Below are 57,445 nucleotides of genomic sequence, written 5' to 3' on the forward strand. Positions count from 1 at the left end.
TCGAAGGACGTGTTCTTCACCACGCTGTAATCCCGGATCCAGTCAACCCGACGACCCTGCGCACGCCAGAAACCCTCGGGATCCGAAACCGATTCGCCATAAAGACGCTCATAACCAGACGCATCAATATGCGCGCCAGAAATGAAATCGGCCGACGCGGAATAAGCGCCTGACGGCTGAGAAGTTGCTGACATATTGCCCCCCCCTGAGAAGTCTCTGTTTGATCACCCTCCGCGCTGGCGGAAGACCAGCCGGAAAGATCTCCAGCGCGCGGTAAACAAAACACATAACGCCCGCTAAGAAAACGATTTTTTTGTCAATTCATTTACACATTCTCCGTCTATGCTGTAAATTTCTTTGCTCTCGTATTAAGGATTCCTGACGCTGGCAGCGGTCTGGGGCCGACGGCCCGCAAGGCCGCGGCAGCCCGACAGGCCCCGACGGACCGGTCCGCAGGCCATCACAGGAAACGGGAAGGAACGTGAAGTCGCCGCCGTCGCGCGCGATGCATCACGGCACTACGGCCCGGCGATCCGCAGGCCGGACGGACCGCGGTCACAGCCCCGCCCCTGCGGCCATCCCTGCCGGGCGCGGCCTCAGTACCACATGTCGGCCACGGCCGCCTTGCGCCTTGCGATGAACTCCCGCAGCGCCTCGTCGATGCCCTGATCCAGCGGCGGCGCCTCGTATTCCGCAAGCCGCTTCTTCCACAGCCGGTTGGCGCGCGTCGCGGCATCGACCGACCCGTTCGCCTCCCATTTCTCGAAGGGCTCGTTATCCGCCGTCTCGCTGTCCCAGAAGGCCGTCTCGTAATGCGCCATGGTGTGGGAACAGCCGAAGAAATGGTTGCCCGGCCCCACCTCGGCAAAGGCATCGACGGCCAGTTGGTCGTCATCCACCTGCACGCCCTTCAGATAGGAATGCAGCGCCCCGCACAGGTCGGTGTCCAGCACGAATTTCTCGTAGGACATGGACAGAAGCCCGTCGAGGAACCCCGCCGAATGCAGGATGTAATTCGCCCCGCAATGCACGGCGGCCAGCATGGACATGGTCCCTTCCGTCATCGCCTGCGCGTCGGGCAGCTTGGAGGTGGTGAAATTCCCCGAACAGCGCAGCGGCAGGTTCAGCCGCCGCGCCAGTTGCCCGATCACCATCGACCCGATCGCAGGTTCCGGCGTGCCGAAGGTGGGGCTGCCCGACCGCAAACTCATCGACGACAGGAAGTTGCCGAAGACCACCGGCGCGCCCTTGCGCTCCAGCTGCGTCAACGCGCAGCCCGCCAGCGTCTCGGCCAGCGATTGGGCAATCGCCCCGGCCGATGTCACCGGCCCCATCGCGCCGCCAAGGATGAAGGGCACCAGCACCGTCCCCTGTCCCGCCCGGGCATATTCCCGCATCCCCCGCGTCATGGTCCCGTCCCAGACAAGGGGCGAGTTGACGTTGAAATTCCCCATGATGACGCAATTGTTCTCGGCAAACTCGCGGCCAAAGACGATGCGCGCCATCTCCACGCTGTCTGCCGCGCGTTCCGCCGCCGTGACCGATCCCAGAAAGGCGCGGTCGGAATAGCGGACATGGGCATAGACCATGTCCAGATGCCGCTTGTTCACCGCCACGTCGGTGGGTTCGCAGATCGTGCCGCCGGAATGGTGGAACCACGGGCTGGATTGGGCGAGCTTGATGAAATTCTCGAAATCCTCGATCGTCCCGAAGCGCCGCCCCTTGTCCAGATCCATGACAAAAGGGCTGCCATAGGCGGGGGCAAAGACCACGTTCTTCCCGCCGATGCGCACGTTGTTCGCCGGATTGCGCGCGAATTGCGTAAATTCCGCAGGGGCGGTCGCCACGATCTCGCGCAGCATGTCCTTTGGGAACTTCACGAGCGTCCCCTCGACATGCGCCCCCGCGCGCCGCCACAGCTCCAGCGCCTCGGGGTCGTCGCGGAATTCGATCCCCGTCTCGGCAAGGATGCGGTCGGCGGCGGCCTCGATCCTGATCAGCCCCTCCTCGCCCATCACGTCATAGGTGGGGATGCCCCGCACGATATAGGGCACATGCACCGCGCCATGCGCGCCGGAGGTGCGCTCCGCCCGCCGCGCCTCGCGCCCGCCGCCGCGCTTGCGCGACCGATCCCCGTCCCCGTCCATGACACCCCTCCTGCCAGACTGACCACGGCCAGCCTAGCAAGGGGCACCCGCCCGCGATGACCTGAAAACGACCTGCGGGCAGAATTTCCCTGCCCGCACCCGTGTCCCTGCCCGCACCCCGCCGTCAGGCCGCCCGCTCCGCCTCCCATTCCAGACCGGGGCGATAGCGCGCGGCGACCCTGCCCTGCTCCAGCACCAGCAGATGCAGCCAGCCGTTGTCGAACAGCGCGCGCACCCCGTCATGCCGCGCCAGCACATCCGCGATGGCCTCTTTCGGCGCCTCGACCATCACGGTCAGGCGCAGCGGATCATGCACCAGCCGCGCTCCGTCATGCACCGCCTGCCACGGCAGTCCGGCCCGCAGCCGCCCGCCATTGCCCTCGACCACCCCGATCCCGCCGGTCACGTTGTGGATCAGCTTGTTCCCCCCGCCAAAGGCTTCGGGCGCCACGGAAGACCCGTAATATTGCAGGCTGATCCAGCTTGCCACCACCACCGGCGCGGTCAGGATCAGCTCCAGCGTGGCAAAGCCCTGATCGTCCCGCCAGTCATAGCTGTTCAGGAAGACCCGCCCGCCCAGATCGGCCCCCGCCGTCACCGCCCGCGGCGCCGCGACAAAGGCCGCGCAGCCCGCCAGACCCCATTCCGGCCGCAACTCGGACCAGTCCAGCGCGCGCTTCGCCACCGTCGCCGCCGTCGCCCCGGGCAGCCGCGCCGCCCGTTCCGCCCGCGAAAAGGCACCGGCCTTCTCCAGCCAGCCCTTCACCTGCGCCAGCTCCCCCGCATGGGTCGCAGGCACCGCCCCGTCGTAAAGCCGCACGCGATCCGTCGTCGTCTCGTGCAGACCGGCGACAAAGACGGTGTCGGAAGGAACCGTAACCCCATGCCCCGCCAGCCCCGCCCGCGTTTCGGGATCGTTCAGCAGATCGGCCAGCAGCCGCGCCGATACCTCGCCCGTCTGCCCGCCGCAGGCCCCGCAGTGATAGGCGCTCTCATGCGGGTTGTTGGTCACCTGCGCCCCATGCCCCAGCAAAAGCACGACCCGCGCATGATCCCGCACCAGCCCCATCGCGCGCAGAACCGCCGCCCCCGTCGCGGCCTTGGCCCCCGCATCCGGCGCAGGCTCCAGCACCGGCGCGGGCCCTTCGGCCGCCTTCTGCCCCAGACCCAGCGCATCCTTGACCAGCTTCAACCCGTAGACCGGCCCCGCCGATTCAACAAAGGCAAAGGACGACACCGCCGCCTGCCGGAACCGGCCCCAGGCCCGTACGCCCCGCGCCGCGATCCGCGCAGCCTCTTCCGACACCGCATCCCCATGGCTCGCCGCCGTCAGCGCGGGGCGCAGCAGCACAGGCAGATGGCTGTCGGCCAATTCGCTCGCATGGGGGCGATGGGCGACGGGCAGGCCGAAGAAGCCCGCGAAACCCAGCGTTTCCACGCCTTCGGACTGCGCCTCCAGCGCGCGGCGGAACACCTCGGACCGCACATCGATGCAGAAGGCCGCCTGCACCACGGGCCGCGCGCCCGCCGCGAAACCGGCATCCGCCCCGCCCAGCCGCGCCGCCAGCCGCCGCTGATGCGCCCGCTCCGCCGCATCCTGCAACACCGCATCGACCGCCAGATCGACGCTTGGCGCGACCGGCACGGCATGGGCCGCGACCACCCCCGCCCAATCCGCCGCCACCTGCGGCACCACCGCCAGAATGGCCTCTTCCCAGACCAGCCGGATCGCCAGCAGATCGACCAGCGTCTCGTCGCTGCCCCCCGCCAGTTCCGCCTGCCACAGCAACCAGCGCGCATGCTGCGCCCAGCCGTCCAGATCCATCAGCAGCCGGTGGAAACAGGTCTCCGCCGCCGCATCGGTGATGCCCAGCCGCTCTGCCGCGCGCAGGATGGCGCGGTCCGCCGTATCGGGCGCCTCGGCCACATGGGCGCAGAACCCCGACAGCCCCGCGATCTCGGGCGTCAGGTCATGCGTCGCCCAGTCCCGCCACGCGGCAAAGGCCCCCCGCCCCGGCGCGGGCTGCCACAGCGCCTGCCCGCGGTCGAAATGCCCCGCCGCCCACAGGCCGAAGCACCGCGTCACCAGCGCGGGGAAATCCACCCCCGCCGCGCCCGCCGCCACCTCGGCCAGCGTGGGCAGCGCCACCGGAACCGGCGCCTCGGCCCGCATCCTGAGCTTCAGCAGCGCCAGATCGTTGGGCTTCACCGGACAGCGGCTTGCAATCAGCGCGGCCGCCAGATCGTCATCCGTGATCTCGCCCGCCGCCACCTTCGCCGCCAGCTCTGCGCGCGGTTGCGTCAGCCGCACCCCCGCCACCCGCGCCAGCCGCGCGGCAGCCGTGGGCAGGTCCTCGCCCGTCTGGCCCAGCAGCGGGTTCACCGCCACCGTGGCCGACAGCGGGAAGGAAGGCGGGATTGCCCGCGCCGCCGCCTCTGCCGCCGCCAGCAGACCCGACACCCGCGCCGGCGCAATCTGTGCATGTTTCAGGAACATCGCGTCTCTCCTCTTGCCCGTCGCCTCAGTTGGATTTCGCCGTCCGGAACCCGCCGATCAGCCGGTCCAGCACCGCGTTCAGATACAGCCCGTTCGCCAGATGCACCCGCAGCCCCGCCGCCGCCGGGTGATGTGCCCAGAGCGGGAACAGCGCCTGCGCCACCGCCACAAGGCCGAAGGACATCAGCGCCAGCACGATCAGCGCCCATTCCAGCGCACCGGGCACCGGCGGCTTGGGCAGTTCCGGCCCCCAGACCGCGCCCGCCGCCACATGCAGCCCGAAATAGGCCACCGCCGCCGCCAGTGACGCCACCGCCACCCGCCGCGTCAGCGCCCAGGGCGCGGCATCGGCCAGACCCTGCGCCACCAGATAGGCCACCCCGAAGATCAGGATCACACCCAGCGCCAGCGCCTGCGCCGATTTCGGCGCGGCCATCAGGCCAAAGCCCGTCGCCACCGCCGCATAAAGCAGGATCGCAATGGCAAAGGCCCGCCCCACCGCCTTCAGCCCCGGCACGGCCACCGGCCCCGGCTTGCGGACCGACGCCACCGCCACGACCGCGCCCCCCGAAGACAGGAAGGCATGCGCCTTGTACAGCGAATGCGCCACGATATGCAGCATCGCCAGCGCCCAGAGCCCCAGCCCGCATTGCAGCAGCATGAAGCCCATCTGCGCCACCGTGGACCAGGCCAGCGCCGTCTTGACCGCAGGCTGCGTCAGCATCACCGCCGCCCCGAACAGCGCCGTGAACCCGCCCAGCATCACCAGCGCCGCCATCGCCCCCGCGCTCTGCTGCACGACGCCCGCCAGCACGATCAGCATCACGCCGCCCGCATTGATGATCCCGGCATGGAGCAACGCCGACACCGGCGTCGGCGCCTCCATCACCTCGGTCAGCCAGCCATGCAGCGGAAAGGCCGCCGTCTTCAGCAGCGCCGCCAGAACCAGAGCCGCCACCCCCGCCTGACCCGCCACGGGCAGCCCACCCGCCGCCGCCTGCGCCAGCGCCTCCACCCCGACCGTGCCATAGGCCAGCCAGAACATCCCCGCCGCCGCCAGCAGCGCCAGATCCCCCGCGCCCCAGACCAGCGTGAATTTCGCCGCCGCCCGCCGCGCCTCGGCCCGCTCGGGATAGAACAGCAACAACTGCCGCAGCCCCGCCCCCACCGCGACAAAGGCCGCGACCATCACCCACAGGTTGCCCGCCTGCACCAGCACCAGCACCGCCGCCAGCACCGCCAGAAGCAGCCCGTGAAACGCGCCCTCGCGCGCCTCGCCATCCAGATAGCGCCGCGAATAGCGCAGCACGATCCAGCCGACAAAGGACACCAGCGCCGCCATCGTGACCCCCACGACATCCAGCCGCAGCGCCCCGAGCCAGACCCCCGCCTGCCCAAGCGCCACCTGCACCGCCGCCCCCGCCGCCAGCGCGACCGCCACCAGCGCCCCCGCCTCGGACGCCACGGGAACCCCCGCCGGTCGCCGCCCCGGGCGCATCGCCGCAAAAAGGGCAAGCGCCAGAAGCACAAGGGGCGACAGGAAGGTCAGCGGCGGCAGGGCATCCATGGCACGATCTCCGTTGAAAAGATGCCGACCAGATAGACCTTGCCTATCATCCAGAAAATTACATATTTTACGCTTTATCGTTCGTTTTGGTAGAATAATGGCCCAGATCAACCTGCATCACCTGCGCCTTTTCCGTGCCGTGGCGCTCGACGGCACGCTGACGGGGGCCGCGCGGCTGCTGAACCTGTCGCAATCCGCCCTCTCGACCCAGCTCCGCACGCTCGAGGCGACCTTGGGCCACGACCTCTTCGAACGCCGCGGCCGCGGGCTCGTGCTGACCGAGGCGGGGCGCATCGCGCTCGACCATGCCGAGGCGATCTTCCGCACCGCCGACGACCTGACCGCCACCCTGCGCGAAACCGGCGCCGCCCGCCGCGCGCTGCGCGTGGGGGCGCTGGCCACCCTTTCGCGCAACTTCCAGCTCCAGTTCGTCCGCCCCCTCCTCGGCCGCCCCGATGTCGAGGTGGTCCTCCGCTCCGGCACCCAGACCGAACTCCTGCGCGCCCTCGACGCCCTCGCCCTCGACGTGGTCCTGACCAACCTCCCCCCCGCACGCGAGGCGGGCAGCCCGTGGCTCGTCGACCGCCTTGCCGAACAGCCGGTCAGCCTGATCGGCACCCCCGCCCGCCTTGGCCCCGCACCGCGCGCCATGGCCGACATCCTCGCCACCGAACCGCTGGTCCTGCCCGTGCCCGAAACCGCCCTCCGCGCCGCCTTCGACGCGCTGACCACCCGCCTCGGCATCGTCCCGAACATCGCGGCCGAGGCCGACGACATGGCCATGCTCCGCCTTCTCGCGCGCGAGGATGCGGGTCTGGCCATCCTGCCCACCATCGTCGTGCGCGACGAACTGGCCGCCAGTTTGCTGGTCGAGGCCGCGCAACTTTCGGGCCTGACCGAAACCTTCTACGCCATCACCCGCGAACGCCGCTTTCCCAACCCGCTGCTCGCCGCCCTCCTGCGCGGCTAGCCATGCGCGGCCCCTTGCCGACGCGCAACAGCCAAAGGGCGATTTCCCGCCCGTTCCGGCCGCTCCGCTCCGGTTAATGAATTTCAATGCGCGAAACATTCCGTGATCGGCTATCCTGCCCCCATCGACTCGGAGGAGCACTGCCATGCCCAAGACCTTGCCGATCCCAAGACCCGTAGTGACCCGTCCCGCGACCTCGCGCCGTGAGGGGGCCAGCGCGGGGGCCATCGCGCTCTTTGCCGTGGCCTATATCGCCGTCCTCGGCATCCTCTTCGCCCCCGACGGCTTCTTCACCGAAAGCCCGACCACCCTCGTGGCGGACAGCGCCGACTGACCGGCCAACGGGGGCGACGCTGCCACAGCGCCGCCCCCGTTCCATCCGCGCCCCCAACCGCCGCTTGCCGCCCCTGCCGCCCTGATCTAATCAGGGCAGGCAAGACAAAGGCGGACCAATGCGCATCCTGATCACCAATGACGACGGCATCAACGCCCCCGGGCTCCAGGTGCTGGAGGAAATCGCCACCGCGATCGCCGGACCGGAAGGCGAGGTCTGGACCGTCGCGCCCGCCTTCGAACAATCCGGCGTGGGCCATTGCATCAGCTACACCCACCCCACGATGATCGCCAAACTCGGCCCGCGCCGCTTTGCCGCCGAAGGCAGCCCCGCCGATTGCGTCCTTGCGGGCATCTACGACGTGCTGCAGGGCGCCAAGCCCGACCTCGTCCTCTCCGGCGTGAACCGCGGCAACAACTCGGCCGAGAATGTGCTCTACTCCGGCACCATCGGCGGCGCGATGGAGGCGGCGCTGCAAGGCATCCCCGCCATCGCGCTCTCGCAATTCTTCGGGCCCGAGATGGACGGCCTGACCGACCCGTTCGAAACCGCCCGCACCCACGGCACCGCCACCGTCCGCGCCCTGCTGGACAAGGGCATCTGGACCGGCGACGACTACCGCACCTTCTACAACGTCAACTTCCCCCCCTTCCCCGCCGCGCGGGTCAAGGGGATGAAGGTCGCGGCACAGGGCTTCCGCCGCGACACCTCGTTCAGCGCCGAGGCACAGATTTCCCCCACCGGTCGCCGCTATCTCTGGATCAAGGGCGGCCCGCAGCAGACCCCCACCGCACCGGGCACCGATGCGGCGGTCAATCTCGACGGCTACATCTCCGTCACCCCCCTGCGCGCCGACCTGACGGCGCATGATCTCCTCTCCGATCTCGGGGCGCGGCTGGCATGACCGATCACGCGGACTTCGACGAAAATGACGGGTCCGCCGCCGCCGAACGCAAGATGCGCTTTCTCTATGCCCTCCGCTCGCGCGGCGTGACCGACACCCGCGTGCTCTCCGCGATGGAACGCATCGACCGCGGGCTTTTCGTCCGCGGCCTCTTCGCCGAACGCGCGTATGAGGACATGCCCCTTCCCATCGCCTGCGGCCAGACCATCAGCCAGCCCTCCATCGTCGGCATCATGACACAGGCGCTGGACGTCCAGCCCCGCGACAAGGTGCTCGAGGTTGGCACCGGCTCCGGCTATCAGGCCGCGATCCTGTCGCAGCTCGCCCGCCGCGTCTACACCGTCGACCGCCACCGCCGCCTCGTGCGCGAGGCGGACGAGATCTTCCGCGCCCTCGACCTGACCAACATCACCGCCATCACCGTCGACGGCAGCTTCGGCCTGCCCGATCAGGCCCCCTTCGACCGCATCATCGTGACCGCCGCCGCCGAAGACCCGCCCGGCCCCCTATTGGCGCAACTGAAAACCGGCGGTATCATGGTCGTGCCGGTCGGGCAGTCCGACACGGTGCAAAGCCTGATAAAGGTCACGCGCACCGAAACCGGTTTCGATTATGACGAGCTTCGCCCCGTGCGCTTCGTGCCGCTGGTCGAGGGACTCGGCACCGAGTGAATTCAACGGCTCCGGGCCATACCCGGACGACAGAGAGGCAATAGGCATGACGACCGGATTTTCCACGCTGCGCGTCCTTGGCCTGACCACGGCGCTCGCGGCGCTCTCGGCCTGCCAGGGCGGGGGCGGCAACATGATGTCCGACTTCGACTGGGACCTCCGCGGCGGCGCCAACACCCTCGACACGACCGAGGCCGCCCGTCAGGCCACCGCCGCCCGCCCGATGCCCGATGCCAACGGCATCATCTCCTATCCCGGCTATCAGGTCGCCGTCGCCCGCCGTGGCGACACCGTAGGCAGCGTCGCCGCCCGCACCGGCATCAGCGCGGGCGAACTGGCCAGCTACAACGCCATCCAGCCCGACGCCCCCCTGCGCGAGGGCGAGGTGCTCGCCCTGCCCCGCCGCGTCTCGGCCACGGGCGGCACCGCGGTGGCCAGCGGCGCGACCATCGGCTCGGGCACCGTCGCCTCGGCCCCCATCGCCACGGGCGGCGCGGTCAGCGTCACCTCCATCGCCACCACCGCGCTCGACCGCGTGCAATCGGCCCCCGCCACCACCACCGCAGCGGCCCCCGCCGCCGCCCCGAAACCCGATGACAGCGCGCTCGGCACCATGGCCCCGACGCGGCATCAGGTGAAGCGCGGCGAAACCGCCTTCTCCATCGCGCGGATGTACAACGTCTCGGCCCGCGCCCTGGCCGACTGGAACGGCCTCGGCCCCGACCTCGCGGTGCGCGAGGGGCAATATCTGATGATCCCCACCCCCACCGGCGCGCCCCCCGCAAAGCCCGTGGAAACCGTCACCGCGCCCGGCGCAGGCTCGCCCACACCCGAACCGCCCTCGGCCGCCAAACCGCTGCCGGATGAAGACACGCCCCCGGCGTCCGAAGCGGCCAAGGCCAAGCCCGCCTCGCCCGATCTGGGCGAACAGCGCACCACCGCCTCGGCCGCGCAATTCGCCATGCCCGCCGCGGGCAACATCATCCGCGGCTATGCCCCGCCCAAGAACGAAGGCATCGACATCGCCGCCCCCGCCGGCACGCCGGTCAAGGCCGCCGCGGCAGGCACCGTCGCCGCCATCACGCAGGACACCGCGCAGACCCCGATCATCGTCATCCGCCACGAAGGCGGCCTGCTGACGGTCTATGCGGGCGTCGCGGGCATCACGGTGAAAAAGGGCGACGCGGTGAAAAAGGGCCAGACCATCGCGAATGTCCGCTCCGGCAACCCGTCCTTCCTGCATTTCGAGGTGCGCCGCGGCGCCGCCAGCACCGACCCGATGCCCTTCCTGAAGTAAGGCAACTCAGGCCGGAAAGGGGGGTCAGAGCCTGACCCCCTCGCGCCCCGCCAGATCGCAGAAGAACTGCCACGCCACGCGGCCCGACCGGCCGCCACGCGTCGCCTGCCATTCGATCGCCTCGGCCCGCAGCCGCTCTGCCGGCACGTCCACGCCATGCGCCGCGCAATAGCCCGCGATCATCTCCAGATACTCGTCCTGCGAACAGGGGTGGAACCCCAGCCACAGCCCGAACCGGTCCGACAGCGACACCTTCTCTTCCACCGCCTCGGTGGAATGGATCGCCGCCTGCGTCTCGTTCTCGATCATATCGCGCGGCATCAGGTGGCGGCGGTTCGACGTGGCATAGAACACCACATTCTCCGGCCGCCCCTCGATCCCGCCATCCAGCACCGCCTTCAGGCTCTTGTAATGCTGGTCGTCATGGGAAAACGACAGATCGTCGCAGAACAGGATGAACCGCAGCGGCGCCGCCCCCCGCAACATCGCCAGAAGCCGCGCCACACTCGGCAGGTCCTCGCGGCTCAGTTCCACGATCTTCAGATCATGCCCCTCGGCCCGCACGGCCGCATGGACCGCCTTGACCAGCGAGGATTTCCCCATCCCCCGCGCACCCCAAAGCAACGCATTGTTGGCCGGAAACCCCGCCGCGAACTGCCGCGTATTGGCCAGCAGCGTATCGCGCGACCGGTCCACGCCGACCAGCAGCCCCACATCCACGCGGCTCACCCGCGCCACGGGCTCCAGCCGGTCGGGTCCGGTATGCCAGACAAAGGCCTCTGCCCCGAACTCCGGTGCCGCCAGCGCCGCAGGGGCCATCCGCTCCAGCGCCGCCGCGATGCGCGCCAAATCCGCCTCGCTCATCGCGTCAAACCTTGCCCGACCCTTCGGCCTCGTCCTCGTCCTCGTCGACCCACAGCCCCTCGGCCCGCAACTGCGCCTCGCGCGCCTTCTCGATACGCCGGATCAGGAAGATCGACACCTCGTACAGCGGATAGATCGCCGCAAACAGGATAAGCTGGCTCATCATGTCCGGCGGCGTCACCACCGCGGCAAGGATCACGATCAGCACGATCGCATAGCGCCGCATCCCGGCCAGCCCCTTCGACGTCACCAGCCCCGCCTTGCCCATCAGCGTCAGCAGCACGGGCAGCTGGAAACACAGCCCGAAGGCCATCACGAAACTCGTGGTCAGCGACAGGTACTGCTCCATCGACCCCTGGAAGACCACACCCGCAGGCGCGTCCGACGGAACCTCGCCCGTCACCGGATCGGTCACCATTCCCTGCTGGAAGCCCAGAAAGAAGTCAAAGGCGATGGGCAGCACGATGTAATAGGCAAAGGACGCCCCAAGGAAGAACATCACGGGCGACGCGACGAGGAAGGGCAGGAAGGCCTGCTTTTCCGACTTGTAAAGCCCGGGCGCCACAAAGCGCCACAACTGGTAGCCGATGATCGGGAAGGACAGCGCGAAGCCCCCCATGACCGAAATGCGGATGGCCACGAAAAAGCCCTCCTGCAACTTGATCAGCACCAGTCCGCAATCCTGCTCCCGCGCGGCCAGCGCATCGCAGATCGGCTGCGTCATGAAGTTGAAGATCGGGTTCCAGACCGAGAAACACGCGATCATGCAGACGACAAAGGCCGCCAGCGAATAGAGGATGCGGTTCCTGAGTTCCGTCAGATGCTCGATCAGCGGGGCCGAGCTGTCGTCGATGTCGTCGGTCTTGGCCGTCATGTCATTCCTCGCCGCCCGTCGTGTCGGCTGCTTTCTTGGCGCGCGGCTTGCGCGGGGGCTTGGGCTTGTCCGCCGGTGCCGCCACGGGCGCATCACCCGCCGATACCGCGCGCAGCTTTTCCGCCGCTTCCTTCGCGATGGCCTTGCGCTGCGCCTGCTTTTCGGCCAGCGCCGCCGTCGCGGGGCCCATGGACGCCGCCGGCGGTGCCGCCGCGACAGGTGCCGCCGCGGCCGCCTGCGCCGCTGCCTCCGCCGGGCTGACCGGCGGCAGATCGGCAGCCGCCGCCACAGGGGCCGCCGCCGCAGGGGCAGGCGTCACAGCCGGACGCATCGGGGCCGGAGCCGTGGGCTTGGCCGCATTCTTCAGCGGATCCCACTTCTCGAACTTGTCCGCCGCTGTCTTGACCGCATCCAGACCCATCGACCGCGGCGAGGCCACGTTCTTCAGATCCCGCGCCACGTCATCGACGCCGGTCTCCTTTGCCGCCTGCTCCATCGCACGGGAAAACTCCCGCGCCATCGACCGCGCCTTGGCCGTGAACCGCCCCAGCGTGCGGAACATCTCCGGCAGGTCCTTGGGCCCGATGACGATCAACGCCACCACCCCGATGACCAGAAGCTCGGTCCAGCCGATTTCCATTCGCGTCCCTCCGTTCGCCGACCGTCAGACCCCGTCAGGGGGCCATGCCCGCGATCAGACCTTGTCCTTGTCCGCCACCGGGGCCGCCGCCGTCGCGGGCGTCACGTCGCGCGCCGCATCCGCCGCTTCCTTCTCGATCTCGGCGGTGCCGTCATTCACGCCCTTCTTGAAGGCGGTGATGCCCTTGCCCACCTCGCCCATCAGGGCCGAAACCTTGCCCTTGCCGAACAGGACAAGGACCACCACCGCGATCAGAAGCAGGCCGGGCAGGCCGATATTGTTGAGCATGGCTCTCTCCATAGCATGGGCCGGGCCGGCCCCTTTGGCTTTCACTGCCCCGATGCATAAGCCCGCCCCCCGCCCCGCGAAAAGGGGGAAAGCCCTTTCCCCCGCGCTCTACTGACAGTATTTTGTCAGTTGCCCCTTCCGCAAGGCCCGCCCCCATGAAACGCGACGACCGCCTCTTCGACCTCATCCAGATCATGCGCGACGGCCGCCTGCACACCGCCGCCGAACTTGCCGCCGCGGTGGGCGTCTCTGTCCGCACCATCTGGCGCGACATGGGCGTCATGGCCAGCACCGGCCTTCCCGTCGAAGGAGAACGTGGGCTTGGCTACATCCTGCGCACGCCCCTGATGCTGCCGCCCACCCTGCTCACACAGGACGAACTGGACACGCTGGCCGAAGCCCTCCGCCACATCGCCGAGGATGACACCCACCCCCGCACCCGCCCCGCCCGCAGCCTGCTGACCAAGATCGCGACGCTGATGCCACAGGCAGGGATCGAGGCAGAGGGGTGAACTCTGCCAAGAGTTGCAGAACGTCAACCGCACCCTTAGCCTAGGGTTGCATGTGCAGAGTGCCGTACCAGTGACCCACGACATATTCCATCGCTACCTGACCCCGGGCAATCGACATGAACCGCAGCTCGTCCGCAAGACCGGCTTCGTCAAGGGGGGCAATGCACGGGTATTGGCGCACGGAAAACGGGTCAATGCATATGCTGGACCGCACGACCCCGCGCGCGACCATTACGAATTCAGCACACCGGTCAAGCCCAAGGTAAAGCTTGGCTTTGCCGATGGAAAGGTCGTCACAGGCGAGGTATACTGGCCGGAGGGATGGCCGGGCGTCGTTGACTTCCCTGCAGAGGACAAGGTCGGAATACCTGCCACCGTGACGAAGGATCCTTTGCCATGAAGGGTATAGTTGGCTTTCAGATCGCCACGGACTCCGGCGCTGGCCTAGGATCGGTCGACGCCGACGACTTGCTCGACACCATGAAGCGACTGGAGACGTCTGCAACCATCACGCGTTTCAGGCGTGACCAAAACCTTTCTCCGGTACGCTTCCTGCGCGATGGTCTCGGATTCTGGACTGGATTTGTTGCGCGGACGGTCAAAGGCCCGCTCATCATTGCTGCGTCTGAGAACCGGCCGCAGACGGGTGCATCGATCTGGGCTCCCCAACTCATGACGCTCCGTGATGCTGCCGCACTGGTGACACGTCTGGCGCAAGAGGGCGATCCGATGCTTTTCATGACGCCGGAAGGGCGCATGATCAAACCTGCAGACAGCAGCGCTGCCTATTACTCGATAAATCCGCCGCGTCGATAGCGGTACCGAACACCTGCCGTCACGGAAAAAACAGCGGCAGTCCGTCGTTTCTACCGCCCGCCCGTGCCGAACACGAAACACCGGTCCCGCCGGATCATCAGCCACAGCGCCGTGCCCGCCTTGGGCAGGAACACCCCCGGCACCGACGCGGTCAGCACCGACCCGTCATGGTCCATCCGGAAATCCACCAGCGACTCCCGCCCCAGATAGCGCGCCCGCTGCACCACGCCCCGCGCCGGCGTGCCGTCGGCGACCGTGGGATTGGGCCCCCGCCCGCCCCTGTCGAAATCGATCTTCAGATGCTGGGGCCGGATCACGATCTCGACCGCCGCCCCGTCCGCATGGCCGGGCGTGAGGAAGGCACCAAAGGGCGTGTCGGTCAGCGCCCCGCGACTGACGCCCCGGATCACGTTGATATCCGAAAAGAAGGCCGCCGCCGCCTTGTCCACCGGCGCGTTGTAGATGTTGTAGGGCGCGCCGCGCTGCACGATCCGCCCGCCCCGCATCAGCGCGATCTCGTCGGCCATCCGCATCGCCTCGTCCGGCTCGTGCGTGACCAGAAGGACCGCGGTCCCCTCTTCCTTCAACACCTCCAGCGTCGCATCGCGGATGCCGTCGCGCAGGCGGTTGTCCAGCCCCGAAAACGGCTCGTCCATCAGCATCACCCGCGGCCGCGGTGCCAGCGCGCGCGCCAGCGCCACCCGCTGCTGCTCGCCCCCCGACAACTCGTGCGGATGCTTGTCGCCATAACCCGCCAGATTGACCCGCTCCAGCAGGTCCCCCACCCGCCGCACCTTCGCCGCCTTCTCGCCCGTCAGGCCGAAGGCCACGTTCTGCGCGACAGTCAAATGCGGGAACAGCGCGAAATCCTGGAACATCAGACCGACCGACCGCCCCTCCGGCGGCACCTCGACACCTGCGCCAAAGACCGCCCGCCCGTCGATGCGGATCGCGCCCGAATCCGGCCGCTCCACCCCCGCGATCATCCGCAGCGTGGTGGACTTCCCGCATCCCGACGGCCCCAGAAGACAGGTCACCTGCCCCGCCGCCACCGCCAGCGACACGTCATCCACCACCGGCGCCCCCCCGAAAGACCGGCGCAGCCCCGTCACCTCAAGTCGCAGCGTCTCGGGCATGACTTTCCCTAGAAAATCCATCGGGAAATCCCCTATCAGCCCGCCTTGCATCCGGCAAGCGCCAGACCCGCCCGATTTTCCGTCCCGAAATATCCACGGCAGGTTGAACGGGCCGCAAGGACAAGAGGGGCGCGCCTGCGCCCCCCTGCCTGCCCCGCAGCACGCGCAGGCTCAGATCGTGGCCAGCGTTGCCCCGCCATCCAGCAGGATGTTCTGCCCCACGATGAATCCCGCATGGACCGAACACAGGAAGGCGCAGGCCGCCCCGAACTCCTCCACCGTGCCATAGCGCCGCGCGGGGATCGTCGCCTCGCGCTTGGCCCGCGCCTCCTCCAGCGTGATGCCTTCCGCCTTCACCACGCCCTGATCCAGCGACACCGCCCGATCCGTCGCATGGATGCCGGGCAGCAGGTTGTTGATCGTTACGCCATGCGGTGCCACCTGCCGCGAGGTGCCCGCGACGAACCCCGTCAACCCCGTCCGCGCCGTATTCGACAGGCCCAGCACCGCCACGGGTGCTTTGACCGACTGGCTGGTGATATTGACCACCCGCCCCCAGCCCCGCTCCATCATCGCGGGCAGCAGCGCCTGCATCAGGGCGATGGGCGTCAGCATGTTGGCATCCAGCGCCTTGATGAAATCGTCCCGCGTCCAGTCCGACCACATGCCGGGCGGCGGCCCGCCCGCGTTGGTGACAAGGATATCCACCCCCGCCGCCGCCGCCAGCACCTCGGCCCGCCCCGCCTCGGTCGTCACATCGGCGGCCACGGTCACCACCTGCACCCCGTGCGCCGCACGGATCGCCGCCGCCGTCGCCTCCAGCGCCTCCGCCCCCCGCGCATTCAGCACGAGGTCAACCCCTGCCGCCGCCAGAGCCTCGGCACAGCCGCGCCCCAACCCCTTGGACGACGCACAGACCAGCGCCCGCTTTCCCCTGATCCCCAGATCCATCACGCATCTCCCCTTGTGCTTCAACCGAATGCCTAGCGCCCCGCCCTGCCGACGGCAACCCTGCCACACCAGTGGACGAAAGCCCCGCTTTCGGCTACACGCCCGCCCATGTTGGACAATCGCCCCACCCTTCCGCCCGAAATCGCCCGCCGCCGGACCTTTGCGATCATCTCGCACCCCGACGCCGGCAAGACCACGCTCACGGAAAAGTTCCTCCTCTTCGGGGGCGCGATCCAGATGGCAGGGCAGGTGCGCGCCAAGGGCGAGGCGCGGCGCACGCGCTCCGACTTCATGAAGATGGAACAGGAACGCGGCATCTCCGTCTCGGCCTCGGCCATGTCCTTCGACTACCGCGAATACCGCTTCAACCTCGTCGATACCCCCGGCCACTCGGACTTTTCCGAAGACACCTACCGCACGCTCACGGCGGTGGATGCCGCCATCATGGTGATCGACGGCGCCAAGGGCGTGGAATCCCAGACGCAGAAACTGTTCGAGGTCTGCCGCCTGCGCGACCTGCCGATCCTGACCTTCTGCAACAAGATGGACCGCGAATCCCGCGACACCTTCGACATCATCGACGAGATCCAGCAGAACCTCGCCATCGACGTGACCCCCGCCTCATGGCCCATCGGCATGGGCCGCGACTTCCTCGGCGCCTATGACCTGCTGCATGACCGGCTGGAGATCATGGACCGCGCCGACCGCAACCGCGTGGCGGAATCCGTGCAGATCAACGGCCTCGACGACCCGAAACTCGCCGACCACGTCCCCGCCGACCTCCTCGCCAAACTCCGCGAAGAGGTCGAGATGGCGCGCGAACTCCTGCCCGCCTTCGACCGCGCCAGCTTCCTCAACGGCTCCATGACGCCCATCTGGTTCGGCTCGGCCATCAATTCGTTCGGGGTGAAGGATCTGATGGACGGCATGGGCGAATACGGCCCCACGCCCCAGCCGCAGAAGGCCGCCGAACGCCAGATCGCCGCCGACGAGAAACCCGTCACCGGCTTCGTCTTCAAGGTGCAGGCCAACATGGACCCGAAACACCGCGACCGCGTGGCCTTCGTCCGCCTCGCCTCGGGCCATTTCGAACGCGGCATGAAACTGCTGCATGTCCGCTCCAAGAAACCCATGGCCGTGTCCAACCCCGTCCTCTTCCTCGCCGCCGACCGCGAACTGGCCGAAGAGGCATGGGCGGGCGACATCATCGGCATCCCGAACCACGGCCAGCTCCGCATCGGCGACGCCCTGACCGAGGGCGAGGCGCTGCACTTCACCGGCATCCCCTCCTTCGCGCCGGAGCTGCTGCAAGGCGTCCGCGCGGGCGACCCGATGAAGGCCAAGCACCTTGAAAAGGCCCTGATGCAATTCGCCGAGGAAGGCGCCGCCAAGGTCTTCAAACCCATGATCGGCTCGGGCTTCATCGTGGGCGTCGTGGGTGCCCTGCAATTCGAGGTTCTGGCCAGCCGGATCGAACAGGAATACTCCCTCCCCGTCCGCTTCGAGCCCTCGCAATTCACCTCCGCCCGCTGGGTCGCAGGCCCCAAGGCCGAGGTGGAGCGGTTCGTCAACGTCAACAAGGGCCACATCGCCACCGACAATGACGGCGACATGGTCTATCTCACGCGCCTGCGCTGGGATATCGACCGGGTAGAGCGGGACTATCCCGAGTTGAAACTGACCGCGACCAAGGAAATGATGGTCTGACGGCACGGCGGGATTTGACGCAAACCCCGCGCCGAAATCTGACGCAGATTTCGGCCCCCGCCCGACGGCCCCACAGCGAAATCTGCGTCAGATTTCGCCGCGATTTCTGCGTCAGAAATCGCTCCGGCGCCGGCAAACTGCTCCGCAGCATGGATTACCGCGCAAATGCGCCCGATCCGGCATCACCCACCCGCCCCGGGCTTGACCCGGGGCCTCTGCCACGGCTTCCATCACCCCGAACACCCAGAGGTTCCGGGTCAAGCCCGGGACGCGGACATCCACACCACCCGCCATGCCCCGCCCCAACCGCATCCAGCCCGACGGAACCTTCCTCGCCACCCCCGCCCGCGGCGGCTTCATGGGCAATCGCGGCTGCCTGCACGATTCCACCGGCACCATCCGCCGCCGCCATCAGGGAAAACTCTGGATCACCTGCACCCTGCGCGAAAAGCCCTCTCGCGGGCCCGTGCCGCAGGCGACCCCGGGCCGCTACACGCCCCTCTTCTTCCATGACGAAGCCGTGGCCGCCGCCGCAGGCCACCGTCCCTGCGCCGAATGCCGCCGCGCCGCCTATGACGATTTCCGCGCCGCATGGACCCGCGCCTTCCGCACCACGCCCAAGGCCACCGAGATCGACGCCATCCTCCACACAGCCCGCCTCGACCCCGCAACCCGCAGCCAGCGCCGCCACATCGCCGAACTCGACAGCCTGCCCGACGGGGCCTTCCTCCTCTGGCAGGGCCAACCCCACCGCGTGGCGGGCAACAGGCTTCACCCCTTCACACCCGCAGGCTACACGGCACCCCTCCCGCGCCCGCAGGGCGATGTGACCGTCCTCACCCCGGAACCGCTGATCCGCGTGATACAGAACGGCTGGCAGCCCCTCCTCGACCCTGCCCTCGACCGCCCGAACTGGTAGCGCCGACCTACCCCTTCGCAGCCGCCGCCTTCAGATACGCCGCCTTCGCCCGCCGGTTCAGCGCCCGCCGCACCCGTGGCGCCACGAACAGCACCATCCCCGACAGCCCGAACACCACCAGCGCCCCCGCCGCGATATCGGCAAGCCACGACCCGAACCCCGACCCGACCCAGCCCCTCTCGTGGATCGACGACAGCACCCGCCCCCAGCGGACGCGCGTATGCAGCCGCGTCCCGTCCGGCGCATAGGTCCGCGTCGCATAGCGCGAATTGACCCAGCCATACCCCGTCCGGCGGTCCACGATCACATAATGGCTGCCCGCATCAAAGGTATAGACATGCCGGTCGTGGAACTCGTCCTCCGCATCGTCCAGCTCCAGCCGCATCCCCGGCGCCAGAACCGCCGCGATCCCCTGCGCCGCCGCCTCGTCCACCGCCCTTGCCTGCGGCGCACCGTCGAACAGCGCCGCATCGTAATGCTCGGTCTGCGGAAACAGCGACAGCACCAGATCGGCGTGATTCATGTAAAGCCCCGTGAACCCCGCCGCCACGACCCATGGCAGGATCACCACCCCCAGCCAGGAATGCAGGGCCTTCAACACGCGTTCGACAGACATGGACCGGCACTCTCCGCTCGACAGGGCTGACGCCACCCTGCCCCCCTCCCGCGCGCCGCGCCATAGGACAACGGGTCCATCTCCCCTGCCTCCAACCAAGGTTTACCCGCCATCCTTGACCCACCGGCAGATTTCGGCTAAGCGCGAGCCGAGGCTTACGGGCCTTCTACCGACGCCGGGGCGCCCGGACAGCAGCGTCCCTACATCCCATGCGGGCCGATCCCGCATCGTTCAAGGACGCTTATGACCAAATTCTCCGACCTCGCGCTCGATCCGCGCGTACTTCAGGCCATCGCGGAAGCGGGCTATGAAACCCCCACACCCATTCAGGCACAGGCCATCCCCCACGCGCTGCAAGGGCGCGACGTTCTCGGCATCGCCCAGACCGGCACGGGCAAGACCGCCAGCTTCACGCTGCCGATGATCACCCTTCTGGGACAGGGCCGCGCCCGCGCCCGCATGCCGCGCAGCCTCGTCCTCGCCCCCACCCGCGAACTCGCGGCACAGGTGGCCGAGAATTTCGACATCTACGCCAAGCATACCAAGCTGACCAAGGCCCTCCTGATCGGCGGCGTCTCCTTCGGCGAACAGGACAAGCTGATCGACCGCGGCGTCGACGTGCTGATCGCCACGCCCGGCCGCCTGCTCGACCATTTCGAACGCGGCAAGCTGCTGCTCACCGGCGTGCAGATCATGGTGGTGGACGAAGCCGACCGGATGCTCGACATGGGCTTCATCCCCGACATCGAACGCATCTTCCAACTCACCCCCTTCACCCGCCAGACGCTGTTCTTCTCGGCCACCATGGCGCCCGAGATCGAACGGATCACCAACACCTTCCTGTCCAACCCGGCCAAGATCGAAGTGGCGCGCCAGTCCACCACCTCGGCCACGATCGAACAGAAGCTGATCCAGTTCCAGCCGACGCGGAAAGACCGCTCCTTCACCGAAAAGCGCGCCGTCCTGCGCGCGCTGATCCGCGCCGAAGGCGAAAGCTGCACCAACGCCATCATCTTCTGCAACCGCAAGATGGATGTGGATGTGGTGGCCAAGTCGCTGAAATCCCACGGCTTCAACGCCGCGCCGATCCATGGCGACCTTGACCAGTCGCAGCGGATGCGCACGCTGGACGAATTCCGCGACGGCACGCTGCACCTTCTGGTGGCCTCCGACGTGGCCGCACGGGGCCTGGACATCCCCGCCGTCTCCCACGTCTTCAACTTCGACGTGCCCTCCCACCCCGAGGATTACGTCCACCGCATCGGCCGCACGGGCCGCGCGGGCCGTCAGGGCAAGGCCTTCACCATCGCCGTGCCGAATGACGACAAATACCTCTCGGCCATCGAAAGCCTCGTGAAACAGGCGATCCCGCGCGGCGAATTGCCCGAAGGGCTCGACCTTGCCTCCGAAGGTTCGGACCGCCCGCAGGGTGACCGTGACCGTGGCGGACGCGGCGGTGAACGCGGCGACCGCAACAGCCGCAGCCGCGGGCGCGACCGTGACCGCGACCGCACCCCGCGCGAGGAACGTGCCCCGCGCGAGGAAACCGCAGCCAAGCCGGAGGAAGTGGCAGAAGCCCCCGCCCCCGCGCCCCGCCGCGAGGACCGGCCCCGCCGTGACGACAGCCGCCGTGACGACGACCGTCGCGACGCGCGCCGTGACGAACCCCGCCGCGACGAACGGCGCGAGGATCGCCCCCGCCGCGACGAGGAACGGGCCAGCGAACGGGGCGGCGACCGCCGCGAAAGCCGCGATGACCGCCGCGACCGCTACCGCGACCGCGACGACCGCTCGGGTCCGCCAGTCGTCGGCATGGGCGACCACGTGCCGGATTTCATCCTTCGCAGCTTCAAGATCGCCGAAGCCACAGCCGACGAGATCGAGGACGAACCCGCCACCAGCGGCGCCGAGGGCTGAAGCGCGCCGCCGCACGCATCTGCAGGAAGACCCGTCCCGGGCTTGACCCGGGACCTCCATTCCACCGGCCCGCCCCGTAGGGCGGGGTTCACCCCGCCCCGCACCCCGTAGGGCGGGGTTCACCCCGCCTCACGCCGCCAAACCTTCCGCGATCCCCGCCCAGAGCGCCTCGACCGGCTCCACCCCGATGGACAACCGCAGGAATCCGGGCGCCACCGCATCACCCCAGCGCGCCCGACGCTCGCCCGCTGTGTGGGTAGACCCGAAACTCGTCGTCCGCGCGATGAAGGGGCAGGCCTCCAGAAACCGCTCCGCCTCGGCCTCACCCTCTAGCTCCATCCCGATCAGGAAGCCGAAGCCCCGCGCCTGCCGCGCCATCACCGCATGGGACGGGTCCGTGGCCAGCCCCGGATAGCGCAGCCCGCGCACCCGTGGATGCGCCGCCAGCCGCTCTGCCACCACCTGCGCCGAGGCGCACATCCGCGCCAGCCGCACCTCCAGCGTCTCGATCCCCCGATGCACCAGCCACGCCTCGAAGGCCCCCGGCACCGCGCCGGACAGCTTGCGCCAGTCCCTCACCCGCTGCATCAACCCCTCATCGCGTCCCGCAACATGGCCGAACAGCACATCCGAATGCCCCCCCGGCGCCTTGGTATCCGCCGCCACCACCAGATCCGCCCCAAGGTCCAGCGGCCGCTGCAAGACCGCCGTCAGCGTCGTGTTGTCCACGATCACCACTGCCCCCGCCGCCTTGGCCCGCGCCGCCACCGCCGCGATGTCGCAGACATCCAGCCCCGGATTGGACGGCGTCTCGACATAGACCACCCCCGCGCCGGTGAAATCCGCCTCAGCCATCGCCACGGTCGGCACGTAATCCACCGTCACCCCGAAGGGCCGCAGGAACCCCTCCACGAACAGCCGCACGGTATAATACCCGTCCGAGGGCATCACCACCCGCGTCCCCGCCGTCACGCAGGCAAACAGCGCCGCCGAAATCGCCCCCATACCGGAGGGGAAAGCCACGCAGGGCGCCCCCTCCAGCACGGCCAGTTGCGCCTCCACCTCTTCCCAGGTGGGCATCGACATCCGGCCATACATGAACCCGCCCTGATCCACCCGCGGCAGATGATAGGTCGCGGCACTGACCAGGGGCGGCGTCACCGGATCGCCCTGCCCCAACCGCGCCGAGCGGTGGTGCAGCAGTTCGGCAAAACGGCGGTCGTCATCGTTGCGGATGGTCATGGCGCGGGTCTCCTTTGCGCGGAACCTTCCCCGCAGGGGCGCGGGAATTCAAGCCCGCGCGCAGATTGCCTTATTGCGCGGCGCGAGGGTGGCGGCCGCACCGCGGGGTGGCTGCACGTATACGTGCGGCCGCCCCGTGGGGGCGGTGCGGCCGCCACCCGGGCCATTGGGCCCGGGTGATGACCTGCCGTCGCGCCCATACCCTAAGGATAGGTGACTCCCCCTCACTCCAACCTTGCCGGGAACCCCGCCGCGCGCAGATCCGTCCCCAGCGCATCCTCCAGAAGCTTCACGATCTGCGTCGACTGCGCCGTCCCGCCATAGACGGCCTTCCCCTTCATGAAGGTCTGATTGGTCAGCGAAGCAAGGTCCAAAGGCACCCCGAATTCCTTCCCGAACCCCATCGCAAAGCCCAGATCCTTCAACGCAAGGTCCATCGTGAAGGCGATGTCATAAGACCCGTTCAGGATCAGCTGCCCCTCCGTCTCGTGCACGAAAGACGTCCCCGAGGACGCCGTGATCGCCTCCCACGCCGTCTTGAGGTCCAACCCGCCCCGCTTGGCCAGCATCAGCGCCTCGCCATCCGCCACCAGATGGATAAAGGCCAGCATGTTGGTAATCACCTTGATGATCGCGGCAGACCCCAAAGGCCCCATATGGAAGATGCGCTTCCCGATCACCTGCAGCGCGGGCTTGTGCATCTCGAACAGGTCGGCATCGCCCCCCACCAGAACCGTGATCTCGCCCCGCGCCGCCAGATGCACGCCGCCCGTCACGGGGGCCTCCAGCAACCGCACGCCCCCCGTCCGCGCCAGCCCCGCCAGCCGCAGGATATCCTCGCGCCCCAGCGTCGAATTCTCGATCCACGTCGCGCCGGGCTTCATCGCGGTCAACAGTTGCGCCAGCACCGCCTCCGACACCGCAGGCGACGGCAGACAGGTGAACACATGATCCACCTGCGCCGCCACCTCGGCGGGGGACGCCGCCACCTTGGCCCCCATCGCCCGATGCCGCTCTGCCAGCGCGGGGTCGCGGTCATGCACCACCACCTCATGCCCCGCGCGGATCAGGCTCGCCGCCAGATGCCCGCCCAGATTGCCCAGTCCCACATATCCGTATTTCATGCCCATTCCCGCCTCTTACGCCCCATGCCCCACGATCGCCTTGACCTCGCAGAAGTCATGGATGCCCCAATCGGCATATTCCCGTCCGTTGCCCGACTGCTTGTATCCGCCAAAGGGCGCGAAGGTATCCCAGGCCGGATAGTTCAGGCTGACCTGCCCCGCCCGCAGCCGCCGCGCCACCGCGACCGCCTCCTTCGTCTCGCCCTGCACATAGGCGGCAAGGCCATAGACCGTGTCATTCGCCATCGCCACGGCCTCGTCCACCGTGTCATAGCCGATCACCGACAGGACCGGACCAAATATCTCTTCCCGCGCGATGGTCATGTCATTGGTCACATGGCCGAATACCGTAGGCCGCGCGAACCAGCCGCGATTGACGCCAACGGGACGGCCCACGCCCCCCGTCACCAGCGTCGCCCCCTCGTCGATCCCCTTCTGGATCAGCCCCTGCACCTTGTCGAATTGCAGCTTGGAAATCAGCGGCCCCATCGTCACCGCCGGATCGTTCGGATCGCCCACGACGACCGCCTCTGCCGCCTCCTTCGCCACGGCCAGCGCCTCGTCCATCCGGCCCGCAGGCACGAACATCCGCGTCGGCGCATCGCAGGACTGCCCGGTATTGCCCATGCAGCCCTCGACGCCCCCCCGCACGGCCGCCGCCAGATCGGCGCTCGGCAGGATGATGTTGGCCGACTTGCCCCCCAGCTCCTGCGCCACCCGCTTCACCGTCGGCGCGGCGGCGGTCGCCACTTGCACGCCCGCACGGGTGGACCCGGTAAAGGACACCATGTCCACCTCCGGATGCGACGACATCCGCGCCCCCACCTCCGGCCCTGTTCCGTTGACCATGTTGAACACGCCCGCCGGAACCCCCGCCGCATGGCAGACTTCCGCGAACAGCACGCCTGACAAAGGCGCGATCTCCGACGGCTTCAGCACCATGGTGCAGCCCGCCGCAATCGCAGGCCCGACCTTGCAGGCGATCTGGTTCATCGGCCAGTTCCACGGCGTGATCAGAGCGCAGACCCCGATCCCTTCACGCACCAGCAGGGTATCGCCCCGCATCTCCTCCCAGTGAAATTCCTTCGCCGCCTTGATGGTGCTTTCCAGATGCACCTGCCCCGCCCAGGCCTGCGCCTCGCGCGCCCATGCCATGGGCGCGCCCATCTCGGTCGACATGGCAACCGCGAATTCCTCGTACCGCCTGTTGTATTCGGCAAGAATGGCCTCCAGCAGCGCGATCCGGTCCGCCGCCTTCCAGGTGGTGAACCCGTCAAACGCCGCCCGCGCCGCCGCGATGGCCCGATCCGCATCCGCCACCGACCCCAGCGCCACCTGCGCCACGATCTCCTCGGTCGCGGGGTTCTCCACCCCCATCACGGTCCCGCCCAGCGGCGCCACCCATTCCCCGTTGATGTAGAACTTCGACAGGTTCGCGTAAGTCATTGCATCCTCACCGGAAATAGATGTTGTATTTGGCCCGGATTGCGGCGTCGATCTCGGGATCGACCACGCATCCCGCCTTGGACAGGATGTCATTCTTGCGCCTTATCGCGGTGTCCAGCAACAGGGGTTTCCCGGCCTCGTTCCATTCCTTGGGGCTCATCCGGTTGCCCACCTTGGGATAGACATATTCCGTCTGCATCAGGCTCAGCGTCTGGTCCGACCCCAGATAATGCCCGGGTCCCCCCAGACAGACCTCCTTCATCGCCTCGATCGACGTGGAATCCTCCGTCACATCGATCCCCCGCACCAGCCGCATCGCCTGCCCCAGCAGGTCATCGCCCAGCACCAAGGACTCCAGGCAGAACCCCAGCAGCGAGGCATGCATCCCCACCGCCTCGTAACACATGTTCAACCCCGCCAGCCCCGCCAGCGCATTGGTAATCCCCTGCTCCCATCCCGCCTGCATGTCGGGCAGCTTGCTGTCGGAAATCCCCGACGCCGCCCCCCCGGGCAGGCCATAGAAGCGGTGCATCTGCGCACATCCCGCCGTCAGCAGCGCCTGCTCGGCACTCCCCCCGCTCATCGCCCCCGTCCGCAGGTCCGACACGAAGGGCCACGTCCCGAAAATCGCAGGCGCCCCCTTCTTGATCGCGTTGACGTAGACGACCCCCGCCAGACACTCCGCCACCGCCTGCACGATGGTCAGCGCGATGGGCGCAGGCGCCGTCGCCCCCGCCTGCCCGGCAGAGAGCAGCAGCATCGGCATCCCCCGCCGGATGCAATCCTCCATCGTGATGCAGGATTCCTCGGCAAACTTCATCGGCGGCACGACGAAACAGTTTGAGTTGGAAACGAAGGGCCGCTCCACCCACTTCTCCTCGCCGCCCGCCACCATGTAGAGCATGTCAAAGCAATCCGCGACGTGGCTAGGATCGCTGAAACTCGTCCCCACATGCTTCTTCGTGCCCGAGAGGCAGGCATAAAGCGTGTTCAGGTCCATCTCCCGATTGTCCACCACATCGCGGCAGACCATCGTGCGCTGGTAGAAATGGATGTTGTCCAGATTGTCGACCAACCGCGCCCCATCATACAGGTCCTGCGCGGTCGAATCCCGATAGTCCAGCGTGATCGGGTCCACGATATGCACCGCCGCCCCCGCCGTGCCGAAATGCACGTTGGTCCCCGTCAGATGCAGGTCATGCTTCGGATCGCGCGCATAAAGCGTGATGTCCCGCGCCGCCACCGCCAGCATGTCCTCGACCAGCGCGCGGGGAAACCGCAGCCGCCCGTCATCGCCCTGCACCGCACCGGCGGCGGTCATGATCTCCACCCCCGATTTCGGCGCCTGCGACAGCCCGATCACCTCCAGCGCCTCCAGCGCGCTTTCATGGATCTTCGCCATCCCCGCATCCGTCAGCGGCTTGTACTGCCCCCCGGGCATCCCCCCGCGCACGGGCCGCACATCATCCGCCAAGGGCGCCGCCCGCAGCGCCACACGCGCCGACCGCCCCCCCGACCGCCGCGCCCGCGCCGGTTCACAGACCTCGCCGATATCGCTCATCGCCCGCTCTCCCTGCAAAGGCCCCGCCGGCATCTCCACCACGCAAGCCCTCATTTTCCGTTCAGAAATATCCTCGGGGGGTCCGGGGGGCAGACAGCCCCCCGGGGTATCCACCCGCGCAACGCCTCACATCCGCACCCGCTCCGATTTCGGATCATGCATCGGCACCAGCGACGCCACGGCCCGATGCCGCACCCCCGCCACCTCGATCTCGTAGGTCGACGCCAGAACCTCCGCCTCGCTCTCCCCCGCGCAAGGGACATATCCCATGCCCACCGCCCCGCCCAGGAAATGGCCGTAATTCCCGCTGGTGACCGGCCCCACGATCCGCCCGTCCCGCACGATCGCCTCGTTGTGGAACAGCATGACCGACGGGTCCTCGACGCGGAACTGCACCATCCGGCGGCTCAACCCCGCCTCGGCCTTGCGCAGCACCGCATCCCGCCCGACGAACCCCGCCTTCTTCTTCGACACGGCAAAGCCAAGCCCCGCCTCCAGCACATGGTCCTCGTCGGTGATGTCATGGCCCCAATGCCGGTAGGCTTTCTCGATCCGGCAGGAATCCAGCGTGTGGATACCGCAAAGCGTCAGCCCCAGCCCCGCCCCCGCCTCTTCCAGCGCCTCGAACACATGCGCCGTCTGGTCGGAGGAAACATAAAGCTCCCAGCCCAGCTCGCCCACGTAAGTCACCCGATGCGCGCGGGCCAGCCCCATGCCCACCTCCACCTCGCGCGCCATCCCGAAGGGATGCGCGGCGTTGGAGAAGTCATCGGGGCTCACCGCCGCCATCAGATCGCGCGCCTTCGGCCCCATGATGCACAGCACCGATTCCGCCGCCGTCACATCGGTGATGACCGCGAACTCGTCGGCCAAAGCCCGCCGCAACAACGCCAGATTGCGCTGCAAGGTCGCCCCCGGCACCACCAGCAGATAGGCCGTCTCCGACAGCCGCGTGACGGTCAGGTCCGCCTCGATCCCGCCGCGGTCGTTCAGGAACATCGTATAGACGATCCGCCCCACGGGCACGTCCACCTCTGCCGAACAGACCCGGTTCAGGAAGGCCATGGCATCCCGCCCCTCGACCCTGATCTTCCCGAAGGACGTCATGTCAAAGAACCCGACCCCCTCGCGCACCGCCATATGCTCGGCCTTCTGGTTTGCAAACCAGTTCTGCCCCTTCCAGTCGTACCGATACTCCCGCTCCTGCCCCGGCCGCGCGAACCAGTTCGCCCGCTCCCATCCGGCAACCTCGCCAAACACCGCCCCCCGTGCCTTCAGATGCTCGTGCAGCGGCGTCCGCCGCACCCCCCGGCTCGTCTCCACCTGCCGGAACGGGAAATGATCCGCATACAGCAGCCCCAGCGTCTCGCTCACCCGCTCCTTGAGATAGGCCCTGTTCCGCTGGAACGGCTGCGCCCGCCGGATATCCACCTCCCACAGGTCAAACGGCGGCTCCCCTTCCGTGATCCAGGACGCCAGAGCCATCCCCGCGCCCCCCGACCCCGCGATCCCGACCGAGTTATACCCCGCCGCGATCCAATAGCCCCGCAACTCCGGCGCCTCGCCCAGATAATAGCGGTCGTCGGGCGTGAAACTCTCGGGCCCGTTGAAGAAGGTATGAATCCCCGCCGTCTGGAACAGCGGCATCCGGTCCATCGCCTTTTCAAGGATCGGCTGGAAATGGTCCCAATCCTCGGGCAGCGTGTCGAACATGAAATCCTCGCGGATGCCCCCCATGCCCCAGGGCTTGGCCTTGGGTTCAAAGGCCCCGATCATCATCTTGCCCGCGTCCGATTTGTAATAGGCACATTCATCCGGCACCCGCAGCACCGGCAGATGGCCCAAACCCTCCACAGGTTCGGTGATCAGATAGAAATGCTCGCAGGCATGCAGCGGCAGCGTAACGCCAGATTGCGCCGCCAGATCGCGCCCCCACATCCCCCCGCAATTCACCACCACATCGGCGGCGATGAAGCCCGGCTCGCCCTCCGCACTCACATAATCGACGCCCGTCACGCGGCCCCCCGCCTGACGCACCCCCGTGACCTTGGTATGCTCGAAAATCTGCGCGCCCCGCATCCGCGCACCCTTGGCCAGCGCCATGGCGATATTCGCGGGATCGCACTGCCCGTCCAGCGGCAGATGCACCGCCCCCACCACGTCCGCCACATTCAGATGCGGATACATCTCCTTCACCTGAGCGGGCGAAATCTCCGCCACATCCACGCCAAAGATGCGCGCCACGGTGGCCTGCCGCAGCAACTCCTCCCGCCGATGCTCGGTCAGTGCCACCGAAATGCTGCCCACCTGACGCATCCCCGTCGCAACGCCCGTCTCCGCCTCCAGCTTCACATACAGATCAGCCGAATACTTCGCGAGCCGCGTCATGTTGGCCGACCCGCGCAACTGCCCGATCAGCCCCGCCGCATGCCAGGTGGTGCCCGAAGTCAGCTGCTTCCTCTCCAGCAGCACGACATCCGTCCATCCGGCCTTGGCCAGATGATAGGCCACCGAACAGCCCGACACGCCCCCCCCGATGACAACCGCCCGCGCCCGCTCCGGAACCTGACCCACGACCCTCTCCATTTTCCGTCTTCAAATATCCTGCGGGGGGTCCGGGGGGCGCAAAGCCCCCCGGTCCCTCCGCCCGTCACGCGCGCAACCGCTCGTTCTTCGCATCCCACAGCGGCGCGTCCTCGCAGACCACGGCCCGGCACCGCTCGCCAAAGACCTCCACCTCGACCACCGTCCCCGGCACCGCCAGATCGGCCCGCAGCATCCCCAGCGCGACCACCTTGCCCACCCGATGCCCGAAATAGCCCGACGTCGTCTCGCCCACGACCGCACCGTCATGCCACAGCGTGGACATGTAAGGCGGATCACACTCCCCCGCCTCCACGGTCAGCGTGACGAACCGCTTTGCGACCCCCCTCTGCCGCTCCGCCTCCAGCGCCGCCTTGCCGCGGAAGTCAGGCTTCGACCAATCCACGAACCGCTCCAGCCCGCCCTGCAGCACGGTGTAGTCGGTCGAAAGGTCCCCCTTCCACGCCCGATACCCCTTCTCCACCCGCAGGGAATTCAGCGCGAACATGCCAAAGGGCCGCAGGCCCAGGGGCCGCCCCGCCGCCATCACCGCATCGAACACAGCCGGCGTATCCGGCACGCGCGAATGGATTTCCCAGCCCAACTCACCCGCGAAACTCACCCGCATCAGCAGGACGGACCGCCCCGCAATCCGCCCCTCGGACCAGGTCAGCCAAGGCTTGCCCAGATCGGCCTCGCACCCCGCCGCCACCAGCACCTCCCGCGCCAGTGGCCCCGTCAAAATCTGCGTGGACCAGCCGTCCGTCTCGTCCACCAGCGTCAATCCATCCGGCAGGGTGGACAACAGCCACTCCTTGTCATGCATCTGCGCGGTGGCCGCCGTGATCAGCAGCACCTCATCCTCGGCGATCCGCGCCACCGACATCTCGGTGACGATCCGCCCCTTGCCATCCGCGAAATAGGCCAGCCCCAGCCGCCCCACGGCGGGCACCTTCCCCGTGATCTGCGCCGACAGCCATGCCACCGCGCCCGCCCCCGTCACGCGGAACCGCGAAAATCCGGGCAGGTCCAATATCCCGCAGGCATCCCGCACCGCGAGGCACTCCTCGCGCACCGCCCCGAACCACGGGCCTTCCCGCTCCCACGTCCGCTGCGCCGCCTCGCTGGTATCGTCGCCCTCGCGCGCATACCACAGCGCCCGCTCCCAGCCATTGTACGGCCCGAACTGCGCCCCCAGCGCCGCCACGCGGTCATGCACCGCCGACAGCTTTTTCCCCCGTCCCACGGGCCAGACGTGATGCGGGAAATGGATGGCATATTCGTGCCCGTAGACCTCCATCCCCTTTTCCACGCAGTATTGCGGGTCCTCGAACCCGGTGAACCGGCGCGGATCGCAGGACCACATGTCCCATTCCGTCGCCCCCTCCGTCACCCATTCCGCCAGAACCTTGCCCGCGCCCCCCGCCTGACAGATGCCGAAGGTGAAGACGCAAGCCTCGAACGCATTGGGCACACCGGGCATAGGCCCGATCAACGGGTTCCCGTCAGGGGTATAAGGAATGGGCCCGTTGATGACCTTCGTCAGATTGGCCTGCCCCAGCAGCGGCACCCGCGCCATGGCATCATTGATATGCCATTCCAACCGCTCCAGATCGTCGGGGAACAGCTGGAAGGAAAAATCCTCCGGCATCGGATCGTCAGGGCTGGCCCAATGCGCGCGGCAGGGGTTCTCGTAAGGCCCCAGATTGAAGCCATATTTCTCCTGCCGCAGGTAATAGGACGAATCCACATCCCGCAGGAGCGGCAGCTTGTGCCCCACCCCCTTGGACCAGCTTTCCAGCTCGGGGATCGTATCGAACAGCAGATATTGATGGCTCATCACCATCATCGGCAGATCGCGCCCGAACATCTTCGCCACTTCGCGCGCATAATATCCGGCGGCATTCACCACGATCTCGCAGCGGATCTCGCCCTTGGGCGTCTCCACGACCCACTCATCCCCCTCGCGTCGCACGCCGGTCGCCGGACAGAACCGCTCGATCCGCGCCCCCATCTGGCGCGCGCCCTTGGCCAGCGCCTGCGTCAACTGCGCGGGATCGATATCCCCGTCATAAGGGTCATACAAAGCCCCCGCCAGATCATGCGTCTCAAGGAAGGGATAGCGCGACCGGATCTCGTCAGGCGACAGGATATCCAGATCCATCCCCTGATACCGCCCCATCCCGACGACGCGCTTGAACTCCTGCAACCGCTCGCGGCTGTGGCCCAACCGGACCGATCCGGTCACATGGTAATTCATCGGATAATCGACGGCCTCGCCCAAGCCCCGATACAGCTGCGCCGAATAGCGCTGCATGTTCATGATCGACCAACTGCTGGAAAACGTCGGCACATTCCCCGCCGCGTGCCATGTGGACCCTGCGGTCAGCTCGTTCTTTTCCAAGAGGACGCAATCCGTCCATCCGGCCTTCGCCAGATGATACAGCGACGACGCCCCCACCGCGCCCCCGCCAATGATCACCACCCGCGCGCTCGTGGGAAAATCCGCCATCACATCCTCCGCCGTCCCGTCTTCCGCGCGGCAGGATGACAGCCAATCCCCGCCCTTTCAATTCGCCCTCGACCCGCCTATTGATCGGAAAACCCGATCAGGCCGCAGATGCAGACCGAACTCCTCGACACCTTCCTCGACCTCGTCGAAACCCGCAGCTTCAACCGCAGCGCGGAACGGCTGGGCATCACCCAATCCACCGTCTCGGCCCGCATCGCGGCGCTGGAACAGGCGCTGGGGTCCAAACTCTTCACCCGCTCCCGCGCCGGAACCGACCTCACCACCGAAGGCAAACGCTTCGAACCCCATGCCCGCGCCCTGCGCCACGAATGGCACGAGGCGCGGCGCCGCATACAGGTACCCGACCGCGCCGCCCACCTGATCCGCCTCGGCATCCAGAACGACCTTGCGGCGCAGCATATCGGCGAATGGATCGCCGATTTCCGCCGCGCGCTCCCCGACACGGCCTTCTACATCGAACCCGACTATTCCAACCAGATGTGCGCCGATGTGCTGACCGGCATCCTCGACTTTGCCGTGATGTATTCCCCCAAACCCCACCCCGACCTGCACTTCTCGGAACTGGGCGAAGTCACCTACCGCATGGTCAGCACCGACACCGACCGCAGGGCCGAGGTGGACCCCCAGACCTTCATCTTCGCCCATTTCTCGCCCATGTTCGAAACCATGCACCGCGAGCTGACACCCGAATTCGCCTCCGCCCCCGTCTCGGTGGGCCAAAGCGCTACGGTGGCCTCGCTCCTCACCGCGATGGGCGGGGCGGGCTATGTGCTGGAACGCACCGCCACCCAGATGCTCGCCACCGGCCGCTTCCGCGAGGTGACCGACGCCCCCGTCCTGCGCCAGCCCGTCTATGCCGCGACCCACCTGCGCCACCGCACGACGCCGCTCCACCGGAAACTCCACCGCATCGTGCAGCGCCGCCTGACGGGCCGCTGACCCCGCCGCGACTCAAATTTCTTCGAAGATTTTTGCCTTGCCCGAACCCTACCCGACCGCCCTCTGCGTGCTGACACACTGCGGTACAGAATGCGGCACAAGATGCGGCACAGCCCTAAACCATCGTCCGTAGCCGATACCCCGGCCCGTGCAGCAGCCGCACAAAGGTGATCGGCGCCTCCGCCGTCCATGTCACCCGCTCGGTCACAAAGACCGGATCGCCCGCCGAAATCCCCAGCGCCGCCGCCTCCGCCCCGCTCGCCGCCTCGGCGGAAAAGGCAATGTCCCCCGTGGCATAGGCGACATTCTGCACCAGCCATTCATTGGCACTCGTCACGGAAAAATCCGGTACCGCGCCCCCCGGCAGCACCCCGACATTCAACCACCGCACCTCATGCGCAAAGGGCCGCCCCCCCGCCAGATGCAGCGTCTCGAGGAAAAGCATCCCCACCCCCACCGGCACCCCCATCCGCAAGGCAACGGCCAGCGGCACCCCCTCCATCCGGCTCTCCAGCACGCGATGGGCATAGACCTCCCCCCGCGCCTCAACCTCTTGGCGGATAATGGAAATCTCCAGCGTCGCCTTGCGCACGGGCAAAAGCGCCACCCGCGTCCCCGCCTTCCTGCGCCGTTCCAGCAAGCCCGCCTCGGCCAGTTCCCGCAGCGCGCGGTTCACCGTCGCCCGCGCCACGCCGAACTCCACCGCCAGCGCCTCCTCGCCCGGAATGACGGCCCCCGGCACCCATTCCCGCGCGCGGATGCGGCGCAGGACCTCGGCCCGCACCTCCTCCCAGCCGCCCATCACATCCGCTCCCGCAGAGCCGCCATCACCGCGCGGAACCGCCGCTCCACCCCCTCGCGCGCCACATGCCGCCCCCCCGTCACCACATGCCGCCCCGCCGACCAGACCTCGGCCACCAGCCCGTCATTCCCTGCAAAAACAAAGGCATCCAGCACCTCGTCCCCCTCGCGCCCGTCCAGATGGACCGACCCCATATCCAGCGCGACAAGATCCGCCACCGCCCCCACCGCAATCGCGCCCGAAGCCCGCCCCGCCGCCTGCGCCCCGCCTGCAACCGCGCCGTCCCACAGCACCCGCCCCGTGGACCGCGCGCCATCCGCCAGCATCGCCCGCCCCCGATCCCGCAGACGCTGCGAATATTCGAACAGCCGCAATTCCTCGGCCAGCGAGATGCGCACATTGCTGTCCGACCCCACGCCCCAACGCCCGCCTGCCCCCAGAAACCGCACCCCGTCGAATATGCCATCCCCTAGATTGGCCTCGGTGATCGGGCACAGCCCCGCCACCGCCCCCGACCGCGCCAGCGCGACCGTCTCGCCTGCCGTCATCTGCGTGCAATGGATCGGACACCACCGCCCATCCACCGCGAAATTGTCCAAAAGCCACTCCACCGGCCGCGCGCCATAGGCCGCCGAAACCTCTTCGACTTCAGCCACTTGTTCGGCCACATGAATGTGGATCGGCGCCACCGGCGCGATCCCCTCCGCCATCCGCAACCCCGCCGGATCGACCGCCCGCAACGAATGCGGCGCAACCCCCGTCACCCCGTCGGGCAGCTGACGCACCGCCGCCGCCGCCCCCTCCCACAACCGCGCGAACCGCTCCACATCATTGCCGAACCGCATCTGGCCGGATGTCAGCGCCCGCCCGTCACAGCCCCCGCGCTGATACAGCACCGGCAGCAGCGTCAGGCCAAAGCCCGTCTCTTCCGCCGCATTGACGATCCGTTCAGACATTTCCGCGATATTGGCATAGGGCGCGCCCGCGGGCTGATGATGCAGATAATGGAACTCCGCCACGGCGGCGTAACCGGCCTCTGCCATCTCCACCATCACATGCGCGGCGATCGCCTCCACATCCTCGGGCGTCAACCGGTCGAGGAAGCGATACATCAACGACCGCCACGTCCAGAAACTGTCCTGCCCCGCGCTGCGCCGCTCCGTCATCCCCGCCATCGCGCGCTGGAACATGTGGGAATGCAGGTTCACAGGCGCAGGTAGCAGGCAGCCCACCCGCTGCGTCCCCGCCGCAGGCCCGCCGGAACCGGCCGTCGCCGCGACGATCCGCCCGCCCTCGACCCGGACGCCCACATCCCGCGCCCACCCCTCCGGCAGCAACGCCCGTTCCGCATGGATCAGCATGGTCCCTCGCTTGACTTCGCCCATTATGTATAGACATAATAACGCAACGCGCAGACATAAGGCAAGCAAAGATGGCGATTCTCCTCACCGGAATCACGGCGGCCACGATGCGGGGCGGCTACGGCCTGATCCCCGACGCCGCCCTCCTGGTCGAGGGCGACACCATCGTCTGGCTCGGCCCCCGCACCGACGCGCCCAAGGCCGAAACACTTGATTTCCCAGGAAAACTCCTCACCCCCGGCCTGATCGACGCGCACACCCACCTCGTCTTCGCCGGCAACCGCGCCGCCGAATTCGAACTCCGCCTGCAAGGCGCGAGCTACGAGGAAATCGCGCGTCGGGGCGGCGGCATCCTCTCCACCGTCACCGCCACCCGCGCGGCAACCGAAGACGACCTCGTCACCCAATCCCTCCCCCGCCTCGACGCGATGATCGCGGCGGGCACCACCACGGTCGAGATCAAATCCGGCTACGGCCTCACCATCGCGGACGAACTGAAAATGCTCCGCGCCGCCCGCCGCCTTTCCGCGCTGCGCCCCGTCACGATCACCACCACCCACCTCGCCGCCCATGCCATCCCGCCAGAATACAAGGGCCGCCCCGACACCTATATCGAAGAGGTGGCCATCCCCTCCCTCCGCGCGGCCCATGCCGAAGGGTTGATCGACGCCGTCGACGCCTTCTGCGAAACCATCGCCTTCACCCCCGCGCAGGTCGACCGCCTGTTCACCGCCGCCCGCGCCCTTGGCCTGCGGGTGAAACTCCACGCCGAACAGCTCTCCGACCAAGGCGGCGCGCAACTCGCCGCCCGCCACGCGGCGCTGTCGGCCGACCACCTCGAACACCTCTCGCCCGAAGGGGTGGCCGACATGGCCCGTGCGGGCACCGTCGCCACCATCCTGCCCGGCGCCTTCTACACGCTGCGCGACACCCAACCGCCCCCAATCGCCGCCCTGCGCGCCGCGGGCGTGCCCATGGCCGTTGCCACCGATTGCAACCCGGGATCGTCGCCCATGACCTCGCTGCCCTTGGCCATGAACATGGCCTGCACCCTCTTCCGCATGACGCCGGAAGAGGCGCTCTTGGGCGCCACCGCCCATGCCGCCCGCGCCCTCGGCCTGACCGACCGCGGCACCCTCGCCGTGGGCCAGCGCGCTGACCTCGCCCTCTGGAACCTCACGCATCCGGCGGAACTCAGCTATCGCATCGGCGCAGAGGCCTTGCACAAATCTATCATCGGAGGCCGCCTTGACGCCTGAAATCCTGACGCCAGCGGCGGTCACACTTGCACAAATCGAACATATCTACCGCAACGAGCTGCCGGTAAAACTCCACCCCTCCGCCCGCGCAGGCGTGGATGCCGCAGCCGCGCAGATCGCCGCCGCCGCCGCGGGCGACACTGCCGTCTACGGCGTCAACACGGGCTTCGGCAAACTCGCCTCGCTCAAGATCGCGGCCAAGGACACCGCCACGCTGCAAAGCAACCTGATCCTGTCGCATTGTTGCGGCGTGGGCGACCCCATGCCCCGCAACGTCGCCCGCCTGATGATGGCCCTGAAACTCCTCTCGCTCGGCCGCGGCGCCTCGGGCGTCAGGTGGGAGATCGTGGCCCAGATCGAGTCGCTGCTGGACCACGGCATCACCCCCGTCATCCCCGCCCAGGGCTCCGTCGGCGCCTCGGGCGACCTTGCCCCCCTCGCCCACATGACCGCCGTGATGATCGGCGCGGGCGAGGCCGAGGTGGACGGACGCATCCTCCCCGCCCGCGACGCCCTCGCGCTCAAGGGCCTCACCCCTGTCACCCTTGGCCCCAAGGAAGGGCTCGCGCTCATCAACGGCACCCAATTTTCCACCGCCTATGCCCTCGCGGGCCTCTTCGACGCATGGCGCAATGCGCAATCCGCCCTCGTCATCTCGGCCCTCTCCACCGACGCGATCATGGGCAGCACCGCCCCCCTCCACCCGCAAATCCACGCCTTGCGCGGCCATGCGGGCCAGATCGAGGCTGCCGCCACGCTCCGCGCGCTGCTGGACGGCTCGCCCATCCGCGAAAGCCACCGCGAGGGCGACACCCGCGTGCAAGACCCCTACTGCATCCGCTGCCAACCGCAGGTCACGGGTGCCACGATGGACATCCTGCGTCAGGCCGCAACCACGCTGGAAATCGAGGCCAACGCCGCCACCGACAACCCGCTGGTGCTGGCCGACGGGCAGATCGTCTCGGGCGGCAATTTCCACGCCGAACCCGTGGGCTTCGCCGCCGACATGATCGCGCTCGCGATCAGCGAGATCGGCGCCATCGCCCAGCGCCGCGTCGCGCTGATGGTGGATCCCACCCTCTCCTTCGACCTGCCGCCCTTCCTGACCCCGAACCCCGGCCTCAACTCCGGCCTGATGATCGCCGAAGTCACCACGGCGGCACTGATGAGCGAGAACAAACACCTCGCCCATCCCACCGTCACCGACTCCACCCCCACAAGCGCCAACCAAGAGGACCACGTCAGCATGGCCGCCCACGGCGCCCGCCGCCTTCGCCAGATGAACGCCAACCTCTCCCGCATCCTCGGGGTCGAGGCGCTCTGCGCCGCGCAAGGCATCGAATTCCGCGCGCCGCTGAAAACCTCTGCCCCCCTGCAACGCACCATCGCCCGCCTGCGCGCCGAAGTGGCCACGCTGGGCGAAGACCGCTACCTCGCCCCCGACCTTGAAACCGCCGCCCGCCTCGTCGCCACCGGCGACCTCGCACAGGCCGCGGGCATCCCGCTTCCCACGCTCTGAAGGGCAACCCCATGAACAAGCGTCACAATCTCCGCGACATCTTCCCCCCCACCGGCCCCGAGATCACCGCCAAAAGCTGGCTGACAGAGGCGCCGATGCGGATGCTGATGAACAACCTGCATCCCGACGTGGCCGAAAACCCCCACGAACTGGTGGTCTATGGCGGCATCGGGCGGGCGGCGAGAACGTGGGAGGATTTCGACCGCATCGTCGCCACGCTGAAAACGCTGAACGACGACGAAACCCTGCTGGTGCAATCGGGCAAACCGGTGGGCGTCTTCCGCACCCACAAGGACGCCCCCCGCGTCCTGATCGCCAATTCGAACCTCGTCCCCCACTGGGCGACTTGGGATCATTTCAACGAGTTGGACAAGCGCGGGCTGGCCATGTACGGCCAGATGACCGCCGGATCCTGGATCTACATCGGCACCCAGGGCATCGTCCAGGGCACCTATGAAACCTTCGCCGAAGCGGGCCGCCAGCATTACGGCGGCGATCTCAAGGGCCGCTGGATCCTGACCGGCGGCCTTGGCGGCATGGGCGGCGCGCAGCCGCTGGCTGCCGTCATGGCCGGCGCCTGCTGCCTTGCGGTCGAGGTGGACGAAACCCGCATCGATTTCCGCATCCGCACCCGCTATCTCGACGCCAAGGCGCAGACGTTGGACGAAGCCCTCGCCCTCATCGCCGACTGGACCGCGAAGGGAGAGGCCAAATCCGTGGGCCTTCTTGGCAATGCCGCCGAGATCTTCCCCGAACTCGTCGCTCGCATGAAACAGGGCGGGCCAAGACCGGACATCGTCACCGACCAGACCTCGGCCCACGATCCGCTGCACGGCTATTGCCCCGCAGGCTGGACCACCGCCGAATGGCGCGCAAAACAGGAAACCGCCCCGAAAGAGGTGGAAAAGGCTGCACGCGCCTCCATGCGCGCCCATGTCGCCGCGATGGTGGATTTCTGGAACGCGGGCGTCCCCACGCTCGACTACGGCAACAACATCCGGCAGGTCGCGCAGGACGAAGGGCTGGAAAACGCCTTCGCCTTCCCGGGCTTCGTCCCCGCCTATATCCGCCCCCTCTTCTGCAAGGGGATCGGCCCCTTCCGCTGGTGCGCCCTCTCCGGCGACCCCGAAGACATCTACGCCACCGACCGCGCGATGAAGCGGCTCTTCCCCGACAACGCCCATCTCCACCGCTGGCTCGACATGGCGCAGGACCGCATCGCGTTTCAGGGCCTGCCCGCCCGCATCTGCTGGATCGGCCTCGGTGACCGCCACCGCGCGGGGCTGATGTTCAACGAGATGGTGAAATCGGGCGAGCTGAAAGCCCCCGTCGTGATCGGCCGCGACCACCTCGATTCAGGCTCCGTCGCCTCGCCCAACCGCGAGACGGAGGCGATGAAGGACGGCTCCGACGCCGTTTCGGACTGGCCGCTGCTGAATGCGCTCCTCAACACCGCCTCCGGCGCGACATGGGTATCGCTGCATCACGGCGGCGGGGTGGGCATGGGGTTCAGCCAGCATTCCGGCATGGTCATCGTGGCAGACGGCACCGAAGACGCAGCGCGACGCCTGTCGAACGTGCTCTGGAACGACCCCGCCACGGGCGTCATGCGCCATGCCGATGCAGGCTATGACATCGCGCTGGATCATGCCCGCGCCATGGACCTGCGCCTGCCCGGCATCCTCGGGAACTGAGGGGCAAGGTTTTTCTGGCGAAAAAACCTGGAGCGATCCTTCTCGCGAAGGATCGCTCCACCCCGGCTGCCATCAGGCGCAACCCGAAGTTTCGCCAGAAACTTCGCCCCGAAAAATCTTCGCCAGAAGATTTTTCACCCCAGCCGCGGATTGCCCTCCTCAACATCCCGCCAGAACGGGTTTGACCATGCGCGCTTGCCCGCCGCGTCGATCACCGTCACCCGCAGCCACGGGCTGTTCAAAAGCCGCGCCAAGGGCACCTCGGTCCGCGTCATGGAATGCCCGTGCACCCCCTTCGCCCCCGTCCCCCAGCCCTGCACGATGACCGACGCCACGGCAGAGCTTTCCACCACAACCCTGTCCCCCTCGATCCGCACATCGCGCAATTCGGGGCCTTGCGAGGAATAGAAATCCCCCCGCTTCAGCGCCGCCAGCAGCGCGTCCGGCTCGTTCGCCTCGGCTTTCACCATCACCCAGCCGCCGAAATGGTCCGGCTCCGAGAAATGCGCGTCATCCGTCGCGATCATGGTCAGCTTGCGCCCCTCGGTCAGCAGCAGGTCCGCGATGGCGAATCCGTCCGGCCGGTCGCAGCCCGTGGCGCAGCCGTGGTTATAGACCTCCACCGCATGGGCCGCCGTTACCGCCCGCGCATCCTCCAGCGTCAGGCCTGACCATTGCGGATGGGCGATGGCGACAAAGGCCCCCGCCGCAACCGCCCGTGCCGCGATCTCGGCCGCCGTCTCCTGATCCTTGCGCGGCACGAAATCGGGGCTGTTGGACGGCGCGAAATCCGCAGGCAGCCCCACGGCAAGGATATGCCACAGCTCGCCATTCGCCATGGCGCCAGAGTGCAGCTCCGCCCCAAGGATCGTCGTGAAGCCCTCGGTCCGGTAGGGCACCGTGTCCACGATCGGATAGCCCCACATCCCGACGAAATGATCCGTCAGGGCAAGGAAATCATAGCCCTCCGCCCGGTAGCGGCGGCACACCTCCTCGGGAGACAGCACGCCGTCCGACCGCGTCGAATGGGTGTGGATGTTGCCGCGCCAGAAACGGCCGGTGGCGGTAAAGGCGGAAAGCGGTCGCGTCATCATGCAGTCCTACGCAGTGAGTCCCCCGAAACCCTAGCGCAGCGCCGGATGCCGCGCAGCATCATCCGCGACATTGCCACCGGCCCGCCATTGCCCTTTCGGCCCGAACCATTATGTCCTGCGCCACGACGCCGGAACCTTCACGCGGATCGGCGGCCACATGGCGGGATCACGGGGCGCAAGACCCCGCCGCGCATATCAGGACAGGCACAGAGATGAACCAGAGCACCACCCTCGACATCCGGCCGGGCGCCGACCAGACCCGCGCCTTCCGCGATGCGCTGGGGCGCTTTGCCACCGGTGTGACCGTGGTCACCTGCGCCTCGGCCGCAGGGCCGGTGGGCATCACCGCCAACAGCTTCACCTCCGTCTCGCTGGACCCGCCGCTCGTACTCTGGTCCATCGCGCGCAGTTCCTCGCGCTTTGCCGCCTTCGCCTCGGCACCGGCCTTCGCCATCCATGTTCTGGGGGTGGAAGAACGCGACCTCGCCGCCCGCTTCACCCGCGGCGGCGCGGGCTTCGACGGGCTGGACTGGTCCTTCGATGCGGCGGGCACACCGGTCATCGCGGGCACCCTTGCCCGCTTCGACTGCCGCCTTCATGCGGCCCATGACGGCGGCGACCACCTGATCCTGATCGGTGCCGTCGGCACGGCCAGCCTGCGCGAGGGCGCACCGCTGGTCTTTGCGCAGGGCCATTTCGGCCAATTTGCCCGCTAGCCCCCTTCCAAACCGGCGGACAAACCACCATCTAGGGCAAAATGCGCGCAACGGCGGACCGCTGTCGTCCTTGCCGTCGCGCAGGGCCCCGAAACGTGCTAGACCCGCACCGACGCAGAAGGAGTAGCCGATGCAGATGCATGTGCCGCAGAGCGACGCCGTCGCGGACCGGACCGAGGGCTGCGCCCATCTCGCCGTGGGCGAGATGACGGATCGGGCAACCGCCGCCGCGGGCTTCCTCAAGGCCCTCTCACATGAAGGGCGGCTGATGATCCTGTGCCACCTCTCCTCGGGCGAGAAGTCGGTGACCGAACTCGAACGCCTGCTCGACCAGCGTCAGGCTGCCGTCAGCCAGCAGCTTGCCCGCCTGCGCCTCGAAGGGCTCGTCGCCTGCCGCCGCGACGGCAAGGCGATCTACTATTCCATCCAGGACCCCAAGGTCAGCCGCACCATCGCCCTCGTCTACGACATGTTCTGCCGCGAGGCGTGATCCTACCCCCGCCCGATATAGGGCATGTCGCGCGCCATGATCGTCATGAAAGGCACGTTGACCGACAGCGGCAGCCCCGCCATGTGCAGCACGGCGTCGGCCACGTGGCCCACCTCCATCACCGGCTCCACCCGCACCGACCCGTCAGCCTGCGCCACACCCTTGGTGAACCCCGCCGAAATCTCGGTCAGCGCGTTGCCGATGTCGATCTGCCCGCAGGCGATGTCGAAGGCCCGCCCGTCCAGCGCCAGCGTCCGCGTCAGCCCCGTCACCGCGTGCTTGGACATCGTATAGGGCGCCGATCCGGGCCGCGGGACATGGGCGCTGATCGACCCGTTGTTGATGATCCGCCCGCCCTGCGGCGACTGGCGGCGCATCATCCCGAAAGCCTCGCGCGCACACAGGAACATGCCGGTGATGTTGGTCTGGCACAGCCGCAGCCAGTCCTCCACCGCGATCTCGTCGATGGGCAGCCCGGGCAGCGCGACACCCGCATTGTTGAACAGCACATCGAGCCGCCCCCACTCGGCCCCGATCCGCGCGAAGGCCGCCGCCACCTGCTCCGGCTCGCCCGCATCGGCAGGCAGGACCAGCGCCTCGCGCCCCCCCGCCGTCTCTTCCAACGCGGCGACCCGCCGCCCCAGCAGCGCCACGCGCCAGCCCGCCGCAAGGAAGGCCCGCGCCGTGGCACGCCCGATCCCGCTGCCCGCGCCGGTGATCAGGATGGTCTTGTCCGTCATGTCGCCTCCTCTGCGGCATAGTCGTATTTCATCAGCCACATCAGGCAGCGTTCCGTCTTCAGGATGCCGAACCCCGTCGCCGCCGCCACCTCCTGTGCCGTGGCACTGCCCCGCTCGCGCAGCGCATCGGCCACCTTCACCACGTCCTGCGGCCCCTCGAACACCCGCCGCGTCACCGCGTAATCGCGCAAGGCCAGCGCCCGCGCAACCGGCACGATCCCGCCGCGCCAGACGAAGCGCGCGCCCTGCGCCAGTTGCGCCGTGGGAAAGCCGCCCAGATAGGTCATGGGCGAGGGCGCGACCGGCAGCATCGTGGCGGGCAGCGCGGCAAAGCGCGCAGGGTCCGCCGCCCGCCGCCGCGCGTCCAGTTCCGCGAACAGGTCCTGCATCTGCGGCACCACCGCGCCCCAGTCAAACAGCGCCCGCGCCCGCGCGCGCCCCGCCTCCCCCATCCGCGCCCGCAACCCCGCATCCGCCATCAGCGCCCGCACCGCCGCCGCCATACCGCCCACATCGATCTGCGTCACGGCCGACACCTGGCTCAGATACTGGATGTAATTGTCCGTCCCCCCGAAATGCCGCAATCCGGTCAGCGCCACATGGTCGGGCCGCGCCGCCTTGGTCGGCACGCGAAAGCCCGAGGCCGCATCCACCGTATCCTTGATCCCGTCCCAGTCCGACGCGACGACAGGCAGCCCCGCCGCCATCGCCTCGACCGGCGCAATGCCGAAGCTTTCCTGAAGGTTGTCGATGGGAAACAGGAACATCTCCGCCGCCGACAGCGCCGCCAGCCGCCGCGCCGCCCCCTCGTGCGGCAGATGGTGCAGCGTCACATCCGGCATCAGCTCGGCCGCAGGCGCCATGAAGATGCGCCGCGAATAGTCGTCCGGAAACCGGCCATAGAGGATCAGGTGCAGCTTCCGCCCCGCCCCCGCCTGCGCCTGCTGCAACGCGATATAGACGGGCAGCGGATCGAACTTCTCGTGCGGCGACAGCCGCGCCACGACCAGCGCCACCGCATCCCCCGCCCCGATGCCCAATTCGGCCCGCAGTGCCGCCCCCGCCGCCGGATCGGTGGCGAACTCGTCGCAATCCACGCCCAGCGGGATCACCGGCATCTGCGGCCGCGGCGGCACGCCGCCGCCGAAGCGGCGCCGGTGATGCGCGTCGATCAGGTCCATCTGCATCCCCACCGCCGCCTTGACCGAGGTCGAGGTGCAGATCACCGCATCCCACTCCGCCTGCGGCGCGGCCCGCAGATGCCAGGCCCCCTCCATCACCGCCTTGGTGGAAATCGTATGCGTGATCCCGCAGATGGAATAGGCGGTGGCCCCCCAGACCTCGCGCCGCCACGCTTCGGTCGCATAGTTCGGCCCCGAAAAGAACATCATGCGCACAGGGGCCATCGCGGGCACATGGTCCAGACGGACGGACCGCGCCCTCTGTCCCGGCACCAGCTCCGCCGCCAGCGCCTCGAAGGCCGCGCCATCCGACGGGCCATGCGTCAGCGCGACCCATTCCTCCACCTCGGCATGGCGGAACCACCCGCGCAGGAAGCTTTCCCCCGCCATCCGCCGCCCGTTCACCCCCTTGCCGGGATCATATCCGTCCGGCGCATACCAGATCGCCGCATTGCGTGCCGCCCCGCTCATGCCGCAACCCTCCGCCGCATCCACAGCCACGGCGTGGGCGAGGCCCGCCACTCCCACAGCAAGAGCAGCCGGTCCAGATCGCCCAAGGCTTCCGCCCATGCCGGCAGCCCCGCATCCTCCAGCTTGCGGTCGATCCGCACCACCTCATGCGTCGCGGCGAAACGGCGGGTCAGCAGGTCGATCCGCCCCGCCTTGATTCCCTCATGCACCTCGACCAGCACATCCGCCGCCAGCAGCCCTGGCGCGGCCACGGGGTCGAGCAGCACCTCCTCGGCCCCCTCCGTGTCGCACAGGATCACCGTCCGCCCCGCCACCAGCGCGGCCAGCCCCGCAGGCGTCACCTCGCCCCCGATCTCCACCCGCGCGACCACGCCATTCGCCTCGGCCATCTGGCGGCACAGCGCCTGCGCGCGCGCATCGCTGTCGCGCGCGAACACCCGCGCCGCGGGCATCCGCAGCGCCAGCCCCACGGCATAATACCCCTCGGCACAGCCCACATCGACGACGCGGTCATAGCCGCCCGCCACGATCCCCTCGATCACCGGCGCAAGGCTTGCCTCGTAACTCCCCACCAGCCGCGCATTGCGCGACCCTTCGGAACTGCGCACCGGATAGGCCATGCCGCGGAACGGCCCCGACAGCACGCGGTCCCCCGACCGCTCCACCAGCGCGCCCTCAAGGACATGCGCCCGCCACTTCGCCAGATGCCGCAAGGCCAGCGCCAGCCGCTGCGGCGTCGGCTCGTCGGCAAGGATCTCGTCCAGTTTCCGCCGCACCGCCCAGTTGAATTCCGAAACCATCTCGCACCACTCCCGAACGCACCTTTCGTCCATGCTACGGGCCGCCCGCGCGCCGGTCCAGCCCGCGCCATCCACCTTGACGCCCCCTGCGGCGGCAGGGCATCACGGGCGGGTCATAACCGGTGCAAAGGCAAAGCATGAAGGCGGAACGCAAGCCGGAACGGCCACGCGGGGCGTCCGATCTCTGGGGCACGGTCCCCTTTTCGCTCAAACGCCACAAAAGCCCGCACGGACAGGTCACCGCCGTCTCGATGATGAAGGACGAAGGGCCCTTCGTCCTCGAATGGGTGGCCCACCACCTCGCCATCGGCTTCACCGACCTTGTGGTCTATACCAACGACTGCTCGGACGGCACCGACGACATGCTGATCCGGCTGGAAGAACTCGGCCTCGCCCATCACCGCCGCAACGTGATCCCCGACGGCATCCGCCCCCAGCCCAGCGCGCTGAACCACGCGCAGGACGAACCGGTCGTGTGCAAATCCGACTGGGTCATGGTCTTCGACGCCGACGAATTCCTGTCCATCCGCCACGGCGACGGCACGCTCGACGGCCTCATCGCGGCGGCCCGCGCGCAAGGCGCCAATGGCATCGTCGTGACATGGCGCATCTTCGGCTCGGGCGGGGTGGTGGATTGGTCCCGCGCCCCCGTCACCGAACAATACCTGATGGCCGCCCCCACCGACTGGAACAAGGGCTGGGGGGTCAAGACGCTCTTCACCTTCGATCCCGACTACTGGAAGCTGGGCATCCACCGCCCCAAGATGAAGAACCGCCACATCGACACGCCCTTCCCCGACACGGTCAAATGGCTGAACGGCTCGGGGCGCGAGATGGAGGATTACTTCAAATTCCGCGGCTGGCGGTCCATCACCCGCACCGTGGGCTATGACTGGGTGCAGCTCAACCACTATGCCGTCAAATCGGTGGACAGCTACGCCATCCGCAAGATGCGCGGCAACGTGAACAACAAGAAGGACAAGTACAATTCCGACTACTGGTCACTTCAGGACCGCAACGAGGTGCGCGATGACACCATGCTGCGCTACACCGACCGTCGCAACGCCATCATGGCCGAACTCCTGACCGACCCCGTCCTGCACCGCCTGCACCATGCCGCGCTGGACAGGGCCGAGGCGCGTCTGGCCGAGCTGAAGCAGACCGAAGCCTATCACCAGCTTGTCGCCGACCTCGCCCGCGCCTCTGCCGTCCCGATTGCCGAGATCACCGCAAAACCGCCCCAGCCGCGCGACCGCGAAAAGATCGCGGCGCTGATGTCCGATGTGGAGAAGCGCCGCAGCGCCAAGGCGAAAGAGGACCGCCGCGCCAACCCGCCCGAAAAGCCCGCCGTCATCCCCGCAGGCAATTACCGCGCCACGCCCGAAGACCCCGCACCCGACATTCCCCTCGACTGGGTGCAGAACCATACCGTGCTGGTCCCGCTCGACGCGCGCATCTTCACCGCCCCCGCGCTCTCGGTCATCGCGGCGGGCAAGTTCGAACGCGGCCTTGCGCGCCGGATGCCCTCCACCCTGCCCAAAGGCGCGACCGTCCTCGACCTCGGCGCGGGCTGCGGCTTCCTTGCCGCGCACCTGTCGCGCACCCGCCCCGACCTCGCGCTTCTGCTGCAGGAAGACAACCCCGCCCTGCGCGCCGTCCTTGCCCGCCTTGCCGCCCGCAACGACCGCGCCTTCACCGACCGCTTCCGCCTGCTCGACACCCCCCTCGGCAACGACCCCGCCGCCACACTCGCCACGCTCATGACGGCGCACCGCCCGACCGTCCTCCTCCTCTCCGACCCCGCGCTCGCGCCCCTGATGCTCGCAACCCTCCTGCCCGCGCTCGACCCGCAGCCGGAACTGCTCTTCCTTTCCGGCCGCTGGATGGAGACTTGGCACCGCCACGCCGCCGCGACGGATGCCGCCCTTGCCGCGCTCGGCTGGCATGGCCCGCAATTCGGCTTCGACCCCGCCCTCACCCGCGGCTACGGGCGTGTCCCCGCTCCCACACCCTGATCCCGCGCGCCCCGCTCCGTCCGAAAGCATGGACAGCCACACAGCCTTCGGGCATTGTTGCGCCCAAAGATAAGGCCCGACACAGCGGGCACAGTCACGAGGCACCGATGTCAGTACCGCAACGCCGCCCCGTCGCCTCCCTCTGGATCGGCGACCGGCTCCATTACCTCAACCAGCTCTGCCTTCTGTCGCATGTCCGGCAGGGCCATCCCACGATCCTCTACTGCACGCACGATGTGTCGAACGTCCCCGACGGGGTCGAGGTGCGCAAAGCCACCGACATCATGAAGATCGACATGGACATCGTCTCGCAGACGTCGGAATCCTTCCTGTCCAACGTCTTCCGCTACAAGATGATCAAGGCGATCGACGCCGTCTGGATCGACTGCGACGCCTATTGCCACAAACCCTTCCCCGACGAGATGGACAACATCTTCGCAGGCCACGGCTTCCGCGGCGCGCTGAACTGCGGCGTGGTCTACATCCCGCCCAAGGGCGAACTGATCGACCGCCTGCTCGACTATTACGAAAACCTGCCCGAAGCGCCGGCATGGTTCAACAAGCAGCAGCGCAAGAAACTCGACAAGCAGGACCGGTCCCTTCCGCAGGCCGTCCGCATCTACAACGCCGAACGCACCGCCTTCGGCCCGCAGGCCTTCACATGGTTCGCCCAGCAGACCGGCGACTATGACAAGGCGCTGACGCCCGACGTCCTCTACCCCGTGCCCTTCCAGCTCAACGACGTCTTCTACGATCCCCACGGACGGGTCGAGGGGCACTTCACCGACAACACCCTGTCGGTCCACCTCTACACCAACGGCACCAAACCTTGGTGGCGCCGCAACCCGCCCCTGCCCAATTCATACGCCGCCCGCATGTGCGACATCGAAGGCGTCGATCCGGCCAAGGCGCTGGAAGAATAGGCCCGCCCATGTCCGGCAGTGACGAGTTGGCGGGGGATGACGATGTCCCCGATACTTCCAAGTCCAAGGCCGAACTGAAGGCCGAAGCGCTGATCCGCCGACAAAAGCGCAACCTCCGCAAGGCCCGCGAAAGACCTTTGCCGGGAAATACGACGCGAACCGCGTCAGCCTCGACTGGATCTGATCACGCCTCCGCCGCGGCCTTGCCCGCCTGCGAGATGCGCCGCACACCGGCATGGCGCTGCAACATGTCCTTGGCCTGCCGCACCAGCCCGTATTCCTTCACGATGTCCCAGTTGCGGTAATGCACCGTGAAGATCTCGCGGTCCTTCGGCAGGGGCTCGCCCCGCTTCATCCCGCCAAGGATCCAGTGCTGCTCCTTGGGCAGCAGATGCCAGTCCAGCCCCGCCTTGCGGATCGCCAGCGGCAGCGACATCTGGTCCAGATAGGGCCGCTTGGCCGGAATATCCGGCGCCGCATCCAGATCCCCCGCAACCTCCATCCAGACCTCGGGAAAACGCCGTCCCCGCGCGTCGCGGTGCCGCTCGGGAAAGCAGAACAGCCCGCTGGAGAAATAGGGCATCCGGTCCTTGCCGCGCCGCTGGTTCATCAGCCGGATGCGCTCCTGCGGCATCTCGACCCCCGCCGCGGCATAGATCACGGGCCAGACCTCCTGCCCCGCCCAGCCCATCGACGCCGCGGGCGTCAGGCTGACGCGGCCGGGCTGGATCAGCTTGGCCGCGTCATTGGGCCTGAGGAACAGGATGTCGCTGTCCAGAAAGCAGGAATAGTCCGTCTCCCGTTCCTCCACCGCCGCCAGCAGCTTGTTGCCATGCGGATAGGGCGGATCGAACCGCCCCTCGGTCCGCATCGGCCGCACCTCGCAGCCCATCCGCCCCAGCACCTCCAGCACCTTCCCGTCCAGCTCGCCCATGCGATGCGCGGGGCAATAGCCCACCATCGCCACCGTCTCCCCGAAATTCTCGCGGATCGACGCGGCCAGATAACAGGCCATCAGCTGGTATTTCGGCGGCTCCACGATGAAGAAGAAGGTCAGCGCTGCCATCAGTCCTCCTCGGCATCCCCGTGCCGCTCGCCCTTGCCCAGCGGGCGCATCTCCCCGCCCCGCCGCGCCGCGAACTCGGCCAGCATCGCGCGGACCTCCTCCGCCTTCGGGAGTTTCGGGCGAAAGCTCTTTGCCACATAGCCCTCCGCCGCCAGCCGCCGAAACAGCGCGGCAAAGTCGATCTCGCCCACCGACCGGAAATCCACCCGCGCCGCCTCGCCCGAGACCCAGTCGGTGCGGATCACATCCACCACATCCGGCTCCACCCCGCAGAAGGACCGGAACTGCAACAGGTAATCCGCCGCATTGGCCCGCGACCGGCGCAGGATCATCGCCACCCGCGTCCCCGGATCGGTGACATAGGCCGCCAGATGCAGCGCGGACCCGTCCAGCGCCACGATCCGCTCCGCCGCGCGATAGCGCGCGATCTGCACCTCCAGCGGATGCCGCTCGGGGTGGAACACCTCGTATCCCGCCCGCGCAAGGTTCTCCTCGATCACCGTCTCGCCCAGCACCCCGCCCCGCTGCGCCGCCAGCCGCGCGCGGCTGATATAAAGCTTCTTCGAACCCTCCGGCGCTACCGCCGCCCGCAGCCGCCCCTGCATGAAGGCGCGATAGGCCGGACTGCCCGCATAGCGCTCCGACCAGCCGAAGCCCAGCTCGGGCACAAACAGCCGCTCCACCCGCAGGGGCGTGCCAAAGGTGCGGACAGGCGGCGTGATCCCCATCAGGCGATAGAACCGCTCATGCCCCTCCATCGCCTTCTCGATCGCGCCCACCTCGCCGCGATAGGGCAGGTAAAGGATGCTCTCCACCGCCACCGGCAGATGGTCCAGCGCCCAGAGCCGCGCCGTCGATTCCACAAGGAAATGCCCGAAATGCCCGCGGAAATGCCCGCCGAACAGATGCGCCCCCGCCAGATGCCCCACCGGCTCGTCCTTGGCCAGCGTGGGCGCGGGCATGGGTTTGCGCGCACGGATCCAGCCCTGCGACAGCGCGCACCACGACCCGTCCGCCCGCAACACGCCCGAGGCCAGCTTCGCATCCCCCCCGCGCTCGGGCACCACGATCGCCCCGCGCAGATCGGCGATCTCGCCCGCAAAGGGCGGCTGCGGGTCACCCGCCGTCACGCGCAGGATCACCTCCTGCGGCCCCTCCGCGACCGCCACGGCCTCCGCCTCGGCCCCCTCCACTGGCCCCTCCACCCGCTCCTTCGCCAGCCGCCGCGCCTCGCGACGCGCGAATCCGCTGTCCGGCGCGCTGGCCTTCACCACCTCCAGCGCCCCCGCAAGCAACCGCTGATGCCCGCGCGCCCGCGCCTCGGCCACCAGCGCGCGCTGCCACGGCACCTGCGCCCGCCGCGCGCGGAAGGCCCGCCAGAACGCGCCCCAGTCCGGCGTCCCGCGCACCACGCCCTCGATCAGCTCCTGCAAGCCCCCGACCGTCTTGATCGCCCGGATCGCACGATGCCCCGTCAGCGGCACAGGCACATGCCGCACCCCCTCGCCCACGACGCGCAGCGCGTGCATCCGGTCCTCGCGCACATAGGGATCATAGACCAGCACCACCTCGCGCCCGCCCTGCCCCGCCACGGCCCCGTCACGATGGGCGGGACTGTCCCAGTCCCATTTCTTCATCGCATAACGATAGCGTTTCTCGAAAGGCACGACCTTCCGCGCGAGCGAACTTTGCGGGCTGAAGGCCAGCACCGCCGCACCGGGCACCAGCGGCGCAAAGGCCAATGCCGCAAAGCCCCCCATCGAGGCACCGACGAACACCACCCGCCGGAACCGCGCGAAAAGCCCCGCCTCGCGCAGCGCCGTGATCAGCGGCGCGGTATCCTCATTGCGATACCAGTCCTTGCGGCTTGCCATGATCCCCAGAAGCGGAATTCCGGCCTGCCGCATCCGCCAGCGCAGCCACGGCTGGGGCGGGTCATATTCCCCGATGGACGACAGGTTGTCGAAGGTCACCGCCAGCACGTCGCAGCCCGGCGCATCCTCGAACCACGCATCGACCAGACCGCCGCGCAGCAGGAAACGTTCCATCCCCGCGCCGGTCGCGGCATCGGGCACTTCGGGCGGGACATCGACCGTCACCCGCTTGGCCACGGGCGCGGCGGTCTCCTCCGCCTCTGCGGCTTCAAGGCTCACGCTGCCCGCCCGGCGCGGACAGCCCCGCACATCGCACCCATCCCGAACCCGCCACTCCCTGCCCGCACCACATGACACCACCCTCTCGGACGGGGTGTTCGCTCCAAAGGATACGCGCCCGCATCCCTTGGGTCAAACCAAGCCTTGCCGCCGCCCTAACCACGGGTTGCAACAGCGCCCGATCCGCAACCCGTGGCAAAGCCTGCCGCGCGGCGAAGCGGTCCCCACAAAAACTTTGCTTGCCAATTTTCCGAATCATGCGACCAATACGGCCCAAGACCTGCCTCGGAACGGCAGGTCAAACCGCACGCCCGCCGTGCGGAGATAACAGGGGAGCTTACATGACAAAGTCCATCATCGACCGCCGCACGCTGCTCAAGGGCACCGCCCTCGGCCTCGGCGCACTGGCCGCACCGGCGCTGATCTCGCGCAAGGCGCTGGCCTCCTCGGGCGAGCTGAACTTCACCGGCTGGGCGGGCTATCCCGCGCTGGCCGAAAAGGTGTTCCCGGCCTTCGAGGCCGCCACCGGCATCAAGGTGAACTTCAAGGAACTGCCCGATCAGGACACGATGTTCGCCGAAGCCAAGGTCGCGCTGGAAGCCGGCGGCATCGACGTGATCGAACCGACCATCGACCGCGTCGGCGCATGGGATTCGAACGGCCTTCTGGGCGCCTTCGACGAATCCAAGCTGGCGATGGACAACTACCTGCCGGGTCTGGCCGATGGCGCGGCGGGCGAACGCTCGCGTCCGGGCGGCGCGCTGAAATACGTCCCCTCCGTCTGGGGGACCGAGTCGCTGGTGGTTAACACGACCGACGCCAAACTCTCCTCGCCCGCCTCGCTGGGCGACCTCTTCAACCCCGAAAACCAGGCCGTGCTGCGCCCCCATTCGGCGCTCGCCGCGATGGGCCGCTGGCTGGACGCGCAGGGCAAGCTGCCGCGTCCGTGGATGGACGGCTATTCCGACATGGGCGCCATGGTCGAACTCTGGGACATCGCGCTGGCCGAGGCCGTGAAGGCCAAGGGCAACGTCGTGCAGTGGTGGTCGGGCGAGAACGAGGCGAACGCGGGCTTCACCGCCAACGGCGCCACCGTGGGTCTGTGCTGGGATTCGACCGGCTTCAACCTGCGCAATGACGGCTATGCCTACCTTGCCCCGGTCGAAGGCGCCTTCGCGTGGCATCAGGGCTTCGTCATGATGAAGAACGCCGCCAACGTCGAACAGGCCCATGAATTCGTGAAATGGGTCTCGACCGCCGAAGGCGCCGCGGGCTGGGCTTCGGCCTTCTCGTCGAACCCCGTCGGCAAAGGCGCGCATGACCTGCTCGATCCGGCCGTGGCCGAATACTACAACGGCACCTTCAACGACGAGGCGCTGTCCAAGCTCTGGTGGTGGCCCGACCAGTCGGCCGAATTCCTCGCCAAGCGCGCGGAATACGCCGACAAGTACAAGGCGGCCTGATCGCCCCGCCTTCCACCGCACGCCGGGCCCTTTGGCCCGGCGTGTCCATTTCGCAGGCAACCCCGTCGCTCTGGACCGATCCGGCGGCGCAATCTGGCGATACACATTGCGCCGCCAGTCCAGCCTGCTAGCTTCACGACAACGAAAACAACAAAGCCACGACCAAGGGGAAAGTCGCGCGATGAGCGCCGGTATTGATCTTGAAAACGTCTGCTGCGACTTCGGCAGCTTCCGCGCGGTGGACCACGCCAACGTCTCCATCCAGCCCGGAGAGTTCTTTTCCTTCCTCGGCCCCTCGGGCTGCGGCAAGACCACCATCCTGCGGATGATCTCGGGCTTCATCGACCCCACGCAAGGCTCCATCCGCATCGGCGGCAAGGACATGCGCGGCCAGCGCCCGAACCAGCGCCCCACCGCGCTGATCTTCCAGAACCTCGCGCTCTTCCCCTTGATGCCCATCTGGGAAAACATCTCCTTCGGGCTGGAAGTGCGCGGCGTGGGCAAGGCCGAACGCCGGGCAAAGGCCGAGGAACTGCTGAAACTCGTCGACCTGCCCGGTGCCGCCGACAAGATGGTGTCGCAGCTTTCCGGCGGCCAGAAACAGCGCGTCGCCATCGCCCGCGCCCTTGCGGTCGAACCGCAGGTGATGCTGCTGGACGAACCGCTCTCCGCGCTGGACCTCAAACTCCGCCAGCACATGCGGGCCGAGCTGCGCGCCATCCAGAAACGCACCGGCGTCACCTTCATCTACATCACCCACGACCAGGGCGAGGCGCTCGCCATGTCCGACCGCGTCGGCGTCATGTCGCATGGCCGCATCCAGCAGATCGCCAATCCGCGCGACATCTACAACAACCCCGTCAACGGCTTCGTCGCCTCTTTCGTGGGTGAAAACAACATCTTCACCGGCGACGTGGGCGCCACCGCCGACGGCATCGCCGCCTTCTCCACCCCCCACGGCACCTTCCGCGCCCGTCTGGGCGAAAAGGCCACGGGCAAGGGCGTGAAACTCTACGTCCGTCCCGAACACACGCTGATCTCTCCCGCCCAGCCTGCCGAAAACGCCATCCACGGCCGGGTCGAGGAAGTCTCCTTCGAAGGCAATTTCATCGCCATCCACGCCGTCACCGACAGCGGCATGAAGATGACGGCGGAACTCCGCAACGACGGCTCCTCCGCCATCCCCGAGGTCGGCGCGCAGGTCTGGATGGGCTTCGACGCCACCCGCGCCGCGATCCTGCCCGACGCCGAGACAAAGGGGTAAGCGATGCAGGACCTTTTGCGCCGCTACGGGGCGGGCCTGACGACCATCATCTGCCTGCTGGTCTTCTTCTGGCTGGCGATCCTTGTCGTCATCCCCAACATCACCCTCTTCGAAAGCTCCTTCCGCCCCTATCTTCCCGTCACCGAAGTGGGCGGTCCCAAGGATGTCTATTCCTTCGACAACTACCTCAAGGTCTTCGGGGGCGAGGTCGAGGTGTCGCCCCTCGGCTTCACCTTCCTGATCCCCGTCCACGTCCTGACCTTCTTCCTGACCATGTGGTATTCGGTCGTGGTCACCGTGCTCTGCTTCGCCATCGCCTATCCGATGGCCTATTACATGTCCAAGATCGCCAATCCCCGCTCGGTCCCGACGCTGGTCCTGCTCATCTTCGTCCCCCTCTGGGTGTCCGAGGTGCTGCGCGCCTTCGCCTGGTGGATCATCCTTGCCTTCAAGGGGCCGCTGAACTCGCTCCTGCTTGCGCTGGGTCTGATCGAGGCACCGGTGCGCTGGATCACCGATTACGATGCGGTCGTGATCGGTCTGATCTACACCTATGTCCTCTTCATGCTCTTCCCCGTCTACAACGCGATCTCCTCGCTCGACACCAACCAGATCGAAGCGGCGGAAGACCTCGGCGCGCCATGGTGGAAGATCCACTGGCGCATCGTCCTGCCCCATGCCAAGCCGGGGGTCGCTTCGGGTTCGGTCATGGTGTTCATGCTCTCGGCGGGCTCGCTTCTGGTGCCCTCGATCCTTGGCTCCACCACCTCGCAATGGTTCACCCAGACCATCAACCAGTGGTTCAACGACGCGCTCGACTGGAACACGGCCAGCGCCTATGCCTTCCTGCTGCTTTTCCTCTGCACGGTTTTCGTCGCGCTTGCGATGTGGGCCTTCAAGGTCAAGCTGTCGGATATCGCGAAGTAAGGGGGGACAGACATGCATCGCATCAGGCTGACCCTCTCGCATCTCTACGCGACGGTGTTCATCGTCTATCTCATCGCGCCCCTTCTGGTCATGGCAGGGGCCGCCTTCAACGACAGCAAGCTCCCCTCGATCGTGCCGTGGAAGGGCTGGACCACCCGCTGGTTCGCAGAGATGGCCGCCGACGACCGCATGATGCTGGCCTTCGTCAACACGCTCTGGGTCGCCGCCGCGGTGGCGATCCTGTCGGTGATCGTGGGCACGGCCTCGGCCATCCTCATCAACTCGATCTCGGGCCGCGTGCGGACGATGATCTACGGGCTGATGATCTCGACCATCCTGATCCCGGGCATCGTGATCGGCATCTCGACCATGCTGCTCTGGACCAAGGTGGGCAACACGCTCGACACCGACTTCTTCCTCTTCGGCGCGGGCCTGCACCTGTCGGTTCTGGGTCAGGTCAGCTACATCGCCGCAATGGTGATGCTGCTCGTCCTTGCCCGCCTCCAAAGCTTCGACACGGGGCTCGAGGAGGCGGCGCTCGACCTCGGCGCATCGCATGCGCAGGTGATGCGGCGGATCCTGCTGCCCCACCTCTACCCCGCCATCGGCGCGGGCGCGGCGGTCGCCTTCTTCCAGTCGATCGAGAATTACAACGTCACCCAGTTCACCCGCGGCGGGGCGGATACGCTGACCGTCTATGTCTTCTCCAAGGTGCGCTCGGGGATCACCCCCACGATCAACGCGCTGGCCGTCATCATGATCAGCGTGACGATCCTTGCCGCGATCCTCTACGAACTCCGCCGCCGCCGTCAGGAACGCCTGATGGCCGCCATGGCCCCGCCCGAGGAGTAAGGCAGGGACCGGCCGCGACAGACGGACGGCAAGCGCCGGAGGCATCGGCACAGACGGCACGGACAGGCACGGATGCCGCCCCCTCGTGGGCGGCGCCCGTGCCCCCCGATCCTGCCTGTCCGTTGCGCCGCCCCCTGCCTTACCGCCCGCTGCGTGCTGACAGCCGGCGGTACAACCATCGGCACAACCAGCGGCACCGCGCCGTTTCGGGCACCGTCTTTGGACTGGTATGACAACCCTTTCGACGCTATGACCGATGGTACACCTCCCCCGATCTGGCAGCCGTGTCGTTTCTGCCGCAGGACGGACGGAGGACCGGAACAACACAGGCACGGGTGCGGGCATGAATGACGGGCCGATCCGCAAGCGCAAACTGGGCGAGGAGGTGCGTCTGCGCCTGCTGCGGCTGATCGAGGGTGGCGAATTGCGGCCCGGGGATCCGCTGCCGTCAGAGCGGGAATTGATGGACCGTCTGGGCGTGGGACGTCCCGCCATCCGCGAGGCGATGCAGGCGCTGGAACACAGCGGCCTGATCGAGATCCGCCATGGCGAGCGGGCGCGTGTGGCCGAACCGTCGATGGGGCGGATGGTCGGGCAAGTGACTGAAACCATGCGGCATTTGCTGTCGCATTCGCCGGCCTCCCTGGAAAATCTGAAAGAGGCACGGGCAACCTTCGAGGCAGAGATGGCGCGGATCGCGGCGCGCAAGCATACGGCGGGCGATCTGGAGCGGCTGGAGGCCACCGTGGCGGAACAGGAGGCCGCGCTGGACCAGCCAGAGCGGTTCCGGCGGCTGGACGGGCGGTTCCACCGCGAGATCGCGGGGATCGGAGGCAATCCGATCTGGACTGCGCTTTCGGACGGATTGTTCATGTGGCTCAATGATTTCCACGTCGATCTTGTAGCCGCGCCGGGTAAGGAGCATCTGACGCTGGCCGAACATCGCGGCATCATCGCGGCGATCCGCACCGGACAGCCGGAGCGCGCGGCGCAGGCCATGGCGGACCATCTGAACCGCGCCAATGCCCTGTACCGGCGGGCAGAACGGGGCGGCTAGCAGCACCGCCGCAGGCCGTGCCGCCACCTGTGCAGACAGCCGTACATACGCAGCGCACGCCAAACCTCGATCCGCCGCAACGGCGGGCCCTGTCACGGGGGTGGCCATCTTGCCGCTCTCGGGTCACTGGTATAATCACTATCCAACCAAGACGGAGCAGCCCCATGCGTCAAATCCGGACCGGACCCGTCTCGTTCACCCTGCTGGAAGGTGACCTGCGCTCGATCCGGCTGGGGGGGGTCGAAGTGCTGCGCCGCCTGTCCTATCCGGTGCGCGATCCGCAATGGGGCACCCATGCGGTGGAGACGCTGTCCGAAGAGTTGCACGAGGGCGCAGAGGGCGTCACCTACACGCGGCGCTTCGCCGGACGGGGGGCGATCTTCGGCGGCATCTTTCGCGCCGTGGTCCGGCCTTTGCCGTCGGGGGCGCATCTTCTGCTGTCGGTCGAGATGGATGCGCCTGCCGATCTGGCGGTCAACCGCGCGGGGTTCACGCTGCTCCATCCCCTGCGCGGCGTGTCTGGCGCGGCGCTGCGCGTGATCC

General features: G+C 67.9%; 50 protein-coding genes (1 of these 50 cut by a window edge). 25 read left to right on the forward strand and 25 right to left on the reverse strand.

Annotated features, from left to right (window positions below):
* From GU927_RS12015 to GU927_RS12030, 4 genes are all read right to left on the reverse strand, one after another.
* Positions 1–194: acetyl-coenzyme A synthetase N-terminal domain-containing protein (locus GU927_RS12015; RefSeq protein WP_161762696.1), on the reverse strand; the 194-nt coding region annotated here is incomplete at its 3' end.
* Between the two features lie 402 nt (positions 195–596).
* On the reverse strand, positions 597–2,147 hold the full coding sequence (locus GU927_RS12020; protein WP_161762697.1) for a trimethylamine methyltransferase family protein: 1,551 nt from the start codon (positions 2,145–2,147) through the stop codon (positions 597–599).
* Positions 2,148–2,271: 124 nt separating this feature from the next.
* The gene (locus GU927_RS12025; protein WP_161762698.1) at positions 2,272–4,644 is read right to left on the reverse strand and encodes a YbcC family protein; all 2,373 of its coding nucleotides are present in this window, start codon (positions 4,642–4,644) and stop codon (positions 2,272–2,274) included.
* 25 nt (positions 4,645–4,669) lie between these two features.
* Positions 4,670–6,211 (reverse strand): proton-conducting transporter transmembrane domain-containing protein, encoded by a 1,542-nt coding sequence (locus GU927_RS12030; RefSeq protein ID WP_161762699.1) that lies wholly within the window; start codon positions 6,209–6,211, stop codon positions 4,670–4,672.
* Between the two features lie 97 nt (positions 6,212–6,308).
* On the opposite strand from GU927_RS12030, the gene GU927_RS12035 reads away from it, so the two are divergent.
* From GU927_RS12035 to GU927_RS12055, 5 genes are all read left to right on the forward strand, one after another.
* The gene (locus tag GU927_RS12035) at positions 6,309–7,181 is read left to right on the forward strand and encodes a LysR family transcriptional regulator (protein ID WP_161762700.1); all 873 of its coding nucleotides are present in this window, start codon (positions 6,309–6,311) and stop codon (positions 7,179–7,181) included.
* A 145-nt stretch (positions 7,182–7,326) separates the two neighbouring features.
* On the forward strand, positions 7,327–7,515 hold the full coding sequence (locus tag GU927_RS12040) for a hypothetical protein (RefSeq protein ID WP_161762701.1): 189 nt from the start codon (positions 7,327–7,329) through the stop codon (positions 7,513–7,515).
* Positions 7,516–7,633: 118 nt separating this feature from the next.
* Positions 7,634–8,419, forward strand: coding sequence for a 5'/3'-nucleotidase SurE (gene surE, locus GU927_RS12045; protein ID WP_161762702.1), 786 nt, complete (start codon positions 7,634–7,636; stop codon positions 8,417–8,419).
* Positions 8,416–9,090, forward strand: coding sequence for a protein-L-isoaspartate(D-aspartate) O-methyltransferase (locus GU927_RS12050; protein ID WP_161762703.1), 675 nt, complete (start codon positions 8,416–8,418; stop codon positions 9,088–9,090). The genes surE and GU927_RS12050 overlap by 4 nt, the downstream gene beginning before the upstream one ends.
* A gap of 46 nt (positions 9,091–9,136) precedes the next feature.
* Positions 9,137–10,387, forward strand: coding sequence for a peptidoglycan DD-metalloendopeptidase family protein (locus GU927_RS12055; RefSeq protein ID WP_217765614.1), 1,251 nt, complete (start codon positions 9,137–9,139; stop codon positions 10,385–10,387).
* 24 nt (positions 10,388–10,411) lie between these two features.
* Here the strand turns inward: GU927_RS12055 and GU927_RS12060 are convergent, their stop codons facing one another.
* Genes GU927_RS12060 through GU927_RS12075 form a run of 4 tightly spaced genes read right to left on the reverse strand, consistent with a single transcriptional unit; the run spans position 10,412 to position 13,053 of the window.
* Complete coding sequence (locus GU927_RS12060; protein ID WP_161762704.1) at positions 10,412–11,251, reverse strand: ATP-binding protein; 840 nt, start codon at positions 11,249–11,251, stop codon at positions 10,412–10,414.
* Positions 11,252–11,255: 4 nt separating this feature from the next.
* Positions 11,256–12,125, reverse strand: coding sequence for a twin-arginine translocase subunit TatC (gene tatC, locus GU927_RS12065; protein ID WP_161762705.1), 870 nt, complete (start codon positions 12,123–12,125; stop codon positions 11,256–11,258).
* A gap of 1 nt (position 12,126) precedes the next feature.
* Entirely contained in the window at positions 12,127–12,765 is a 639-nt protein-coding gene (gene tatB, locus GU927_RS12070) for a Sec-independent protein translocase protein TatB (protein WP_161762706.1), read from the reverse strand.
* Between the two features lie 54 nt (positions 12,766–12,819).
* On the reverse strand, positions 12,820–13,053 hold the full coding sequence (locus GU927_RS12075; protein WP_161762707.1) for a twin-arginine translocase TatA/TatE family subunit: 234 nt from the start codon (positions 13,051–13,053) through the stop codon (positions 12,820–12,822).
* Between the two features lie 155 nt (positions 13,054–13,208).
* Between GU927_RS12075 and GU927_RS12080 the strand changes: the two genes are divergently transcribed.
* The 3 genes from GU927_RS12080 (at position 13,209) to GU927_RS12090 (ending at position 14,381) form a co-directional block, all read left to right on the forward strand.
* Positions 13,209–13,565 carry a helix-turn-helix transcriptional regulator gene (locus GU927_RS12080; protein ID WP_161762708.1) on the forward strand — a complete coding sequence of 119 codons (357 nt, stop codon included), beginning with the start codon at positions 13,209–13,211 and terminating at the stop codon, positions 13,563–13,565.
* Positions 13,566–13,635: 70 nt separating this feature from the next.
* Complete coding sequence (locus tag GU927_RS12085; RefSeq protein WP_161762709.1) at positions 13,636–13,965, forward strand: hypothetical protein; 330 nt, start codon at positions 13,636–13,638, stop codon at positions 13,963–13,965.
* The gene (locus tag GU927_RS12090) at positions 13,962–14,381 is read left to right on the forward strand and encodes a hypothetical protein (protein ID WP_161762710.1); all 420 of its coding nucleotides are present in this window, start codon (positions 13,962–13,964) and stop codon (positions 14,379–14,381) included. The genes GU927_RS12085 and GU927_RS12090 overlap by 4 nt, the downstream gene beginning before the upstream one ends.
* A 50-nt stretch (positions 14,382–14,431) precedes the next feature.
* On the opposite strand, the gene GU927_RS12095 is transcribed toward GU927_RS12090, so the two are convergent.
* Both GU927_RS12095 and GU927_RS12100 read right to left on the reverse strand, forming a co-directional pair.
* Complete coding sequence (locus GU927_RS12095) at positions 14,432–15,517, reverse strand: ABC transporter ATP-binding protein (protein WP_161762711.1); 1,086 nt, start codon at positions 15,515–15,517, stop codon at positions 14,432–14,434.
* 171 nt (positions 15,518–15,688) lie between these two features.
* Positions 15,689–16,468, reverse strand: coding sequence for an SDR family oxidoreductase (locus GU927_RS12100; RefSeq protein WP_161762712.1), 780 nt, complete (start codon positions 16,466–16,468; stop codon positions 15,689–15,691).
* Between the two features lie 108 nt (positions 16,469–16,576).
* Here GU927_RS12100 and GU927_RS12105 point away from each other — a divergent pair, with 108 nt between their 5' ends.
* Both GU927_RS12105 and GU927_RS12110 read left to right on the forward strand, forming a co-directional pair.
* Positions 16,577–18,175, forward strand: coding sequence for a peptide chain release factor 3 (locus GU927_RS12105; RefSeq protein WP_161762713.1), 1,599 nt, complete (start codon positions 16,577–16,579; stop codon positions 18,173–18,175).
* Positions 18,176–18,467: 292 nt separating this feature from the next.
* Entirely contained in the window at positions 18,468–19,094 is a 627-nt protein-coding gene (locus GU927_RS12110) for a hypothetical protein (protein WP_161762714.1), read from the forward strand.
* A gap of 7 nt (positions 19,095–19,101) precedes the next feature.
* Here the strand turns inward: GU927_RS12110 and GU927_RS12115 are convergent, their stop codons facing one another.
* On the reverse strand, positions 19,102–19,710 hold the full coding sequence (locus GU927_RS12115; protein ID WP_161762715.1) for a PepSY-associated TM helix domain-containing protein: 609 nt from the start codon (positions 19,708–19,710) through the stop codon (positions 19,102–19,104).
* Between the two features lie 243 nt (positions 19,711–19,953).
* On the opposite strand from GU927_RS12115, the gene GU927_RS12120 reads away from it, so the two are divergent.
* Complete coding sequence (locus GU927_RS12120) at positions 19,954–21,627, forward strand: DEAD/DEAH box helicase (protein WP_161762716.1); 1,674 nt, start codon at positions 19,954–19,956, stop codon at positions 21,625–21,627.
* Between the two features lie 129 nt (positions 21,628–21,756).
* On the opposite strand, the gene GU927_RS12125 is transcribed toward GU927_RS12120, so the two are convergent.
* From GU927_RS12125 to GU927_RS12150, 6 genes are all read right to left on the reverse strand, one after another.
* On the reverse strand, positions 21,757–22,869 hold the full coding sequence (locus tag GU927_RS12125; protein ID WP_161762717.1) for a cystathionine gamma-lyase: 1,113 nt from the start codon (positions 22,867–22,869) through the stop codon (positions 21,757–21,759).
* A gap of 224 nt (positions 22,870–23,093) precedes the next feature.
* Entirely contained in the window at positions 23,094–23,993 is a 900-nt protein-coding gene (locus GU927_RS12130) for an NAD(P)-dependent oxidoreductase (protein ID WP_161762718.1), read from the reverse strand.
* A 15-nt stretch (positions 23,994–24,008) separates the two neighbouring features.
* Complete coding sequence (locus GU927_RS12135; protein ID WP_161762719.1) at positions 24,009–25,439, reverse strand: aldehyde dehydrogenase family protein; 1,431 nt, start codon at positions 25,437–25,439, stop codon at positions 24,009–24,011.
* Positions 25,440–25,446: 7 nt separating this feature from the next.
* Positions 25,447–27,000 (reverse strand): trimethylamine methyltransferase family protein, encoded by a 1,554-nt coding sequence (locus GU927_RS12140; protein ID WP_161762720.1) that lies wholly within the window; start codon positions 26,998–27,000, stop codon positions 25,447–25,449.
* 126 nt (positions 27,001–27,126) lie between these two features.
* On the reverse strand, positions 27,127–29,574 hold the full coding sequence (locus tag GU927_RS12145) for a GcvT family protein (RefSeq protein ID WP_217765616.1): 2,448 nt from the start codon (positions 29,572–29,574) through the stop codon (positions 27,127–27,129).
* A gap of 76 nt (positions 29,575–29,650) precedes the next feature.
* Positions 29,651–32,095: a GcvT family protein gene (locus GU927_RS12150; protein ID WP_161762722.1), complete on the reverse strand. Its 2,445-nt coding sequence runs from the start codon at positions 32,093–32,095 to the stop codon at positions 29,651–29,653.
* Positions 32,096–32,203: 108 nt separating this feature from the next.
* Here GU927_RS12150 and GU927_RS12155 point away from each other — a divergent pair, with 108 nt between their 5' ends.
* Positions 32,204–33,055 (forward strand): LysR family transcriptional regulator, encoded by an 852-nt coding sequence (locus tag GU927_RS12155; protein ID WP_161762723.1) that lies wholly within the window; start codon positions 32,204–32,206, stop codon positions 33,053–33,055.
* Between the two features lie 115 nt (positions 33,056–33,170).
* Here GU927_RS12155 and GU927_RS12160 read toward each other — a convergent pair whose 3' ends face one another.
* Together GU927_RS12160 and GU927_RS12165 are read right to left on the reverse strand one after the other, a co-directional pair.
* Positions 33,171–33,857: a GntR family transcriptional regulator gene (locus tag GU927_RS12160; RefSeq protein WP_161762724.1), complete on the reverse strand. Its 687-nt coding sequence runs from the start codon at positions 33,855–33,857 to the stop codon at positions 33,171–33,173.
* Positions 33,857–35,218, reverse strand: a complete 1,362-nt coding sequence (locus GU927_RS12165; protein WP_161762725.1) for a formimidoylglutamate deiminase — start codon at positions 35,216–35,218, stop codon at positions 33,857–33,859. The genes GU927_RS12160 and GU927_RS12165 overlap by 1 nt, the downstream gene beginning before the upstream one ends.
* 71 nt (positions 35,219–35,289) lie before the next feature.
* Here GU927_RS12165 and hutI point away from each other — a divergent pair, with 71 nt between their 5' ends.
* From hutI to hutU, 3 genes are read left to right on the forward strand one after another with little or no spacing between them, the layout of a single operon-like run.
* The gene (gene hutI / locus GU927_RS12170; RefSeq protein ID WP_161762726.1) at positions 35,290–36,477 is read left to right on the forward strand and encodes an imidazolonepropionase; all 1,188 of its coding nucleotides are present in this window, start codon (positions 35,290–35,292) and stop codon (positions 36,475–36,477) included.
* Positions 36,467–37,996 carry a histidine ammonia-lyase gene (gene hutH / locus GU927_RS12175; RefSeq protein ID WP_161762727.1) on the forward strand — a complete coding sequence of 510 codons (1,530 nt, stop codon included), beginning with the start codon at positions 36,467–36,469 and terminating at the stop codon, positions 37,994–37,996. Before hutI ends, hutH begins: the two co-directional genes overlap by 11 nt.
* 11 nt (positions 37,997–38,007) lie before the next feature.
* Complete coding sequence (hutU, locus tag GU927_RS12180; protein WP_161762728.1) at positions 38,008–39,690, forward strand: urocanate hydratase; 1,683 nt, start codon at positions 38,008–38,010, stop codon at positions 39,688–39,690.
* A 134-nt stretch (positions 39,691–39,824) separates the two neighbouring features.
* Here hutU and GU927_RS12185 read toward each other — a convergent pair whose 3' ends face one another.
* On the reverse strand, positions 39,825–40,781 hold the full coding sequence (locus GU927_RS12185) for a CehA/McbA family metallohydrolase (protein WP_161762729.1): 957 nt from the start codon (positions 40,779–40,781) through the stop codon (positions 39,825–39,827).
* A 215-nt stretch (positions 40,782–40,996) separates the two neighbouring features.
* Here GU927_RS12185 and GU927_RS12190 point away from each other — a divergent pair, with 215 nt between their 5' ends.
* Positions 40,997–41,500, forward strand: coding sequence for a flavin reductase family protein (locus tag GU927_RS12190; RefSeq protein ID WP_161762730.1), 504 nt, complete (start codon positions 40,997–40,999; stop codon positions 41,498–41,500).
* 136 nt (positions 41,501–41,636) lie between these two features.
* Positions 41,637–41,990: an ArsR/SmtB family transcription factor gene (locus GU927_RS12195; RefSeq protein WP_394357674.1), complete on the forward strand. Its 354-nt coding sequence runs from the start codon at positions 41,637–41,639 to the stop codon at positions 41,988–41,990.
* A 2-nt stretch (positions 41,991–41,992) separates the two neighbouring features.
* On the opposite strand, the gene GU927_RS12200 is transcribed toward GU927_RS12195, so the two are convergent.
* From GU927_RS12200 to GU927_RS12210, 3 genes are read right to left on the reverse strand one after another with little or no spacing between them, the layout of a single operon-like run.
* Positions 41,993–42,730, reverse strand: a complete 738-nt coding sequence (locus GU927_RS12200) for an SDR family oxidoreductase (RefSeq protein ID WP_161762731.1) — start codon at positions 42,728–42,730, stop codon at positions 41,993–41,995.
* Positions 42,727–44,382 carry a glycosyltransferase family 4 protein gene (locus GU927_RS12205; protein ID WP_161762732.1) on the reverse strand — a complete coding sequence of 552 codons (1,656 nt, stop codon included), beginning with the start codon at positions 44,380–44,382 and terminating at the stop codon, positions 42,727–42,729. Before GU927_RS12205 ends, GU927_RS12200 begins: the two co-directional genes overlap by 4 nt.
* Positions 44,379–45,182, reverse strand: a complete 804-nt coding sequence (locus tag GU927_RS12210; protein ID WP_161762733.1) for a class I SAM-dependent methyltransferase — start codon at positions 45,180–45,182, stop codon at positions 44,379–44,381. The genes GU927_RS12205 and GU927_RS12210 overlap by 4 nt, the downstream gene beginning before the upstream one ends.
* 137 nt (positions 45,183–45,319) lie before the next feature.
* On the opposite strand from GU927_RS12210, the gene GU927_RS12215 reads away from it, so the two are divergent.
* Positions 45,320–47,197 (forward strand): glycosyltransferase family 2 protein, encoded by a 1,878-nt coding sequence (locus GU927_RS12215; RefSeq protein ID WP_232489207.1) that lies wholly within the window; start codon positions 45,320–45,322, stop codon positions 47,195–47,197.
* Positions 47,198–47,304: 107 nt separating this feature from the next.
* On the forward strand, positions 47,305–48,120 hold the full coding sequence (locus GU927_RS12220) for a hypothetical protein (RefSeq protein ID WP_161762734.1): 816 nt from the start codon (positions 47,305–47,307) through the stop codon (positions 48,118–48,120).
* Between the two features lie 184 nt (positions 48,121–48,304).
* Here GU927_RS12220 and GU927_RS12225 read toward each other — a convergent pair whose 3' ends face one another.
* Positions 48,305–49,186 (reverse strand): hypothetical protein, encoded by an 882-nt coding sequence (locus GU927_RS12225; RefSeq protein WP_161762735.1) that lies wholly within the window; start codon positions 49,184–49,186, stop codon positions 48,305–48,307.
* Positions 49,186–51,339 (reverse strand): glycosyltransferase family 61 protein, encoded by a 2,154-nt coding sequence (locus GU927_RS20635; protein WP_161762736.1) that lies wholly within the window; start codon positions 51,337–51,339, stop codon positions 49,186–49,188. Before GU927_RS20635 ends, GU927_RS12225 begins: the two co-directional genes overlap by 1 nt.
* 341 nt (positions 51,340–51,680) lie before the next feature.
* Between GU927_RS20635 and GU927_RS12235 the strand changes: the two genes are divergently transcribed.
* The 6 genes from GU927_RS12235 to GU927_RS12260 all read left to right on the forward strand — a co-directional run.
* On the forward strand, positions 51,681–52,802 hold the full coding sequence (locus tag GU927_RS12235) for an extracellular solute-binding protein (RefSeq protein ID WP_161762737.1): 1,122 nt from the start codon (positions 51,681–51,683) through the stop codon (positions 52,800–52,802).
* 181 nt (positions 52,803–52,983) lie between these two features.
* Positions 52,984–54,066 (forward strand): ABC transporter ATP-binding protein, encoded by a 1,083-nt coding sequence (locus GU927_RS12240; RefSeq protein ID WP_161762738.1) that lies wholly within the window; start codon positions 52,984–52,986, stop codon positions 54,064–54,066.
* A 3-nt stretch (positions 54,067–54,069) separates the two neighbouring features.
* On the forward strand, positions 54,070–54,993 hold the full coding sequence (locus GU927_RS12245) for an ABC transporter permease (protein WP_161762739.1): 924 nt from the start codon (positions 54,070–54,072) through the stop codon (positions 54,991–54,993).
* A 12-nt stretch (positions 54,994–55,005) separates the two neighbouring features.
* Entirely contained in the window at positions 55,006–55,845 is an 840-nt protein-coding gene (locus GU927_RS12250) for an ABC transporter permease (protein ID WP_161762740.1), read from the forward strand.
* Between the two features lie 343 nt (positions 55,846–56,188).
* The gene (gene nanR, locus GU927_RS12255; RefSeq protein ID WP_161762741.1) at positions 56,189–56,902 is read left to right on the forward strand and encodes a transcriptional regulator NanR; all 714 of its coding nucleotides are present in this window, start codon (positions 56,189–56,191) and stop codon (positions 56,900–56,902) included.
* Between the two features lie 164 nt (positions 56,903–57,066).
* On the forward strand, positions 57,067–57,445 hold the 5' portion of the coding sequence (locus GU927_RS12260; protein ID WP_161762742.1) for a hypothetical protein. Its footprint extends 1,325 nt past the window's final position; the window shows 379 of its 1,704 coding nt (coding positions 1–379); its start codon is at positions 57,067–57,069; the stop codon falls past the right edge of the window.

Source organism: Paragemmobacter amnigenus, from assembly GCF_009908265.2.
Taxonomy (GTDB): Bacteria; Pseudomonadota; Alphaproteobacteria; order Rhodobacterales; family Rhodobacteraceae; genus Paragemmobacter; species Paragemmobacter amnigenus.

What these genes read in the sequence shown, in the direction of transcription:
- GU927_RS12020 (WP_161762697.1), bottom strand. Translation starts at nt 2,147, where the DNA reads ATGGACGGGGACGGGGATCGGTCGCGCAAGCGCGGCGGCGGGCGCGAG.
- GU927_RS12025 (WP_161762698.1), bottom strand. Translation starts at nt 4,644, where the DNA reads ATGTTCCTGAAACATGCACAGATTGCGCCGGCGCGGGTGTCGGGTCTG.
- GU927_RS12030 (WP_161762699.1), bottom strand. Translation starts at nt 6,211, where the DNA reads ATGGATGCCCTGCCGCCGCTGACCTTCCTGTCGCCCCTTGTGCTTCTG.
- GU927_RS12035 (WP_161762700.1), top strand. Translation starts at nt 6,309, where the DNA reads ATGGCCCAGATCAACCTGCATCACCTGCGCCTTTTCCGTGCCGTGGCG.
- GU927_RS12040 (WP_161762701.1), top strand. Translation starts at nt 7,327, where the DNA reads ATGCCCAAGACCTTGCCGATCCCAAGACCCGTAGTGACCCGTCCCGCG.
- surE (WP_161762702.1), top strand. Translation starts at nt 7,634, where the DNA reads ATGCGCATCCTGATCACCAATGACGACGGCATCAACGCCCCCGGGCTC.
- GU927_RS12050 (WP_161762703.1), top strand. Translation starts at nt 8,416, where the DNA reads ATGACCGATCACGCGGACTTCGACGAAAATGACGGGTCCGCCGCCGCC.
- GU927_RS12055 (WP_217765614.1), top strand. Translation starts at nt 9,137, where the DNA reads ATGACGACCGGATTTTCCACGCTGCGCGTCCTTGGCCTGACCACGGCG.
- GU927_RS12060 (WP_161762704.1), bottom strand. Translation starts at nt 11,251, where the DNA reads ATGAGCGAGGCGGATTTGGCGCGCATCGCGGCGGCGCTGGAGCGGATG.
- tatC (WP_161762705.1), bottom strand. Translation starts at nt 12,125, where the DNA reads ATGACGGCCAAGACCGACGACATCGACGACAGCTCGGCCCCGCTGATC.
- tatB (WP_161762706.1), bottom strand. Translation starts at nt 12,765, where the DNA reads ATGGAAATCGGCTGGACCGAGCTTCTGGTCATCGGGGTGGTGGCGTTG.
- GU927_RS12075 (WP_161762707.1), bottom strand. Translation starts at nt 13,053, where the DNA reads ATGCTCAACAATATCGGCCTGCCCGGCCTGCTTCTGATCGCGGTGGTG.
- GU927_RS12080 (WP_161762708.1), top strand. Translation starts at nt 13,209, where the DNA reads ATGAAACGCGACGACCGCCTCTTCGACCTCATCCAGATCATGCGCGAC.
- GU927_RS12090 (WP_161762710.1), top strand. Translation starts at nt 13,962, where the DNA reads ATGAAGGGTATAGTTGGCTTTCAGATCGCCACGGACTCCGGCGCTGGC.
- GU927_RS12095 (WP_161762711.1), bottom strand. Translation starts at nt 15,517, where the DNA reads ATGCCCGAGACGCTGCGACTTGAGGTGACGGGGCTGCGCCGGTCTTTC.
- GU927_RS12100 (WP_161762712.1), bottom strand. Translation starts at nt 16,468, where the DNA reads ATGGATCTGGGGATCAGGGGAAAGCGGGCGCTGGTCTGTGCGTCGTCC.
- GU927_RS12105 (WP_161762713.1), top strand. Translation starts at nt 16,577, where the DNA reads ATGTTGGACAATCGCCCCACCCTTCCGCCCGAAATCGCCCGCCGCCGG.
- GU927_RS12110 (WP_161762714.1), top strand. Translation starts at nt 18,468, where the DNA reads ATGCCCCGCCCCAACCGCATCCAGCCCGACGGAACCTTCCTCGCCACC.
- GU927_RS12115 (WP_161762715.1), bottom strand. Translation starts at nt 19,710, where the DNA reads ATGTCTGTCGAACGCGTGTTGAAGGCCCTGCATTCCTGGCTGGGGGTG.
- GU927_RS12120 (WP_161762716.1), top strand. Translation starts at nt 19,954, where the DNA reads ATGACCAAATTCTCCGACCTCGCGCTCGATCCGCGCGTACTTCAGGCC.
- GU927_RS12125 (WP_161762717.1), bottom strand. Translation starts at nt 22,869, where the DNA reads ATGACCATCCGCAACGATGACGACCGCCGTTTTGCCGAACTGCTGCAC.
- GU927_RS12130 (WP_161762718.1), bottom strand. Translation starts at nt 23,993, where the DNA reads ATGAAATACGGATATGTGGGACTGGGCAATCTGGGCGGGCATCTGGCG.
- GU927_RS12135 (WP_161762719.1), bottom strand. Translation starts at nt 25,439, where the DNA reads ATGACTTACGCGAACCTGTCGAAGTTCTACATCAACGGGGAATGGGTG.
- GU927_RS12140 (WP_161762720.1), bottom strand. Translation starts at nt 27,000, where the DNA reads ATGAGCGATATCGGCGAGGTCTGTGAACCGGCGCGGGCGCGGCGGTCG.
- GU927_RS12150 (WP_161762722.1), bottom strand. Translation starts at nt 32,095, where the DNA reads ATGGCGGATTTTCCCACGAGCGCGCGGGTGGTGATCATTGGCGGGGGC.
- GU927_RS12155 (WP_161762723.1), top strand. Translation starts at nt 32,204, where the DNA reads ATGCAGACCGAACTCCTCGACACCTTCCTCGACCTCGTCGAAACCCGC.
- GU927_RS12160 (WP_161762724.1), bottom strand. Translation starts at nt 33,857, where the DNA reads ATGGGCGGCTGGGAGGAGGTGCGGGCCGAGGTCCTGCGCCGCATCCGC.
- GU927_RS12165 (WP_161762725.1), bottom strand. Translation starts at nt 35,218, where the DNA reads ATGCTGATCCATGCGGAACGGGCGTTGCTGCCGGAGGGGTGGGCGCGG.
- hutI (WP_161762726.1), top strand. Translation starts at nt 35,290, where the DNA reads ATGGCGATTCTCCTCACCGGAATCACGGCGGCCACGATGCGGGGCGGC.
- hutU (WP_161762728.1), top strand. Translation starts at nt 38,008, where the DNA reads ATGAACAAGCGTCACAATCTCCGCGACATCTTCCCCCCCACCGGCCCC.
- GU927_RS12185 (WP_161762729.1), bottom strand. Translation starts at nt 40,781, where the DNA reads ATGACGCGACCGCTTTCCGCCTTTACCGCCACCGGCCGTTTCTGGCGC.
- GU927_RS12190 (WP_161762730.1), top strand. Translation starts at nt 40,997, where the DNA reads ATGAACCAGAGCACCACCCTCGACATCCGGCCGGGCGCCGACCAGACC.
- GU927_RS12195 (WP_394357674.1), top strand. Translation starts at nt 41,637, where the DNA reads ATGCATGTGCCGCAGAGCGACGCCGTCGCGGACCGGACCGAGGGCTGC.
- GU927_RS12200 (WP_161762731.1), bottom strand. Translation starts at nt 42,730, where the DNA reads ATGACGGACAAGACCATCCTGATCACCGGCGCGGGCAGCGGGATCGGG.
- GU927_RS12205 (WP_161762732.1), bottom strand. Translation starts at nt 44,382, where the DNA reads ATGAGCGGGGCGGCACGCAATGCGGCGATCTGGTATGCGCCGGACGGA.
- GU927_RS12210 (WP_161762733.1), bottom strand. Translation starts at nt 45,182, where the DNA reads ATGGTTTCGGAATTCAACTGGGCGGTGCGGCGGAAACTGGACGAGATC.
- GU927_RS12215 (WP_232489207.1), top strand. Translation starts at nt 45,320, where the DNA reads ATGAAGGCGGAACGCAAGCCGGAACGGCCACGCGGGGCGTCCGATCTC.
- GU927_RS12220 (WP_161762734.1), top strand. Translation starts at nt 47,305, where the DNA reads ATGTCAGTACCGCAACGCCGCCCCGTCGCCTCCCTCTGGATCGGCGAC.
- GU927_RS12225 (WP_161762735.1), bottom strand. Translation starts at nt 49,186, where the DNA reads ATGGCAGCGCTGACCTTCTTCTTCATCGTGGAGCCGCCGAAATACCAG.
- GU927_RS12235 (WP_161762737.1), top strand. Translation starts at nt 51,681, where the DNA reads ATGACAAAGTCCATCATCGACCGCCGCACGCTGCTCAAGGGCACCGCC.
- GU927_RS12240 (WP_161762738.1), top strand. Translation starts at nt 52,984, where the DNA reads ATGAGCGCCGGTATTGATCTTGAAAACGTCTGCTGCGACTTCGGCAGC.
- GU927_RS12245 (WP_161762739.1), top strand. Translation starts at nt 54,070, where the DNA reads ATGCAGGACCTTTTGCGCCGCTACGGGGCGGGCCTGACGACCATCATC.
- GU927_RS12250 (WP_161762740.1), top strand. Translation starts at nt 55,006, where the DNA reads ATGCATCGCATCAGGCTGACCCTCTCGCATCTCTACGCGACGGTGTTC.
- nanR (WP_161762741.1), top strand. Translation starts at nt 56,189, where the DNA reads ATGAATGACGGGCCGATCCGCAAGCGCAAACTGGGCGAGGAGGTGCGT.